This window comes from Vibrio sp. LaRot3 (assembly GCF_027587025.1).
Taxonomy (GTDB): Bacteria; Pseudomonadota; Gammaproteobacteria; order Enterobacterales; family Vibrionaceae; genus Vibrio.
In genome coordinates this window covers 921,155-978,825 of the sequence record NZ_JAPPTI010000001.1, presented here as the reverse complement: position 1 = coordinate 978,825, position 57,671 = coordinate 921,155, and the positions used below count along the sequence as shown (strand labels likewise).

Genomic DNA, 57,671 nt, shown 5'->3' with positions numbered 1-57,671 from the left:
GTTAAGGCAAACATCACAGCATATAATACGCTTCCCCCCGTCATCACCCATGCCCATCCTCCGTGCTGCCAGCAATAAATAAGGAAGAATCCACCAAGGCTACCCCCGATATAGTAATGAACTAAATACAATGCGGTCGCGGTGGCTTTGGCACGCTTGGCATGTTGGCTTACCCACGCATAAGCGAGCGTATGGGTAAAGAATGCGCCAAAGCTGATAAGTAATAGCCCCAAGATCATTACGCTCAGTTGATCGACATACGCAACAAGCATTCCTAATAAGCTGATCGCTGCCCCAATGATCATGCCATCGACTGGGTGTTTGTTTTGCTTCCATTGAGCTGTCAGTTTTGAACTGATCGTGCCACCCAAATAACAAAGGAAAATCATGGACGCGAGCCCTATAGGTAGGTTGTGAGGCTCTGACACAAGACGAAACGCCATAACAGAATAGAGATTGACGAACAGCGCAAAGTTGACCGCTCCGATTAACATCGCAATGCGAAGCACCGGATTGGTAAGGTGCGAAAGCAGCGCGCGATTGTGGTAGCGCATCATGCCACCCTGCGGCTTAAAGTGACGTTGGATAGGTAGGTAATACCAAACTAATGCACTGCCAAGTAATGTAATCATTGCCATCGTAACCACGGCGAGTTGCCAGCCAAGTGCATCAGTGAGTGTACCCCCTAAAATTCGCCCAGAAATTCCCCCCAATGAGTTAGCGGCTATGTATGTGCCGATGGCATGGGCAAACGCTTTCGCGGACAACTCTTCAACCATGTAGGCGACCGCAACAGAAGTAAATGCCGCCAATGCTATCCCCATCAGCGCCCGACAAACGACTAGAGCCAGTAGGCTCTCGGTGAGCAACATAGTAAGGCCGATCATGGGCATTGCCAGTAAACCCATCAACATTACTTTACGGCGGCCGATACGCTCAGAAGCCACCGCCCAAGGTACTAAGCAAACAGACAAGGCGAGAGTTGAAGCGGCAAAAATCCAGTTAACTTGGGTTTCGGACACTGAAAAGTATTGCGCCATATACGGCAGCATAGGTTGGAATAAATAGAGATTACAGAACACGATAAACGAGCCCAATGCGAGGCTAATCGTTACGCGTTTGTATTGAGTAGTGCCGAGTTCAATCATAGTCACACCTGTTCGTTGCTGTGATCAAAGTATCAGCGCCATCTGGATATATAAAATATATTAAACTTATCGTTACGATATATTAAGTATATAGAATGGAATCAAAACAATTACGCCACTTTGTTACTGTTGCCGAACAGGGTAATTTTACACACGCGGCTAAACGGCTACACATCGCGCAGCCAGCACTGAGTATCTCAATCAAAAAATTTGAGCAGCAATTAGGGGTGACTTTGCTGCGGCGTAACGACCGGAAAATTGAGCTGACAACAGAAGGTAAGTTGTTGTACGAACATGCCAAACGTGTTTTGCAGCAGCTTGACGACGCAGAACTGGCAATGAAAGAGCTAAAGGGATTAGAAAAGGGGGAGGTGCGATTAGGCACGCCAAGCATGATGGGCTCATATTTCTTCCCAGAAATACTGATGGCATTTAAAAGTAAGTACCCCAATTTAAAGCTCACGCTGGTTGATGCAGGGACTAGCTCGATTCGAAAAATGTTACTCGATGGCGAATTGGATATCGGTGTGATTCAAAGTGATGATGTGCCAGATGGTTTAGAAACAGGTCATATTTTACAGTCGGAGATGGTAGCGGTGGTTTCTCAAGATCATCCGCTGACCGAGTTATCGCACATTACTTTTGAAGAGTTCTTCAAACATGAGCTGGTGATGTTCAAAGATGGCTATTTTCACCGCGACTTTATTGAAAACGAAGCAAAACAGCATCAGCGAGAAATGAAATTCTCGTTTGAAACGAATCTGTTACCCATGATCCTGAAGATTGTTCGTAATGAGTATGCTATTACCGCTTTATTAGAGTTGGTGACGAAACACGAACAGGGTGTGGTGGGTATTCCCTTTGAACCACCGATTAAGCTCGATTTGGCGCTCGCATGGCGTAAAGATGGGTATCTTTCAATTGCGGACCGAGCATTTATTGAGTTTGTGCACCAAAATTCAGCGCAGTAATTTCGGCATAATTCACGAAGTAACAATCAAATTTGACCGCAAATTAACCGACTTAATAAATCTTGTGCTTGATCAAAGTTAAGTGGCGGAAATTTATAAATCATCAACTCAAGTAGAGTTAGTTGACGACTAACTCATTGAAATAGGGGACGAGTCGTACAACACAATAAGGATGTATGATGCAGCACTTTTACAATTATGACTTAACCGACGAAATAGGCGATCGCGAAGTTGTCGCGGTTATGTGCTCCGGTGGTTTTACATCGAGCATGATGGCTCAACGCATGCAAAAGCATGTTGAACAACTAGGCTTACCCATCTATGTCATGTATGCCTCGATTCAAGCGCTAGAAACCGAAGATTTCATGAGTAACTACGGGCGTAAAATTCGAGTCGTGTTTGTATCCCCTCAAGTACAACATTATTTTGAGTATGCCAAAAAGGCCGTGGCTGATTATGCTATGGAACTGATAAAAATCGAGTATAGAGACTTCGGCACCATGAACTATCAAAAACTGGTGGCGCAAGCCCAAGATGTGATGGAGTCTCAAACCGTAGCGTCTTGATTGTCCTTAAGTAATCGATGGAACCTAAATCGCTATGAGCCTTTGCTTATAGCGATTTTTTGCTATTGGGCGCAATAAATTTAGGTATTGCATTGCAAGAGTGGCGTTTCAAATTAGCCATCACCTGTCAACTGGTAGATATTAACTAGATGTCTGTCGCTAAAAGGCCACAGCCGTCTAGTGAGTTTCGGGCTTTAGGGATATTACTGAGTGGAACTCAATTTAATTAACTAAAGAGGAATTATCTATGAAAAGAGGCTTTGATTTAATCGGCGCACCATTTAATCAGCTGGGAATTTTTGCAACAGAGCAAAACACGGTTGATGGATTGCGACGATTAAACGAGACCTCTTGGATAGGCCTTTCAGACTGGCTTGAGGTGAGAACCACTCGATGGCAGGCAGATATCATCGATCGAGGTGATATTAATGCCAGTGAGCCCGTTAACGCCTTGATCGCTCGCCGAGATAAAGAGCAAGCGTTAGCTGAGTATTCATCGATGTTGCATGCCCAAGTATTGCAAAGTTATCAGGCTGGTCGCACTCCGGTAACGATTGGAGGCGACCACTCTATCGCGATAGGTACAGTGCAAGCGACACTGGACTACTTTCAACGCCAACAAGGTAAGCGTGTCGCCGTTATATGGGTTGATGCCCATGCCGATTGCAATGACAGCCTAGCAAGTAACTTGCATGGTAAACCACTTGCGCTACTAATGGATAAGTACCCGCATAATGGTTGGCAAGTGAAACCAGAATTGGTGCTAAATCCCACCGATGTGTATTACGTTGGTGTGCGAGATCTAATGCCAAACGAGCATGAGCTGATGACGAAACATCAAATGGTCAACTTCGATATGAATACCATTGAACGTATAGGTATCAACGGCGTTTTAGAGCAGTTAGTTTCCATTGTTGATGAGCGATATGACGCGGTTTATGTATCGTTTGATTATGATGCTCTAGATGGAACGCAGTTTAGAGCCTGCGGCACACCAAATGTTGGTGGTCTCTCTGCTCGTGAAGCGCTGCATTTAGTTCATGGCTTATCTCGTCATGAGAAATTCGTCGGGATCGATTTTGTCGAGTATCTGCCTGAGTTAGACAATGATGAAGTGAGCAAGGAGCTGATGATCAAGCTTATCGACGCAGTGTGGGGCTTCACCATGTAGTGAGTGATGCTTGGCATCTTTAACGCAATAGGGAGAGCTTGGCTCTCCCTATTTGATTAAAACTTCACCTTTAATGTAAATCTAACTGGAAGGCGAAATAGTTTGGTTAGCTATTGTACATCTTCTCAAAGTTACTCGCGTTCCAACCAATCATATAGCGGTCGCCAATCTTTAATATTGGCAGTGAGCGAGCACCAATAGCATCGAGCTCTTTTCGGCCGCGCTGCATTTTTGCATTGGTTAATCGGTATTTGTAGCCTTTTGAATCAAGGTAGCGCTGTGCGTCTTTACAGTGTGGGCATTTATCTTTTACGTACAGAACCAAACGTTTCATCGATATTTCTCTTACTGCGGCTGAATTGGGCGCAGAGTATATAACAAACCACTGATAATCCCTAGCTGATGATAGCTAATGAATACCGAGCGAAGATAAGGTAAACTTAGCGGCCTTTAAACACTTCCCATACGCTCGATAATGAACACATTGCTGCGCTACCTGCAAGGTTACCCCGACCATATTCTGACCCCTGTTGATCAAATGCTCCAAGCGGGCACTTTTTGCCGTTGGTTTGAGCGTCGTTATCCGCAGCAACATCCAATCCAAAGTGAAAAAGCGTTGTATGAATATACGATGGCGATTAAGAACCAGTATATGAAGAAGACCGCACCATTAAGTAAAGTGGTCTGGGATAGCAAAATACACCTCATCAACAACGCGCTTGGATTACACACCTATTCGAGCAAAGTGCATGGCAAGAAGATCAAATCGAAGAATGAGATTCGCATTGCTAGCATGTTTAAACAAGCGCCCGAACCTTTGTTGAGAATGCTGGTGGTACATGAACTGGCACACTTAAAAGAGAAAGAGCACAACAAGGCTTTTTATCAGCTTTGTCGTTATATGGAGCCTGATTATCATCAGTTAGAGCTTGATGCGCGACTATTTATGATTTACCGAGAAACAAAACAATAATTCACTTATGACTCAGTCAAAAAATAAGCCAAATCGAAATAAAACCAACCAAGCCAATAAAGCAAAGGCGACACCCACGACCATGGTGGTGAATAAAATCGCAGGTAAGGCGGGTTTACATAAGCGCAATTTGCACACGGGTCGTTATGACTTTGTTCGATTAGTGAAAGCGTTACCCGAGCTAAAATCACACCTTGTTAAAACGCCAAAAGGGGACAGTATTCGTTTCGACGATCCCATTGCGGTAAAACTGCTTAACAAGGCATTGCTTGCAGAGCACTATGGCGTTGAACAATGGGATATACCGCAAGGTTACCTTTGCCCCCCAATTCCTGGGCGAGCAGACTACATTCATCGCTTAGCTGAGATGCTGTACAAACAAGTATCTTCAGACACTAAGGTGAGAATGCTGGATGTCGGTGTTGGTGCCAACTGCATTTATCCGATTGTCGCCACAACACAATATGGATGGGAATGTGTTGGCAGTGATATTGACCAAGTTTCTGTGAACAGCTCAAACTTAATTGCGACTAATAACGCCGTGTTAAAAGGCGATATTGAGTGTCGCTTACAAAGTAATAGCCGTTACTTGTTCAAAGGGATTATTCAGCAAGGTGAACGTTACCATGTCACTACTTGTAATCCACCTTTCCATAAGTCTTTAGAGGAAGCAGAGCAGGGTTGCGTTAAGAAACAAGCGAATCTGCAGCGAAACAAAAAACAGCGTGGTTCTGGTCCATCACAATCATTGAACCAAAACATGAAGAGTAAAGGCGATAAGCCACTGCTTAATTTTGGTGGCCAAAAGGCTGAGTTGTGGTGTCCGGGAGGAGAGGCGGCGTTTGTGAAAAATATGGCTTTTGAAAGCCGCGACTTTGCTAAACAAGTATTATGGTTTAGTACGCTTATCTCGAAAAAAGAGAATGTTCGCTGGCTGCGTAAGAACTTAGAGAAAGCCGGTGCGAAAGAGGTCAACATTGTTGAGATGAGCCAAGGACAAAAAATCAGTCGGTTTGTTGCTTGGACATTCCATGATGAACAACAAAGGCTAGCTTGGTTAGCTTAACCCGAGAATCACAGTGAAAAGCGCGGAATTTCCGCGCTTTTTTACATTTTTGTTTACGAATGCAAAGAATGTAAATTCAATGCTAATGATAGTAATTATCACTTATATTACCGCGCAGAATTTGAAGGCAGATTAGTGGTTCTGCCTGCTCGTAAATTGGAGATAATTATGTTTACTAAGAGTCCGTTGGCGCTGGTAATTGGTGCGATCATCGCAACACCAGTAATGGCTGATAGCACAGCAACAGATGAACACATGGTCGTGGAAGGTCGCGAATACGGTTACAAAGCAGAGAGCAACTCAACTGCAATGCGTATGGAGGCGACTCAACTAGAAACTCCGGGACAAGTTGCTGTTATTGGTGAACAGTTAATTGACGAACAGCGTGCTAGCACTCTTGGTGAAGTCCTAAAGAACGATGCATCAATTACTGCAGGTTCTAAATCTACTAACCGCGAGCGTTTCAACCTACGTGGTTTCGAACTAGACAGCGGTTCAAGTTACCTACGTGACGGTGCTCAACACTGGTCTCATTACCGTCAACCAATTGAGCTACTAGAGCGTGTTGAAGTGCTAAAAGGTCCTGCTGGCCTTCTATACGGCGAGTCAACGCCGGGTGGCTTAGTTAACATGATTTCTAAGAAGCCAACTTACGAGACGCAAGTAAATGTTAGCCAAGATATCGGCTCTAACAACTACACGCGTACTATGGTTGATGTAAGTGGCGCGTTGAACGAAGACGAGTCACTGCGTGCTCGCGTTGTACTATCTCAAGAAGATCAAGATTCATGGCGTACGCGTTTTGATGGCACTGATGTTCAGACTGAACGTTTCGTAGGTGGTCTATTTGTTGATTACGATATCAATGAAGATGTCATGCTTTCTTTCCATTACGACCGTACTCAAGAGCAAGGTGATCTAGACAACGGTTCTAAGATTGATACCGCGACAGGTCAGGTGATTGATCCTTCAATCGTAAATGATCAGAAATTCGCGATGACAGACAATGACATTACTAACTACGGTGTTGCAGTTAGTGCATCACTGAACGACTCATGGTCTGTTAAATCGGGTATTAGCCGTCAGTTCTACGAACGTCAACGTACTGAATCAGATAACGTTCTTGATAAAGTTAAAGACAGCAATGGCGCAACGGTTGGCTATGGCTACCGCGCTTATGACCGTCACGATGAGTGGACATTCGACACTGCATATGTAGATTTCACAGGTGATTTCGATGCGCTAGGTGTTAACCACCGTCTTCTTGTTGGTGCAAATGGCCTACATTACGATTACAAGCAGTTGTTCTCTTCAACTTACGCATGTCAAAGTGCTAACCAAGGTGATGCACGTCCTGAATGTGACGGTGGTTTCTCTAAGCCAGATGGTCTGCATTACAGTAATGACGACTCTCTATCTCATTCTAAAGAAAAGCACTACGGTATCTATGTACAAGATCTCGTAACGTTTAACGACCAATGGCAAGCGTTAGCGGGTGTACGTTTTGCTTACGATAAAACGACGTCTAGCAAGAATGTAGAAGCAAGCTACAACAATGTACTGCCTAAGCTTGGTCTGATTTACTCTCCAGTAGAAAACGGTTCTATTTACCTGACTTACTCTGAGAGTTTCGAACCGGTTGCAGACATTAGCGATAGCAATGATGAAAACTTTGGCCAATCACAAGATCCTAAGAAAGGCACGTTATACGAGCTAGGTTCTAAATGGGAACTGTTTGATGACCGTTTGTTTGTGTCTGGCGCGCTATTCCATATCACTCAGTCAAACATGCAAATCACGGAAGACCTAGGTTCAAGCCAGACACGCACTACACAGGTGGGTGAGCAGGTTCACACTGGTGCAGAGCTTTCTGCAACGGGTTACGTGACAGAATCGTTCTCTGTAAGCGCATCAACAATGTTGCTAGATGCTGAGTTTAACAATGACCCAGAACTAGAAGGTAAAACACCAGCAGATGTTGCTGAGTTTACTGCAAGCATCTGGTCTACGTACTCATTTAACAATGGTACTGACGTAAACCTAGGTGTCTACCACGTGGGTGACCGTTGGGCTGAAGATTCAAACGAGTTCAAGAAAGATGCATACACTCGTGTTGACCTAGGTGTGTCGCATACACTGAAGTATGATGAGAACCTTGAGTTTATCGCACGCTTTAATGTAGAGAACTTATTTGATACCGACTACCTTGAAGGTGGCAGCACGAAAGGTGTAGTTGTTGGTGAAGGCCGTAACTACATGGCGACACTTCAAGTAAAATATTAAGATAAGTCGCAAAAATAAAAAGGGGGAAGGGAGACCTTCCCCCTTTACTCGTTGGCAAAACTTGCAAAAATCGCTACTATTACCAGCTTGTTGATAACGAGAATATTTATCAACTCGCTCTTTGGGAATTTTTTGAACCTCAATCTGGCCTAAATCAATTGTTTTTAGGCGAGGTTAGTTGATGTAATTGATTACGACTATGAACCTAATAAAATCCAGTTTAGCTCTAATTGTAGCGGCGGCGATTGCTCCGGTACACGCTTCAAGCTTAGACAATGCTCAAGCTATTCAAAGCAAGACCAACTCGGCGTCAGTGGCAAGTCAAAAGCGTATTGATAAAAGCGCTGACAACACTCTATCTTTAAGCGCAGAAATCGAACAACTTCAGGAAGAAGTGAAAAATCTTGAAGTTTACCAATCTCACCTTACGGCGCTTATAGAGAACCAACAGCAAGAAGTGTCGAGTATCGACGCTCAGATCAAAGATATTAAGTTAACGCGTCAAGGTGTTGTACCACTGATGTATCAGATGGTTGACGGGTTAAAGACCATCGTTGCCAACGACACGCCAATCAAAAAGCAGCAACGTGAAGAACGTATTGCGAAGTTAGAAAGCTTGATGACTCGTGCCGATGTGAGTGACGCTGAAAAGTACCGTCGAATTTTAGAGGCTTACCAGATTGAGCTCGACTACGGAACTAAGCTGGGCGTTTATCAAGGTCAAATTACTACAGATGGTGAAGCTCGAGAAGCTGATATTCTTCATCTTGGTCGCGTTGCATTGGTTGCGCGTAGCTTAAACGGCAACCACTACTGGGCTTGGCAACGTTCTACCAGCGACTGGCAGTCGGTTGACTCGTCGCAAAAATCTGAGCTTGATAAAGCTTACGCTATTGCGTCTAACCAAGTTGCACCAAGTCTCATTACTCTTCCTGTATCACTGATTAAAGCGGAGGCGAAATAATATGAAACTTAAATTGATCGCTTCGGCACTGATGATGGCTTCTGTTTCGTTCTCTAGCTTTGCAACGACTGAGTTGGTGAAGCAAGCCAAAGTAGAAAACAACCAACAAGCGCAACATAACCGAACTCGTGAAGCGGGTTTCAAAGCCACTGAACAAGAGCTTAAAACGCTGAAAGCTCAATTAGTCGCGAAACGTAATAAGCTTCAAGCGCAAAATGATGAGTTAGCCGCCAAGTTTAGTGAAAACGAAGATGTGCTTGCGCGCCTTGAAGAGCAGTTACGACTCGAAACGGGAAGTCTCGGTGAAGTATTTGGCGTGGTTCGTCAAAACGCGAAAGAGCTGCAAAGTGAACTGGGTCGCTCAGTAACAGGCGCCGATGCTCAATCATACAACCAACAAATTGATGATGTTATCGCTGCAACGACATTGCCTTCAATGCCGCAGTTAACTGCACTTTGGAAAGCGATGGATCAGCAGATCAAAGCAAGTGGCGAAATCGCGATAACGCCGGTGGCATACATTGACGGTGAAGGCAAAACACAGCAAGTTGAAGCTGCTCGTTTGGGTGCGCTTGGTTTAGTAGGTGAACAAGGCTACCTATCTTGGAATGGCGCACGCGGTGAAGCGAAATCATTCATTAAACTGCCAGAAAATGGTCCAACATTAGCGTCGGTCTCTGCGCTGGCGAATGGTGAGGTTGCAAATATTGTTCTTGACCCATCTCGCGGTGTAATGCTTGAACAGTTAGCTTTATCTCCAAGCTTCTCTGACCGTCTGCAAGCGGGCGGTGTGGTTGGTAAAATCATTCTAGGCCTGTTGGCAATTGGTGTGATTATTGCGTTAGTTCGTGGTGTAAGCCTATCTGTTGCTCGTCAGAAGATTCGTGCTCAGCTTAAAAATCCAACTGAGCCTGGCGACAACCCACTTGGTCGCGTTCTTGCTGTTTACGACAAAGAACAAAATCGTACCGTTGAAGCGCTTGAACTTCGCTTATTAGAAGCGGTAGTTGATGAGCAAACTAGCCTTGAGAAAGGTTTGTCTATGCTGAAACTACTCGCGGCTCTTGCGCCAATGCTTGGTCTTCTAGGTACGGTGACAGGTATGATTGAAACCTTCCAAGTGATTACTCAGTTCGGTAATGGCGACCCTAAAGTGATGGCGGGTGGTATTTCAATGGCGCTGGTGACCACGGTACTTGGTTTGATCGCAGCGATGCCTCTATTACTTGCACATAACATCCTAAGTTCTCAAGCGGAAGGTATTCGCAATATTCTTGAGAAACAAGGTATCGGTTTGGTCGCGGAGCAAGCAGAGAAAGCGACGCAACCTAAACAAAACGAGCCAGTGGAGAACGCTGCGTAATGGAAGCCCTTTTTTCAATCTCTTGGTTGCCTAGCGCATTGCAAACCAGTGATTGGCTTCTCTCGCTACAAAGTTTCATGGAGCAGGGAGGCCAAATACTTTGGTGGCTCGGTGCTGTGGTTTTGGTTTGTTGGTTATTGATTATTGAGCGCGTGCTGTTCTTAACCATTGAATATCCAAAGATGCGTTTGCAGTGGATTCAAAAATGGCATCAGCGCAAAGAGCAACATTCTTGGTATGCACTGTCAATCCGCGATGGTTGGATTGCCCAAGCGCATATGGCGCTGTATCAGAACTTAAACTTCATCAAAGTGTTGATTGCGATCTGTCCAATGCTTGGTCTGCTCGGCACTGTTACCGGTATGATCTCAGTGTTTGATGTTATGGCAAACCAAGGCAGTAGTAATCCAAAGCTAATGGCTTCAGGTATATCACTCGCAACTTTGCCGACCATGGCAGGGATGGTTGCCGCGCTGGCGGGAATGTTCGTTCATGCTCGTTTGGCTAAAGCGTGTCAAATCAGAGAAATTAAATTAGAGAAATCTTTAAGGAGTCAGCGATGAGACTCGGTAGACGCCAACATAATCAAGATGAGGCTCAAATCGACCTCACGTCGATGCTTGATATCGTATTTATCATGCTGATTTTCTTTATTGTGACCAGTTCATTTGTTAGAGAATCAGGGGTAGAGGTTAATCGCCCACAAGCTTCAAATGTCGTCAGCCAAAAAGATGCAGGCATTTTTGTTGCAGTAACGTCAGCCAACGACATATATATCGACAAACGTATTGTTGATGTAGAACGCGTTCAAGCGACACTGGAACATCTGTTGTTAGATAAGCCAGATGCTTCGTTGGTCATTCAAGCGGATGAGCACGCGTACAGTGGCACGGTTGTAAAAGTGATGGATGCCGCGAAAGGTGCGGGGGTTAAAAACATCGCGTTAGCAGCGGAGAAGCAGTAGTGAGAAGGTTACTAATCTCATTACCTATCGCAGCATCATTTGCTCTGATGCTATTCACCTTTATGGCGTGGATGGTCGATAACGGCCATCGACGTGCCCCAGAGCAGAGCGAATCGCTGAGTTTTAATATGGTGATGGTTGAAAATGAACAGGAAGTTCAGCGTAGGCAACGCACCGTACCTGAGCAGCCAAAAGCCCCAGAAGTGCCAGAGCAACAACCGGTTTCGCAAGCAAGAACTCAAGTAAGCCAAGTATCGCCAATGGCAATGCAGCCTACTTTAGGCCTGAATACCGCGATAGATGGTTTAGCGATCAGTGCTCCTACATTCGGTGATTTTGGTGTTAACCAACAAGCGATGCCTTTGTATCGTGTTGAGCCACGTTATCCTGCTAAAGCGCTTAAACGTGGTGCCGAAGGTTACGTGGTGTTGAAGTTCACGATTGACCCAACAGGCCGACCAACAGACATTGAAGTTCTTGATGCTAATCCTAAGCGTATGTTTGAAAAAGAAGCTATGCGTGCGTTAAGAAAGTGGAAATATCAGCCTAAAGTCGTTGATGGTAGTTCGCTTGCTCAAGTAGGACAAACCGTAAGATTGGAGTTTAAACTAGCAAAATGATCAGAAAAGCAATGATTGCTGGTATGATTTGGTTCGCGTCAGCGACAAGCTTTGCTAATGAGTTAAGCCAATATACCGCGATTCGAGTTCAAAAAGCGCATCAGTTAGCGCAGGATGAACAAGTCAAACAAGCGATTGCCAAGCTAAAAGAGATCGACACGACTCGAGAATACGATAAAGCCTTCGTGGCGCGTATGCTTGGCGTGTTTTATTGGCAAGATGGCAAAACCAAATCGGCGATTAAACAGCTTGAATACGCAGTAAATTCAAATCAGCTCAAAGACGAGCAAGCGTGGATTGCACAACGCATGTTGGCTGACTTGTTGGTGAATGACCAACAGTTCAAAAAAGCGTTGCCTCACTACTACAAGCTCGTTAAGAGTGTGCCCTCAGGGCAAAAGGGTGATGAGCTGTGGCTAAGGATTGCTCAATCCCATTACCAGATTGAACAGTTCAAGCAGGTGATACCGGCTGTTGATAAGTATCGCCGTTATCAACGTAAAGATGAACTTCAGCCACTATCGCTCAAACTAAGTGCGCAGCTTCAACTACAGCGTTGGAAAGGTGCGATTCCTACTTTAGAACGTTTGATTGCCCTACAACCTGACAAAGTGAACTGGTGGCGTCAGCTAGTGAGTTTGCAAATGCGTGTTGGGCAAAACAACGCGGCGCTTGATACGCTCGCATTAGCCAAGTTAAACGGCTTGCCTTTGAGCCAGCAAGACAGACGTTTATTAGCCCAATTGTATGCGCAACGTGGTATTCCAGAACGAGCAGCAAAAGAAGTAAGCCAGTTGGACGCTGCGAAAACGGATATTGACCTTATCGTTGCGCAAGCAACGTATTGGCAACAAGCTAGAGAGTGGGATAAGGCGATTGACCAATGGAAGTTGGCCGCACGTAAGCGTGCTAAATACCACTGGAACGTAGCTCAGCTATTGGTGCAAGAGGGTCATTATAAGTCGGCGCTGAGTGCTTTAAACAAAGTGCAGGGCAAGAAATCTCAAGTTGCATTGGCGAAAACGCGTGCTTACTACAAACTTAATCAGTTAGAGAAAGCCTTAATTGAAGCGAAAAAAGCAGAAGCGATAGCGCCTTCGAAACAGTCGAAAAGTTGGATTAAGTATTTAAGCCAGTTACGCAAAGCGAAAGCGACTCAAGCAAGTTAACCATGTGCTGATTAGCTCGAAAATGCAAAAGCCCGCTCAACGAGCGGGCTTTTTGTTACTTATGCTGAAAGGCTAAACATTATTTAGGGACTTGGCATATGTATTCTGCGCGCCAAAGCATCGCTTGGGCAGAGTTCATATTGTTGAGTAATTCTTTACCCGTCATTTGAGGATAGGCATGTTCGACTTTAAGCTCGTCACAATCGGTCGATTTTTGATAGGCGCGCACATGAGTAAACGTGCTGGAAAGGTTGTTCGACAGCATAGATTTAGAAAGGCAAATGCCAAAAATATCGCGTTTCATTGTCTGTCCCTCTGACAGTAGCAGCGTATTTTGTTTGATTATCGCTGAGCCAAATAAAAATTACATTGCTCAATAATTATACTGCCCAATTGCATGCTTATTGAGAAAATGCGCAAAAATAAGTGTGACTGAAATCTATATTTAACACGTAATTAAAGGCGTATAGATCAGCGACAGTAGAGCTCGCACGGAGTGTCACTGAAATTTTAATGATAATACCTCTTCAAAATGAACGGCCTAAATCCTAAACGTCACTGATAGATTTTCGAATATTGTGAAACCCTACATGTGTGTGGTGCTGCGCTAATTTCTTGAATCTTTAGTACAATCTTTAAAGCTGCGAGTGCCTATTGGTAAGATTTAGGTATAAAATAAGCCATAGAGCACCAGATATTTGGTGGAGTTTGATTGAATTTGGGAGTCAAAAGTAAGCAATGGAATATATTGCCATTATTGTTGTCGTTTTTGTGGCCTTCTATTTGTATGTCCAAAAAAAGTATCTCACTCAAGATGAGCTAAAAGACAGCGCCTACAAAAAGAAAGGCGCACTGCTAAATAGTAAAGAGTCAGCATTCTATAACGCATTGACGACTGCAGTAGGTGATCATGGTGTGGTGTTGTCAAAAGTGTCGATGGCAAAAGTATTAACCCCTCAAGCCACCGACAAAAAACGTTGGTTCATCGCTCATAACCGTATTGCTAAGAGTCATTTTGATTTTATTGTCTGTGATCCAAGAACATTAGACGTGCGCGTCGCGATTGAGCTCGACGATGGTGCTGCGCTGAACAAAGGCAAAATGGACAGGCAAAAGCTATTGCTTCATGTTTGTAAGTCTTCCGGTATTCCTTTAATTGGAGCAACGGTTAAGCATAGCTATCAAGTGGGTAAGCTGCGTCGATTGTTAGCCGCGCATATTGATTTGATTGAACCTGATAAAGAAGTGCGTTTTTGTAAACGCTGTGGCAGCCCGATGGTGGTAAAAACCGCTGCGCAAGGAGAGTTTAAAGGACGTCGATTCTTTACGTGTAGCCGCCAACCACAGTGTACTTACACAGAAAACTACAACGTCGTGTTTGAAGACTTCGACAGCTAAGATCTTTTTCTACACGTGGATGTATACCGATTCAAAATACCTAAGAGCTAGCGAGTTCTAGCTCTTGTTCACTGCCTATCATGACTTGGTTTCGGCCATTCTTCTTTGCTTTGTACAGCTCAATATCCGCCTTTCTCAATACTTACTCTAAATCGTTAAAATGATCGCACTGATAAACGCCAATGCTCGCTGTGAGTGAAATAGGGCAATCTTGTTGGTTGAATCGGTAATTCTCTATGGCTAATCGAATATGCTCAGCTTTAACCATCGCCTGCGCAATGTCTGCATTGTGTAGCGCGATACAGAACTCTTCGCCACCAATTCGATAAACCAAATGCTCGTCGCTGAATGCATCAATTAAAGCCGCTGTTTGGATCAGTACTTTATCGCCAACATCATGGCCATGCATGTCATTAACCTGTTTAAAGTAGTCGAGATCCAACACCAGTAAAGACATGGGCAGTTTTTTGCTTTCTTGACGATAGCGATGGAAGTTATGAGCTAATGCATGGCGATTATACACACCGGTCAGTGCATCTCGGGAGGCAAGTTGTCCTAGTGAGGTTTCAGAGGACTTGCGTTTCACTTCGAGTATATGAGCGGTAACCCAAATACAGATGTAACTCATGATGAAGTTGATCAGTAAATAAGCGTGAATTTCACCTTGATGTTGATACATCTTAAAAATGACACCGCCTGTCACCGCTGCGAAGCCAATCAGGCAAAGAATAAAGCTTTGGCGTTTCTCAACGAAAATGTAAAACATGATCGGGAAGATGCTCGCCCATAAATATAAGCCGTGATAAATGGTGTGTCTGAGTATTCCAAACAGCACCAGCATGACCATCGCGCCGGAATAAAGTAACGCCAAGTTGTTTGAGCAATCTTTGCGATAGGTTTGCGAGCTGACAAACAAAGAAAACAACGCAAAAGATGCGTTAGTCATTGCTGTGGGTAAGCAATCTGTAATGGTGTAATCGAGGTAGCTTGCGACGAAAAATGCGCAGGATAGCAGCAGGCTCAACCAAAATAAAACAGCTCGCCGAATATGGCGAGATGGATTAAATATGTCGAGCTCCATAATAAGCGTTCCTTGAGGCGCATATGCCTAAATTTGAATACCGCTAAATAGTATGCTTTTGGCGAGGGGAATCAATAGCAGATCTGAATTAAGATCACATATTTTCAACTTTAACCCGCTGAAATTCAGGCATTTTATGAAATGACTCGAAATTACAACCGGTTTAGTGAGAGTTAGGTACGATTGGGTCTAGTAATTCATAATTAATTGTTGTTAATCGAAACTCTATCAATAACGTGGAGTTAAGCCGTAATTTACGGTCAATGTCGGCTATTTATTCACCGATAACCACGTTTTTAATTTAGTAATTTTGCGTACGTCAAACATCATTAATCCATTACAGATGATCAGGCTTAATGATACGCCGATAGCGGCACCAATCTCATTGTAAAGTGGGATGAGGCTAAATAGCAGAATAAGGTTGACGGTGACCGCAATGGAGAGTGAACGCAATGTGCGGCTTTCGTTATTAGTCATGTTCAGCACTAATCCTACCGACCCCATCATCAAACTAATAAAATGACCAAAGCATAAGATGATTAACGCTGGATAAGCTGAAAGGTACTCGTCACCAAACAACAGAGAGATCAGTAATCCTCCCCCAAAGACTAAGACAAGAAGAATTGGTGTTGCCACTAAGACAGTCAGTCGAACAGCGCGGGTGAGCATAGCTTGCGTTTGCTCAATGTCGCCACTTTTGTATAAACGAGCGATATTGGGCATAAGCACCGGGCTGATTGAAGAGACGACGATACTAATTAACAGCACTGCTTGAGTTGCGACGCGGAAATAAGCCACAGATTCAAGATCGGATAACCATCCAAGTAACACGATCGCCAATTCAGAGTTGAGTGTGCTCACAAAAGTGATAATTGCAAACGGGAGTAGGGCTTTACTCCATTGCTTAGTTTTGAATTCAGCTTTGGCCGGTTGGCTGTTTTTCTTGATGACATAACGCACCAGCAAGAAGCTCAAAATACAGGTAAATAACAGTGCAACGACCGAAATTTCAATCAAGGTTTTTGAGGTGAGCGGCCTATCGGTGATGACAAAGAAAAGCAAAGTAGACAGGGTAATAATAGGCGCAAGTAACTTAGAGGGTATTTGTGCTAATACCGGTTTACGAAAGCCATTCAATACGGCATCTTGCTGGTAAGCGATGCCTCTAAGCGGGATCACCCATACTGCAATGAGCAACAACGCCGCCACATAGGGTTCAAAATAGCCAACGTAAGCGAGGCCAAGCATGATGAGTACAATAATGGAGGATACGAGGAAAACGAAACCTCGAGACCACAACAGAATTCCGTATAAAAGCGGCCATTTCTTTTCTAATTGAAAATTGGCGATCTCACGTACCATTAGTGCGGGCAAGCCCGCGATGACGGGAATACCTGCGATAGTGACAATTGAAAATATGTAGGTATAGATGCCGTATTGCTCTGCGCCAAGAAAACGCGCAAAGATAACGCCGGATACAACGGAAATGCCTTTACTTAAAAACTGTAGGCCAGCCGTTCCAAAGAACTGTTTTACAAACGAATTCATTACTCAATACCACTCACAATCAATGTCAGTCACTCTTCGAAGATGGCCTAACGAACAGGTAGTTTTTAATGCAGCTGTTAGATTAGTTAGGGAAGTGTTTTCAGTGTCATCTAGTTAACAGTGAGTACTACCCGTGTCACCCAAAAGAATGATAGTTCGGGTAATACTACACATTTATCTGTCTGATATTTGAGACAATTAATGAATGGCTCAGTTATACCAAGCTAAAGGGTATCAACTTTGATCATGGTGTCATTGGCGAAAGTGGTGGCAGCGAGTGCTTGCACTTCTGGCATCGGAACGGGTTTAGAGTACAAGTAGCCTTGAATTAAATCACAGCCTAAGTCTAGCAATACCTGCTGCTGCTGTTCACTTTCAACGCCTTCAGCGATAATTCCGATATCGTTTGAGCGAGCAATCGCGATAATGGTTTTAACGATATTGAGGTTACTGCGGCTGTTAAGCATGCGAATAATGAACGAGCGGTCAATCTTGATCTCACTGATTGGTAGCGCATTGAGATAGCTAAGCGACGAAAAACCAGTGCCGAAGTCATCTAATGAGATACCAAAGCCGAGATCTTGTAGGCGTTTCAAGGTTGGTTGAACAGCTTTTAGGTCTTCAATAAACACGTTTTCTGTTAGCTCTAAGATAATTAAGTTACTGTCGAGGTCGTAGCGTTTGGCCGAGTTAACAATCATGTCTATGAAACCTTTGTGCAGTAGCTGCTTAGGTGAAATATTGACCGAGACCGTGACCGGATCATTAAGGCTTTGATTGAGCTTTTTAGTATCACGACAGGCACGTTCAAAGACGAACTCGCCAAGTTGTAGAATGGAGTTGTTCTTTTCGGCGATATCAATGAACACCATCGGTGAGACGAAACCAAGCGTTGGGCTTACCCATCGGCATAGCGCCTCTACACCGACCATTTTGCTGGTATTGGCATTGATTTGCGGTTGGTAGTGTACGTCAAGTTCTCCGTTTGCTAGCGCCGACTTAAATTCATCTTCAAGTAAGAAGTTGTTTTCAATTTCGTCACTGATCTTCTTGTCGAAGAAAGTAATCTCACCTTTGCCATATTTTTTCGAGCGTGTCAGGACAATATCGGCTTTGGACATCAAGGTTCGTGGTTGATCACCATCAGTAGGGAATAATGAAATACCGATGGTGGCGTTAAGCTCTGTCGTAATACCATGAACAATGAACGGTTGTTTGAGGCAAGCTTGCACGCGCATTGCAATGGTATGCGCTTCGTTGTCACTGGCGATTTCTGGTATACAAAATACGAACTCGTCCCCACCAAATCGTGCGACGGTTCCTTTGCTTTCAGTGAGTCGGCTAAATCTCTGTGCCACTTCAACCAATAATTTGTCACCTACCTCATGACCGTATTTGTCATTGATACGTTTGAAGTTGTCTAAGTCAACGAACAAGATCGCGAGTTTTTTCTCTAATTCACGGCTACGAATGATGCCGTGCATGGCTTGTTTCTCAAGCAAGATTCGGTTTGGTAAATGGGTAAGTGCATCATGTTGTGCTTGGTGGCGGAGTTGCTCTTTCTTAACCTCCAATTGATTGAAGTCATTGGCGATACGATTTTGGAATTTTAAGAATCGGCGACCTAAGTAGTTGCTAAGTAACAACGATAGTAGGGTGAGGATTAAAGCCAAGGTCAAACATAACGCAATGACCTTAATCAGTTCCATTTGATGCTGTTCTTGTAACTGCTCAAGTTGCGTTTCAATTTCACCATGTACTTCCTCAATATAAACACCAGAGCCCAATAGCCAACCCCATTTTGAATCGAACTTCATGAAGCTGACTTTTTGTCCGCTTTGCAGCGAGTCAGGCTTATAGATTGAGTCATACTCCACATGGGAAGAGGTGGTGTTATTGATGGCAAAAGTTCCTAGGGTTTTTGTAACAAGGCCATCAATGCGCTCACCCAGTAATTCTGGTTCTTTATGAGCAAGTATGGTGCCGTCTTGGTCGAGAATGAAGATATAACCAGTATCTCCAAATCGGTAGTTTGATACCCAATTGAGAATGTTTTTCTTTATTTCGTTCTCAACTTCATACACATATTCTCCGGTGCCGATAAACCAATCGAAAGGTTCGAAATATTGGCCGTAGCCAATCTTTTCAAACTCACCGTCTTGCTGAGGTTTTTTAAACCACCAGCGGTAAAAAGCGGCGCTATTTTTGGAGTTAGCAATGGCATCGATGTGTTGTTTAAGGATAGGGACGCCGCGAGAGTCGGTACTTTCAATCATTTGCAGACCTTCACGCTCCGGTAGTAAAGCGTGCATGACACTGACGCCATCCATCTGATATATGAAGAAGTATCCGCGGCCATTATTAAAGCGAATGTCTCTTAGCGCATCGCTGATTAGTTTTTTAATCTCATGCTCGGGCTTATCAAGGTTCTCTTTGTATATCGCGGTCGCGATTTGATGGGCAGTTTCAACCTGTTGTTTGATCTCAGATTTTAGAATAGAGACCGTTTGCTCTCTTTGATAGTTAATTTGTTCCGCAGTGCTTTGCACTCGTTGAGCAATGATCTCTTTTTGTTTTGCTAAGTTGTTATCAATTAGGTTTTGCTCAAACTCGGTCGCACGCTGTTGGCTGCTATTAATGACAACCGTTAATAGCATGGCAATGAAAATTAGAATAAGGACAAAAGGAAGAGTTTTAACAATGTTAAGAAGCTTTTTATCCGTCAGTGCCGTCATTGAACTGTCCGCCCCTTGGAGCTGTTTTAATCACGTTGTAGGCTAGCGCGATTACATGCTTGATATTAATAATAAAATTTCACGTTAAGTGTGATGTTACTATATGAGTAACTCATTAATGTTAGGGTAATCACGTAATATGTCATTCGGTTTACTGTAAAGCTACATTTTGCGATCGTAGTCCGCTCAGCTTCACTTATTTTTCATCTACTTAGTCGGAATCTACTGTTACTCTAATATGCAACTAATTCTACATTTGTTGGTAGGTGAGAGTGTGATGCTTTTATTCACACTAATGATGCTTTAGCGAGGGATAGTCGAACAGCATGTATGTTATAGGCTTGGATTTTGGCGGTAGTGCAGTAAAAGGAGCGGTGATGAACACGCTCGGAGAGCGGCTAGAAAAGTTCTCACTGCCTAGCCGAGTAAACACGTTAGAACTATGGTTTGAATCGTTCGATGAATATGTTCAATCCTTTAGCCAGCGTTATGCCATTCAAGGTATTGCGATCAGCGCTTGCGGCGCGGTGGATGTTGAGCGTGGAATTGTCCATGGCGCGACGTTACTGCCTTATATTCATGGCGTCGAATTAAAGCAGGCGTTTGTCGACCGTTATGGATTATCCGTTGAAATTGAGAATGATGCATGTTGCGCAGCTCTGGCAGAGAGTGAATACGGAGACTTTGCTCATTCTGAACTGTTTTGTTTGGTGGTTATCGGCTCTGGTGTTGGCGGAGCGATAGTCAGCAAAGGAGAAATACAAAAGGGGCATCATCTGTACGGTGGAGAGTTCGGTTATTCGATTCTGCATTTTACTGAAGGCCAGCCTCAAGTGTTATCGGAACTAGGCTCGACCCGCGCTCTGGTAAATCAAACGGCGAAAGCGTTAGATATTGCCAAGTCAGAGCTCAATGGATTAAAGGTATTTCAAATGTATGATGAGCAACACCCAGTAGTTGTTCAAGTGGTTGAACAATGGGTAGAATACCTCGCTCAAGGCCTATTCAATGTTCAATACACGGTTGATCCTGAATACCTTATTCTTGGTGGAGCAATTAGCCAACGCGCTGATCTTATCACCATGTTAGAAGGTAAGTTTGCGCAGTTTTCTGAGAAGATGCCTTACTGTCATCTGTGGCCAAAAGTCGTTGCCAGCAAATTTGGTAACGATGCCAATCTTATTGGCGCAGTTGTGCATTTTAAGCGCCGTCAGTCTAGCTTTTCTTAGGAGTTGTTTTGCCAGAGCTCAAAACCGTCAGTTTGTTTTTTATTACCGCGATTGCTGAAATTGTTGGTTGCTATTTACCTTTCCTTTGGTTGAAAGAAGGTAAATCGATTCTATTACTCATCCCGGCAGCCGTTAGTCTCGCTTTGTTTGCATGGCTTTTGTCATTGCATCCAACCGCGGCTGGTCGCGTATACGCAGCTTATGGCGGCGTTTATATTTTTGTGGCGATTGGTTGGTTATGGGTAGTTGACGGCATTAAGCCGACGCTCTGGGATATTGTGGGTGTATGCGTGGCCATGGTTGGTATGGCTATCATAATGTTTGCGCCACGCGTGAATTAAATGGGGCTCACGCAGATAGAGATGAAAACGGCCTGAAGATTCAGGCCGTTTTTGTTTGTTAATTGCTCATTATTTAAAACAAACTTGCGCCCAACGAGCAAGGCCAGCGGTTACTGAGCCAAAGTAGTTACCCGCGACTAATGGCACGTTTGGCAATACAGATTGCACCGTAGCTCGTAATAAAGGAGAGCGCGCCGAGCCGCCAGTCATATAGATTACGTCCGGCTGAGTTTCACCAAGCTTTACGGCTTCTTCGACTAGAGCTTTAATCTTACTGGTTGGTGGCTCAATCGCATCGTCCATTTGTTGTCTCGAAACCGGCAATTGGATCACTTCTTTTGCAAGCTCTAACTGAGCGGTAAATTCCTCTTGTTCACCTAATGCAATCTTGGTGTTCTCCGCTTGTTTAATTAGCGCGTAGCCGAGGCTATCTTGTTGCATCTCAATTAAGCGTTTGATCAGTTCCGGCTGCTGCGATTCTTTCATCAGAAGATTCAATTCCTTCAAGTTCTCACGAGTGTAGAAAGCGCGCTGAGCTTGAACATCGTTAATCGCAATCGGGTTCCAAAACTGAGTAATGGGCGCGGGTAGGTCATTCATTTTACGCGAGTTTGAACCAAACTCTTGCATAAAGCATTTGAAGGCGGTGAAGATATCGAGATCGTTACCGCCAACCAATTGACCTGTGTGGCCTAATAAAGACTGTTCGCGTTGCTGCTTGCCAAACCATGATGGCCCCATGTGTAAGAAAGAGCAGTCGGTTGTACCACCACCAATATCAACCACCAGTACTTTTTTATCTTCGGTTAGGCTCGCCTCGTATTCTAGGCCGGCGGCAACAGGTTCAAATTGGAACTCAATTTCTTTGAATCCAGCTCGGGTCGCGGCGCGTCTTAAGATGCCTTCCGCCTGTTTGTTTGAGGCATCGCCGCCGCGACCTTGAAAGTTAACAGGGCGGCCAATCACGGTTTCAAGTATCTCTTGCTGCAAAGTCTGTTCGGCACTGCGCTTAATGTTGCTCATCATGGCGCACACGATATCTTCAAAAAACGACAGCTGTGCGTCTCTTAGCCCCATCGTACCCAAGAACGATTTAGGCGACTTGATGTAGTAAACGTGTTTAGGGTCATCTAAGTACTCATTCAGCGCTTGCTGACCAAACTTAATGTCTTGCGCATGTACGTCGAGATCTTCTTGCTGGTTAATGCGTAGTGCGCGTGACAAGACATTTCTTCCGATCTCATCAACGGGTTGGATGTTTAAGCAGCGAAACAAATACTCTGAGACACTTTCTGCTGAAGGCGCGCTTAATGTTGAGGATATATAAAACTCCTCGTTATTTAAGGCAATGGGCTCAACCTTTTGATTAACAATGTGCGCAACCGAACAGTTAGCCGTTCCGTAGTCAAATCCAATAGCCATTAAAAGACCTCATCTAATGATTTTATTGCCGTAGTCGGCGGGCGAAGGGCGTAATACTAAAGGTTATACCGGTAGTCGAGTCAAGCCATTTACCGGTAAATAAATTCAAGTGCTCAAAAGGGCTACAGAAGAAAAATGTGATCAAACTGGACTACAGAGCAATTTATAAAATCAATTAATGTAATTTAGTATCATCTATGTAACAAATGAGTGCTAAAACAGGATAAATCTAGTAACAGCAACTAAACTAATCCAGTAGCCTAGGTAGTTTTAAGGTTTGATTCTCTCCTAGCAGCTAAAGAAATTAATGCGTGTGGTCATGATTGAAAATATGACCATGCGCTCATCGTGTTTATTGGGTGGACTAAAAGGATCGGGGGTCGCCATGGGTTTCGGTACATTTATTGCCATGGGCAATGTGGCAAGTGGACAAATCATTGCAATCGATGCGGATGGGAATATTCGCATACTTCAGCAAGGAGACTCCCCAAGACCGGGTGAAGTGCTTATTGCACCTGATGGTTCAGAGCTTAACCCTAATGAAGTCGCTATACAGCTTGTTGGTGAGAACAATGAGACGTTAGATGTCACTCAAGAAGTAAGTGATATCATCGCTGAAGTTGAGCAAGCGTTAGCGGACGGTGAAGATATTACACCGGGAGAGGGTGAAGAAACCGCAGCAGGTGAAGATAGTGGGTCCAGTTTGACCGATTCGGGAACGGTCGTTCGTGATGCTGCAGAGTTAATTGCACAAACTAATTTTGATACCCAAGGGTTCGATGCCCCTCAAATATCACAAACCCAAAGCCTATCCTTGCTTGAGCAGTTCCGTTCTTTCCAACAAGATCCAATTTTCGTTGATTTCACCCTGACCCCAGAAGACGACAGCGTTAATGTGTTTACCGACGAAGACACACCACTTGATGGTCAGCTAGTCGCCACAGATGCTAACCCTAATGATGTTCTGACCTTTTCGAAACTTTCTGACCCAACCAACGGTGACGTAGTGGTGAATTCCGATGGTTCATGGACATACACACCAGATCTGAATTACAACGGCCCAGATTCTTTCAGCGTTACAGTTTCTGATGGTAACGGAGGTTTTGACAACCTCTTGATCAACATTGGCGTTAACCCAGTCAATGACGCACCCAATTTCGTAGATGGTGAAGAAATTCTACTTGGTGATATTAATGTCGTTACCAAAGAAGATGAGCCAATCGGTGGCACAGTTGATGCGACAGATGTGGATGGCGACGACCTAACTTACTCAATTGAAACTCAGCCAGCGAACGGCAGTGTCACTATCGACCAAGATGGTAATTGGGTGTTCACGCCTGATGAAGGGTTTAACAGTAATAGTGATGATATTTCACCAGATAACGCTGATGGTGTGGATGATTCTTTTGTCATTCAAGTGTCAGATGGTAACGGCGGTATCGACCTTGTTACGGTCAATGTCGAAGTCGAGGCCGTTGCTGAGCTATACGTTGAGTCTGGTGACCCTGTCACCGAAGAGGAAGGCGCATACTTATCGTTCACCGTCGGCATTGACGAGATTGTTAAACCAGACGTTGTGCTCGATTTAACCTTGGGTGGTGACTCTGACACCGCAACTAAAGGCGTCGATTATGAGGATGCACTGTATGTATCCGATGGTAACGGTGGCTTTAGACCTATTGAAGCGAGTGACCTATTACTTGAGTCAGGCGAGACGTCGATTGAAGTCTTCGTGAAGGTATTTGATGATCACCTGTTGGAGGGCTCTGAGTCTGTTACGTTAATTGCGGAGACCACCAACGATCATGTAGAAAATGACTCTGCCAATGATCAATCATCGATTGTCGATGAAGATGGTACCGACCCCGACAATCCAAAAGATGCAGTAACTGTTACCTTAACTGGCCCTGATTCGGTCATGGAAGGTGACCTTACTACGCCTTATACCATTATGTTGAGTGAATCAGCACCAGAAGGTAGCATCATCACTCTAAGCTACAGCTATACCAATGCAGATGGTAATGATATCACTGAAGTCAGTCAAGTGGTTGTAGGCCCGGGAGGTGTGATTCCCCCATTTAGCATTCAAACCACTCAAGATGAAGAGTATGAAGAGGGGCAAGGTTATACCGTATCGGTTGTGTCGGTCACTGACCCCGGAGGTACCGATCTATTCGAAACCTTGACGCTCACCGATGCGAACCAAACCACGTTAATCGATGACAGCAAAGATAACCCGCCAGAAGCGAAGGACTTCACGGTTGCCTTAGATTCTAATGGTGGTGCTGCTATCGTGTTTGATAGCGCCACACCGTCACAAGACCAAATTTCTGATGAAGAAGATGACGCCGCCGGTGATACAGTTCGAGTGGTCATTACCGATTTGCCAGACTCAGGCACATTGCTCTACAACGGTGTGCCGTTAACTGAAAGTGACCTAACTCAGTTTGATGCCAACGGAGACGTTGTTGGCCCCCTTAACACGTTCGATCCGAATGGCTTTACCTACCAAAATGACGATGAATCGACCGGTTTCTTCTTAGGTGTTGATGAAAGCCCAGATGGAATGACTGGCGATGAGAGCACAAGTAACTTTCTTAACTGGGGTGAACCAGTCGATGGCGATCCAACCAAACGTGAACTTCGCTTTGAAGACAGCGATGACGTTATCACGATCAGTGCCATTTCAAACAATGATAAACCGTTAACCCAATACTTTGGCGATAAAGGCCATGTGGGATACGGCTTAGGTGTTGGTGGCGGAAACGGTATCAACCAAGGTGAAATCATTCAAATTGATATGGCGGATAGACCGGCGGAATCAATCACGGTCGGCCTAGATGGCATGGGCGGCTGGTTCCAAGAAAATCACCCGTCACACCCAACCATGGTACAAATTACCGTTTACTTAGATGATGGCAGCACCATAGTAAAAGAAGTCACCAAGCCGCAAGGCGAATCAAGTCTCTTCCAAGAAGTCACTATTTTGGCTTCTGAATCGTCCGATGATGCGAAAATTACCAAAGTTGAATTTACCACTATTGGTGATGGTAACTGGGAGCTTAAGTCGTTTGAGGCGAACCCAAGTGATGACACCATTGATTACCGCGCCGTCGATACCGATGATAATGTCAGTGAAGAACGCACAGTAACCTTTGGTGAGGCCGATAACGCACCACCAGTCGCAACCGATGACCCAGTAGCTTTCTCAGTTGCTTTAGGGGAATACAACAGTAACTCTTGGCAAGATGATGGTGCTGGGATCAGTGCCAGTTACCAAGGGGAAGACCGAGCTATTAGCCAAAGCGGCGTAAAACGCGGTGTTGCAGGGGATGAAAATGGCGGCCCAGGCGCTCAAATACAGTTCAACCGAGCCGAAGGCGAGTCAGAACAATTTAAGATTGAATTGGATAAACCCGTCACCGAGTTTACCTTCTCAGCGTCCAATCTGTATCAGAACGAAGGGGGGCGAGGTAATCATGAGCAAGGTAAATGGGTGGCCTATTTAGGTGATAACCCAGTTGCTAGCGGCATGTTTGTCGCTAATGAAGGTCGCAGTAACGGTGAGTACACCTTCGACAGTGACGCACTTGGCGGTGTTGCGTTCGATAGCATCGTATTTGAAGCGGTCGATTTTGTTGATGAGCCAGCTCGTGGCAGTGACTCTTCAGATTACTTTTTGACAGGTTTCACTGCTTCTAGCAGTGGCGCTTATGCGGCGAACCAAGGAGAGGAGTTTTCGATTCCGATTACCGAATTACTAGGTAACGACGCCGATCCTGATGGCGACAATATCCGTTTTACCCATGTATCTGAGGTGAATAACGCTGATATTCGCATTGAAGATGGTATGGTTTACATCGACTTAGATGACGATTTTACCGGCCCAACTTCCTTTGATTATGTGATAACCGATGATAAAGGCGGCTTTAGTGAAGCGACGGTCTCAATCATTGTTAATCCATTGCCACAACCTGTCGCCGTCGATGGTGTTACACTACTTGACGATTCCGTGCAGGAAGGTGACAACCTAGTGTATCAAGTTGCCCTTAAGGATGGTCCGCTTGAAGAAGGTCGTTACGATGTCACCTTTGGTGACCCAAGTGACACCGCGACCGATAGTGATGTTGATTTGAGTCAAGCGCAGTTTACTCACGGCGTTACTTACGACCAAGGTACAGATCAACTCGTTGTGCCAATTGGCGTCAGTAATTTCTCGGTTATCATTCCAACCATCGTAGATGGAATTTATGAGCTGACAGAGGATTATACCTTAGCGCTTGGCTTGCCGGGCGATGCGCCAATTGAAGCTTCTGGTGCCATTGAAAACGTCGATATTCCGGAAGTACAAGTGTCTGACAACGTTCGTGTCAGTGAAGGCGATAGCGCAGTATTTACGGTTTCACTTACAACTGAAACTGAAGTTGCAACCACCGTTAATTTATCTCTCAACCATCTATCTACTGAGCCTGATGACGTCGGCAACATGGTCGTTGAGCACCAAACTCCATCAGGCTGGCAAACCTTAACCGTAGCGCCAAACGGCGATGTAGTACTGCCAGCGGGCGTAGATGAAGTTCGCGTTACGATTCCAACTACAGATGATAACGGTGCACCAATTTACGAAGGCGTAGAACGTATTGAGCTTCTCGCTGAGGGTGTTGACGGGGCGACGGGTAACGATTCAGGCCGAGTTTCTATATTCGACGATGGCAGTTACGGCCCGCAAGGACCAAATTCTGGTGATGATGATCGACCGGTTATTGACTCGATCAGCGCGCCAACCGTTGAAGAAGGTGGCATGGCTGAGTTTGATGTGACAATGTCGAACCCAAGCACAACGCCTACTAATATCGTCATGTCACTCAACGAGGGTAATGCGACGTCGCCTGAAGATTATGAAGGCGGTCAAGTTGTCGTAGAGTATGGCAATACCACACAAACCCTAGATATTGATAACAGTGGTCAGTTCCGTTTTTCACTCCCTGCAGGTGAAACAGACTTTACTGTTAAAGTGCAAACCAACAATGACAATGTGGCCGACGATGGCGAGCAATTCCTGCTTGATGCCCGAACTCAGTACCAGCAAGGCAGAGAAGAAGGTATTGCGACGATTGCTGATAACGAAGCTCCGAGTATTGACCTAGACGGTAGCCAATATCAGATCGAATTTGTAAGTGAAAATGCCGGCTATAAAAATGTCTTTGGTTACTACGTTTACGATGAAACCTCAGATACGCAGGAGCTTGTGATTCTACTGGATAACTCACATGACTCACGTGACAACGGTTTCGACCCAGTTCTTGGTCAATTAGACTCGTTAGACAACGTAGGCTACTTCTTAATACCAAATGGCGGCAACGCTATCGCAAACGCACCTGACAATGCGGTGTTTACGGTTAATGACGCTGGTGAACTGCTGATTGACGGTAATGTCGCTCCAAATCAAACCGTCTACTCAACGCATGGTGAAAACTCAACCTTGCGTGTATCAGAGGGTAACGACGGTGAAACGGTTCTGAGCTTTGATGACCAAATAGGTCATCCGAGAGATGATGACGACTACGACGATCTCGTCATTAAAGTCACTAAGCTTGATGACAATTTAGACTATCAAACCACCTTTACTGAAGGTGATGATCCGGTCTCTATTGCTGACATTGATGCGGACATCTTTGATGACAAAGACAGCATCAAATCAATGGAAGTAACGTTAACCAATAAGTTTGCTGATGACGCATTAGTGCTGCCTGCCAACACCACAGGCTTCACTATTACCCCAACAGTGACTAACGGCACGATTGTTCTGTCTATTGTGGCCGACGACCCGGATGGTTTATCAGCCGATGCCTTTGAAACGCTGTTGAAAGGTATTGGTTTTGAAAACAGCAGTGAAAACCCAGATGAGAGCGATCGCATCATTGAAGTTACAGTGACAGACAATGCGGGTAACGTGTCAAACACTGCAACCACTACGGTACAAGTTATTGAAGTGCCGGATCTAACCGTTAAAGAAGACGCAAGTGGCGATGAAGATAATGCAATCCCACTTACGATTACGTTACCGCAAGATAGCTCGGTAACGGAAATTCAAATCAAAGGTATACCGGATGGTTCGAGCCTTGAAAGCAATGGCAACCCGATTGCTATCTCAAATGGCACGGCATCGCTGACACCAGCTCAGCTTAATGCGCTCACTATTACGCCACCATTGCATAGTGATGAAGATTTCAGCTTGGATGTAGATGGCTTTACCGCAACTAACGAGCTGATCGAGCAACATCAAATTGATGTGGATGTCAGTGCGGTAACGGATGCTCCAACATTGGAAGTTGAAGGCGCAGACATTCTGTCGTTCCATAACTTCGACTCGATCGATTTAGGCGATAGATCATGGCGCGGTAATGTTGATTCTAATGAATTAACGGCGGCGGACACCGTGGAAGGTATCGCTGATGGAGCCGAAGGTACATGGGGCACAGAAAATGATCGTGGAGGCCGCGATTACACTGAGGTGGGGCAAGAAAATGTCTACCGTGGTCGAGCAGGAGATCCCGACAACAATGTATTCGAGTTAGAAGGCCGAAATGGCGATGACAACTTATTTACCGAGTTTACCGGTGAAGCGGGCCATTTCTACAATCTGTCGCTAGATGTCGCTGCCCGCCGAGTTGATGACTCGCCAATGACCATCTTCCTTGAAGACAGCCAAGGTAACCGAACGATCTTGTTTGAATTTGACGACAGTCAAAATCGAGATTGGAATGACGTGTCCGTGAATTTTGCAACACCAGCTGACGGTGATTACAAAATTGTGTTTGAGTCTGAAACTTCAGCCAACAGCTATGGTGCGCTGCTTGATAACATCAAACTCGAAACATTGGACAACGTTGGTTACGAAGACAGCTATATCCCACTGAGCGACATTAACGCGAATCTTGTGGATACGGACGGTTCAGAGCAACTTACGGTTGAACTTGACCTTTCCGAACTTCCAGCGGGTTCAAAAATCAAAGCGCCAGATGGCTCAGTGCATGACCCTGATGTCGATGGTTTAGTTGATGTGAGTGCATGGAGCAGTAATCTTGATGATCTGTTCGTCATGTCACCTGAACCGGGTACGTACCCGCTAGATGTGATTGTGACTTCTCAGGACAACGCTCCGGGAGTTGAAGAATCAGTTAATCAAATCATCAATGTCACTGTGTTGCCAGTGTTAGATGCACAAAGCAATGAGATTGAAATAGTGGAAGATGACGTCCACGTAATCACCCTTGCAGAGCTAGGAGTGACCGATACTGACGCCACCTTGTTTATTACAGAACTCTCAGAACACGGTACTTACGAACTGCAAACAGCACCGAATGTGTGGGAAACGGTACAAGAGCGCGATCGAATTGATGTAACGGATATCGACGCGGGTAATTTACGCTTCACGCCATCCGAAGATGAGACAGGGTATAACACATATCCTGATGCCGGTGAGGGTAACTTAAAACAAGACTACTCGAGCCTGACCTTTGTATTGGAAAAAGGCGATGCGCGCAGTGACGAAATGACGCTGACCATCGATGTCACTCCAGAGGCGGATATTCCAAACCTAACCATCACAACGCCAGATTTAGTGCTACCAGAGCAAAGCTTCACCATGCAGCGTTGGACGGGCGAAGTAATTGCACCAATTTATGGCCTCGGCAAAGGGGTGGACAGTACAACCCTCATTAATGAATTTGCTGACTTAAACTCAGCTGAAGCGTCAACATCAACCATAGATAATCTACAAGATACCGCCAAATATGCCACGGTTGCTAATACCGCAGTACTTGTGACGGGCTTAGTTTATCTAGAAGCGGGGCAATCATACGACTTTGTTGGCCGCGCCGATGACAGTATGGCAATCAAAGTGGGCGGTGAAGTGGTCGATGAAGCACGCTGGGGCGTTAATCGTGGCGAAATTCAAGGCGATGCTTTCGTACCATCAGTCAATGGTTACTACCCAATCGAGGTGTATCACCATAACCAAAGTGGGCCGGGTAACTTCAATATTGACGTGTCCATTAATGGTCAACCGCCAGTTGATCTCAGTAATAGCAATCTATCTGTTGTACCTGACGAAGCTGCGCTTGATGCCACTGATTTACGTACATCAGAGCTACAAATCGTCGATGGCAAGCACGTATATGAAGTGTATGGCTACAACGAAGGGGAACAAGATACTGAAATTCCATTGTCTGATATTGAAAGTTCGCTGAACGATCTCGATACCTCAGAAGAGCTGACGGTATTACTCAGCGGCCTGCCAAAAGATGCGGTAATTAGTGACGGAACGAATAGTGTGCCAGTGGGTGACAGTGGCGAAGTGGATGTGACCGATTGGAATCTTACCGAGCTGACAATACTGCCACCGGTTGGTTTCCATGGTGAGTTCACTATTGACATTACCGCTACAGCGGATGAAATCCATTCGTCCAGTGAAGCGGAAGCTTACGGTTCTATTGAAGTTGTGGTGCATGAGAATCAAGCCACGGTAACCACGTCGAATGTACACCTTGTTGATGAAGACAGCGGCGATGTCGCTGGTAATCTGCTTAACGATGATGTTGACCCAGATAACGTGCTTTATGTGGCGTCAGCAACTGTTGGCGGCGTCAGTTATAACCTTGGTGAGACCATTTCACTGCCTAATGGTGCGGGGTCTTTCACCCTGAGTGAAAATGGTGATTACCTATTTGAGCCGTCAGAGCACTGGTCTGGCGTATTGCCTGAAGTGGTTTACACCACCAATACAGGTGCGAGCGATACGTTGAACATCACCGTGACGCCTGTTGCAGAAGTACCAGATGTGTCGATAGTGTTTGGTGAAAGTGAGGTCAGCAATGGCAATGTTGATACACCAGTTACCATCACGGCAACAACAGCAGATACAGACGGTAGTGAGCAGATTCAATCTGTGATTATTGAGGGATTACCAGTTGGCGCTGTAGTGACTGATGGTCAAGGCGCGCCTGTTGGGCAAGCCGGTGCAGATGGTTGGGAGCTGCCGGTTTCCGGTATTGCTATGCAGCAATATGACTTGGTCATTACGCACCCTCAAGGTTCAGTGTTAGACATCGATGTGACAGCAACTTCAAATGAAATGGCGAACAATGATAGTGAAACCACGACTGAAAATGCTGCATCACTGCAAGATATCTACGCCGATCAAGGTGGTGAAACGCCACAAACCTTAATGAGCATAGTGCTCGACTCATCGGGCAGTATGGGTAGCAGACCATTTAGCTCGGACAATAACAATCCGGATCAAAACAAAACCCGCATGGAGCTGGTATTAGAAGCCAGTATCGCTCTGCTGGAAAGCGTTGAGGTACAAGAAGGCTCGGAAGATGTACTAGTCCAGTTGATCGACTTTGATGCAAAACATGGTCATCGTAATGGGTTGGATGCAACCGATGGTTCTGCTAACGACAACTATGACCAACAAGCATCGGCGTTGCCTTGGACAAATGTCACCGACGCAATTAGCACTCTGCAAGGCGCATTATCGGGAATCCAAGCAGGGGGCTATCGCGGTCCATTTGCAATCGGAGGTTTGACCGATTACGAAGAAGCGGTTCATGCGGTGATGAATGGTTACCAAGATGCGGCTGTATCAGGTTTAACTAACACTAATGACCAAATCTTCTTCCTTAGCGACGGGTTCATGAATCAGGGCTGGGATAGTGCGACAAACACTGCTTGGGACACCTTCATTGATGGCAAAGATGTTATGTCTGTCGGGGTTGGCCGACGAGGAAGCATATCAGATGATGATTTAAAAGAAGTCGCGGGTGCAGATGGAAAAATCCTCTTCATTCCTGACGCTCTAATTAAGTCTGAGCTGCCTAAACTTCGCCCAACCATCGGTCAAATGGGTGCGCTGCTTGCCATGATTACTGGCCTTGATGCAGTCGCAGTGGTGTTAGACCCTAGTAAGCTTGAAGTGCTACAAAAAGTAGATGCAGATGGCACGGTCACACGCCCTGCGATTGACGCATCGCTTGATAATGGTGAGTTGGTCATTGACACCGAACATGGTGATTTACGTATCCGTGAAGATGGTTCGTATTTCTTCCAACCAGATCCAAGCGCAGATCCAATAGCGGCTAATGAAGCCATCGGTTACGAAGTGCTTTACTCAGTCACCGATGCTATGGGTGAAGAGTCACAACATGTTGTTAGCCTTAGCGTCAGTGCTGATGGTAGTGTCAAAGCCGATTCGTACAACATGAACGGTTCGACGGGTGATGATCACATCGTAGGTACGGATAACGATGACATCCTAATGGGCCATCAAGGTGATGATATCTTAGATGGTGGTTTAGGCGATGACTTCCTATTCGGTGGTGCGGGTGACGATATCCTGATTGGTGGCCAAGGTAACGACATACTGTCGGGTGGTGAGGGCAGCGATACCTTTGTCTGGTTAGATGGCGATCTTGATGGTGGTTTAGATGTGATTACAGACTTCACTGTCAGCGAAGACAAGATTGATATCTCTGATCTATTACAACCAAATGAAACCATGGAGCAACTACTTGACGATATTTCTGCAACAATAGTGGATGACAATAACATTCAGCTCACGATTGACCGCGGCAACGGCCAAACACAATCAATTAAGATTGATGATTTGGTTGACCAAATTGATGGTATCGACGGCAGCGGTGGCCCATCAATCACCGGAAATGAGCTAACTTCTCTGCTTAATGAGATCATTAAACCGCAAGAAATGTAGCTTAAACATTCAACAAGTCTAATCCAAAGCCCGCTTAAGCGGGCTTTGTTTTTTTACGCACTCAAAATACATAACAATGTTTGTTTTGTGTCGTTGTTGTAACGGATTTATGTGAATACTCTTAGGATATTGTTTGCATAATAATGTGATCCAAGTAAATTTGTGCACCAGCTCTTGTAATTGTTACAAAATGCTACTTATTTGATTGTTAATAGTTCTTAATGCCTTGGTTGCAAGGTGTAATGAAGTTTTACACTAAGCTAGTTAGGGGTAGGGAGACATATATTTCACTTAGATAACTAGCGTTCAGATAATTGCCAAGGAAACGCCAACTCATCGCGCGCGGCACAGATAAAATCGCTTTATATTCGCAATTTACAATCAACCTCCGTCGTGCACTGACTGCTTTATCCTAACGTTTGTCGGACATTAGCTTTCGAAACTGAAGCAATCCCTACAGCATCCAAGTATTTCTGGATAATGTTATGGAAAAAACAATAAGAATCCCGTTTGTTGCGCGAATACTCATCCTTCGCCAATTTTTATGGGGCGCCGCGTTTTATGGTACTTACGTACTACTAACTAAATACTTTCTTCAAGAGCTAAACTACAGTGAAGCTGATACCATCATGATGCTGGGTGCATTTGGTGCGGTTGGTCCGGTGTTCTCGGCTGTTGGTGGTTGGGCGGCTGACCGTTACATCGGTTCATTTCGCGCAGTGTACATTGGCTACGCAATCTATACGTTAGGCTTTGGTCTTTTGGGAAGCGCAGCATCCACTTATAACGTCGGTATGAGTATATTCGCCATTGCCTTAATCGGTTATGCTCGTGGTTTGTCTTCAACTAGCCCAACGGTACTGTTGGGTAACTCATTTAAAAATGAAACTAATGAAGCTTTCCAACAAGGTTTAACGTTTAACTACTCAATTAACAACCTTGGCTCTTTCATTGCTAAGTACATCTTCCCATTCATCTTGGTGTACATTTCATACAACGGAAACTTCTTTATTTCGTGTATTTCTATCTCATTAACACTTGTCTTGTTCTTCTTGTTCCGCAAGCAGTTAGTTGAAGTGGGTAACGATATTGATAAACGACCTGTGCCAATGCAGCATTGGGCGATTTTTATCGTAGGATCTTTAGCGATGCTAGGCGTGGTTTACTTCATGTTCTCTAACTTGGATATGGGTAAAAACATTCTTTACGCACTGGGTGCAATGGCACTGATTTACTTTTGTTTTGAAATCAAAAAGGCTGCTCCATACTTCCGCTACAGAATGCTTGCCGTATTAGTGATGCTAGTCATCTTGATTTGTTACTACTTCTATTACGGTCAAATGCTGACTTCAATGAACATGTACGCGATCAACATGATGGATGACAATTTGTTTGGCATTATTCCAATCAAGCCTGAGTCTAATGCTGCGTTCAACCCATTGTGGGTGTTCTTACTTGGTGCGCCAACTATGATGATTTACGGTTGGTTGGATAAGAAAGGTATTGAGATCAGCATTCCTTCAAAATTCGCTGCGGCGTTTATTGCGAGTGCGATTGCGTTTGCGATTCTTGGTCTTTCTACTTCAAGCATTGATGAGAACGGTAAAGTTGCAGCAGATTGGATCTTCTGGACACACTTCTTCCAAGCAGCAGGTGAGTTAATCGTCGGCGCACTAGCGGTGGGCTTCATCTTCAAGATGGTACCAAAGTACCTGTCGGCGTTTGCCATTGGTTTACGTTCAATCACGCTGTCTTTAAGTGGTATCTTGGCAGCAGTGATTTCGACCAAAATTGCATTACCAAAAGATATTGAGCTTACAACTGAAGTGGTACAGAACGTTTATGGTAGCTACTTCTACAATTTGGCGATGATGGCTGTGGTAGCTGCGATCGTCACTTTGATGCTATCTAAAGTGATTTCGAACCTAATTGCCAAAGGTGACGAACACGCAGAAGATCAACAAGTGGAATACACTGATCAAAAAGCATAGTTACTAAATATAGAGTCACTACAAGAACAGTGATTCAATAAACTTTATACAGTGCTAATAAACAGCCCGATTGCATGCTATCAATCGGGCTGTTTTTATTATGAAAGTGCTTAGGCAAACAATTAAAGCGATTGTTCTACTTTTTGAGCCACATCGGTTGATATCCAACGCTTCCAAACATCAGGATAGGTTTCAAAAAAGTAGTACATGGCTTCTTCAGCATCAGCTTGGTTGTCTTCCATCCACGCCAATAGTTCACTCATTATTTGGTTGGTATACCCGCGCTGCTCAAAGTAGGCAAACGCAATAGGTTCAGCGACAGCAAACTCTTCGGTAGTCAGCGTATAAACTGGGGCAGAAGGGTACATGGTTACTTTAGGGCTAGGGCACTCCGGTTGAGTGGTACAGTTTCGAAATTCCTCGATATCCGTACCACTACCAAAATCCACTTTGACCATAGAATATTTGCCCAATACAGAGGTTGGTGACCAATAATAGCCAAACCATGCCTTCTTACGGTCGTATGCTTTAGCAATCGTTGCAGCTAAGGCCGCGCCAGAGCCAGGGTCGATCATCTCGAAGTTATGCTCTTTTAGGCCGAGAGCATCAAATAGATGACCAGAGGTTATTTGGCATGTCCAACCGGCGGGGCAGCTATAAAATGCGAACTTTTCATCGTCTTCTGGGTGTTCAAACACGCTGGCATGTTTAATGACGCCTTCGATGGTTGTCATTTCAGGGTATTGCTCAACCAAATAGTCTGGCACCCAAAAGCCTTCTTCTCCGCCATCTAAGAATGCCTTACCTGCTAGGCGCAAGCGTTTGTCAGCGATGCCTTTATCTAATGCGGCTTTAATGCCGTTGGTCCACATTTCTGGGGCGATGTCAGGCTCACCTTTTTCAATCATTGACGTACCTGTTGGCACCGTATCGCCTGGCAGCAGTTCAGCGCTGCAACCAAGCCCTTCGTTTAAAATAAATTGATCCACGTGGGCCATCAGGCTTGCAGTGTTCCAGTTCATATCAGCGATGGTGAACTCCCCACATTCTTCTGCGAGAGATGGAAATGAAAGGCTTGCGAGCAGAGCAGCTGAGAGCGTTGAAATGGGCATCCTCATCGGCTTGATTCCTTTTATTGTCAGTTACTTAAATAATAAAAGCAGAGAATGAGTGAAAGTAAATGTTCGCTTCGATGATTTTAATAAAAGCAGCCATTAAAGAATGAATTTGTGATGATGAATAAGCGAGATACTGAGTATCACAACGCGGTGACGAATGCTTATGAAGTAGTGAAAAATCAAGCATAACGACAAGAAGAGTTCGCTAACAAAAAGCATTAACAACAGCGAGCGAAAAGGAAAAGGTAGAACGAGTGGTAAGCCAGCTTAACAAAGGCGTCGTAAAGATAAAATTATGGCATTTTTAATGCAATGAATTAGTTAGCTAAGTAGCAAACTCCTTAACGCCTTTAGAGTCGTTTTCATTTTTAAGAAGATGTTTTGCTGGGTAGGGCAGGAGAATAGATACAAAAAAGCCCACTATTCCTAGTGGGCTTTTTCAAAATTTGGTGGGTCCGGGCGAACTCGAATCGCCGACCCCTACCATGTCAAGGTAGTACTCTAACCAACTGAGCTACGGACCCAAATTTTGTTCACTGCATTTCTAACTGAATAAAAACGCTTTTAGGAGTGGTGGGTCCGGGCGAACTCGAATCGCCGACCCCTACCATGTCAAGGTAGTACTCTAACCAACTGAGCTACGGACCCATTCCTAAGAACGAGATGGATATTACCCACAGAGGCCCAGTGGTGCAAGCGTAAATTCTCGTAATTTGAATCGTTTGGCGCACATATGTGCTGATTGTTGGTTTTTTATTCGAGATGATGATCAGAGTGTGCGTACGATCACGCACACATGACAATACCTTGAGTAGGGTTATTGCCCTCGGCCATTAAACATCACCACTAAAGTCATCACAATGATGCTCGCATCCATCATTAGCCAAGACTTAGTTGAGCGCAGGGCGAGTGCGTAGCTGTGGTCAAAGCCTACTTTTCTTCTTACATCATCAATGCAGGTATCGTAACCTTGCTTGACTTGCGCGAGGCCGGTGATTCCCGGCATCACGCCATAAGTACGATCCGCAAAATAGGGGATAGCTGTCTCAAGTTTGTTGTAAAAGCTTGGTCTCTCTGGGCGTGGACCAATTAATGACATTTCACCTTTGAGCACGTTAAGCAGTTGAGGTATCTCATCTAGACGGGTTTTTCTTAAAAATCGGCCGACAGGGGTAATTCTAGGGTCGTTGCTGGACGCCCAAACCGCGCCAGATCGTGCTTCCGCATCTTGATACATGGTGCGAAACTTAATGATATCGAAAAACTCCATTTTATCAGGCGTCGACTTACCAACTCGTTGCTGGCGATAAAACACAGGGCCTTTAGAGGTTGTTTTTATCGCGATGGCGATGAGGGGCATTATTGGTGCGAGCAAAACTAATGCTGCAACAGATCCCAAAAGATCAAACAGTCGTTTGGCCACCCATGTGGTAGGTGGCGCTGTGGTATGAATAGCGAAGGTTGAAAGCATAATCACGTCCTAATTGTTGTTAATTTTATTCCAATGGCCAGTTTCTAAACCGAAGAGATAGCGCAGGCCCCCGACCAGATTGACAAAATGGCCGACGACTAAATAGGTTAGAAGGCGGCAAAGCTTGTGTTTGAATATATTAGGTAAAAGGTGACCAATCAGCGCAATCAGGTAGAGCGTAATTTGTGCAATAAATGCCGCCAAGAACCACGGGTTACTGCTAAGCAACAGGCTACAAACTAGGCTAATGATCATAAGATAAGGGGTTGCTAGCCTTAACCCTTTTCCTGAGGCAAAAGCGAATGCGACGCCGCGATATTTGGGTAAAAACAAATCGGCTAAGTGAATAGCTTGCTGCATGTTGCCGGCTGAGATTCGTAACCGGCGTTGAATATCTTTGTGCAGTTGTGTGGGTTCTTGCTCAATTGCGACCATCATAGGTTCATAAACGGCAATATAGCCTTTACGAATGATCTGCATAGGCAGGACAAAATCGTCGTTAATGATGTCTTGCGGTAGGTTTTCAAAAAGATGAGTACGAAAAGCGAATAGAGCACCATGTGCGCCAATATTTGCACCAAGCTCAGACTCACCCAGTTGGTTTTTGGCTTGATAACGCCAGTATTTATCTTCCCCATCACTTCCGGCTGTCATTAAACAATATTGACTGTTTACTACACCTACTAGGTAGGTTTGAAAGTGTTTATCCGCAAGCACTAGAGCGTCGACCGCTACAAGAGAAGACACATCGCTAAACACCGTAATATCTGAGCTAATTGTAGGCATTAGATGGTTGATCAGAGCTACTTTGCCTCGGTTTTTCTCGTAGGCCAGAATTTCAAAATGGGTATCGCTACATATTGCTTCTTGAATCGTTTGTTGGGCGATGTCGACGGTATCATCAGTGCACCCATCACAAGCGATTATGACCTTATAATGGCTGCTAGGGTAATCAAGCGCCGCTAAGTTACGAATTTTATCGGCTATCCAGCGCTGCTCATTGTAGGCTGGCACGATGATCGTTACCGAACGACGTTGTCGATCGGTTTTATTGTTTTGATAGCCACGAACTTCAGAGTGGTGATGTTCTTTTCTCCTTGAAGCGAGCCAACGAAGTAAAAGCGGATAACCAAAATGGTGATAAATGATGAGCATCACCGATAGTCCAAACAAGGCTTGTAATACGATTTGATTCATTGCCTATGCCTCCATCTGAATCGATTGATAATCGGATATCATTTTGGTGATGTTGTTGTGCTCAAGTACAAAGGTTCGCGGCTGAACCACCGTGTTAGCGGAGAGTTGTTTTAAGATTGCAGCTGCCAAACGGATAGGGTTATCAGGTGCAAAGCTCATCCCGGTATGTGGGCAGAGAGTTTCGTTACTCGCACCTACATCTGAGGCCAGTGCTTTAATGTTACATGCCTGAGCTTCTAACGTGGCGAGTGGAAATCCTTCGCAGCGAGAAGGGAGGCAAAATAGGTCGAGAGATTGATAAAACCTTGGCATATTGTCCACTTGACCTAGCCAAATTATCCGCTCAGAAACGCCACATTGAGCTGCGAGATCTTTAAGGGTGTGTGCTTGGCTGCCAGAGCCTGCAATCGCAAGATGATAGTGTTTTGGCAACATCGTTAGCGCTTGTATAAGCACATCATGACCTTTGACATGCTCAAGCCGTCCGGCGCTGCCAATGATAACCGGCTCTAATGGTAGTCCAAGTTGTTGTCGCGCCAGTGATTGAGAAGCGGGCTTGAAACGATCACAATCGATGCCGTTTTTAATCACGCGGGTTTTAGGATAATCGAATCGCTCGTCGAGCTTCTGTTTTACTAGCTGAGCATCCGCGACCAAAAATGGCTTCGCCAGTTTAAGTGCTACGCGTTGAACGAAGGCACGTTTTGGCTGAGTGAGGTGCCATGCATCGTGTTCAGTGTGAATTCGGCACGCTACATGGGCGTTTTTGGCGGCAATTCCTGCATAAATTAGTGGGCCAATATGGTGTGTGTGCACGACATCAGGCTTAACAATTTCAAATAGTTTATTAAGCGTACGATAGCACTGGTAGCTGAGACCTTGCGGTTTATTGAGAAACAGCAATTGATGCTTGAACGGCTCTAATTTTGGCCAGTGGGCGATCGCTGAAAGTCTGTCTCCCTCAAGGCTGACAATTAATATTTGCTGGTTGTGTTTTTTGTGGTGGAGTATTTCCAATACTAAAGACTCTATGCCACCGGGCTTTAAGTGTTGCACAACATGGATGTGCAACGTGCGCTTGGAACTTAACGATGTATTTGAAGCAGCGTTTGCCAACCGTTTTAAGATATTATTTTTCGTCTTTATCATATTGCTCACCTAGAATTTAAATCGCAACCAGCATTGGGTTTGAACGTTAAAACATAGAGTTGCAGAACATGTGCCAAGAAAATTTATTTTTCATTTCAATTGCTTAACTCGGTGTTGCTCTGTTTTCTGAGTCATTTTTCATTTTGAGAAGCGAGTTGAGATTCGCGGAATAGATGTTATGACCGGAGCATTAAGAATCTCGACGATTTGCTCAGGTCGGCGAATACTGGTATCAAAAAGTTCAAGCAAGATGGCAACGCCAATACCTAAGGCAATACCAGCGACTAAGCCTGCTAAAACGTAAAGAATGGTCGGTAAATTGGCCGGCGCACCGGGCGTATAGGGAACGTCGATGATCTTGATTCGCTTGTTTTCTTCAAATTGCCCCAAAGAGCCGGTTAGCTGCGCCATTTCGTAACGCTCAATCAGTTGATCGTAGAGCTGACGTTTGATCTTCACTTCTCGCGCCAGTTGATGCATTTCTTTCGCGGTATCACCAAAGCGCTGCGCTTTTTGTTCTAACTCTTGAATCATGGAGCGCAAGCTTTTGGTCTCCTCAGTCAAAGATTCAAATCGTCCACGCACCAGTTGTAAACTGTGTAGCTGGGTCACTAACAATGGTTGAACTTCGTTGATGTTAGAAAGGGTGTTGCTACTGGCAATGTCCCACAATTGACCGCTTGAGATATTGGGTTGCTCGACTTCGAGCAGTCGGCTGCGTTCGTTCTCTAAACGGGTCAGTTCTCTTTGCTTGGCTTGAACCGCGCTATGGCTGTCGGTGTATTTGGCTTGTAGCAACGTGAGCGAACTACGAATATCGATGATTTGATCTTCAATTTTCCCGATTACCGGATTGGTTTTAGAAAGTTGCTGATCTAAAGAACCTAAGCTTTTCTCCACGCCGGCAAGCTCAGCTTCTTTCTCCGCTAAGCTTTGTTTTAAACTCGCAAGTTGTGTCAGGGCTTGGTTTTGCATCTCGGGGGTAACGGCGAGGTTACGGTTTCTGAAATTGGCCAGTTCGGCCTCGGCAATGTCGAGTTCTTCACGTCGCTTGTTGATATGTACGGTCAGGAACTCACTAGAGTCACGAATTGACGAGCGCTCTGGTGCGAGCAACTGTTCAATGAAATGATCACTGATAGAAGCAAGTAACGCTTTCATATTACTCGGGTCATCAGACGTAAGTTGTATCTTCAGAAAATCTTTGCCGGGTTGGGAAACCGACAAACTGGCTGAGAGCTGTGCGATAATGCGTTCAATGTCTTGTGGGGAGCTTTGTGGTGAAATTAAACCTTGCTCGGTGGCAACGGCACGCAAGATATGTCGGCTTTTGAGTAATGTGCTTAGAGCATTTAAGCGTTCTTTTAGCATGGTAGAGACCGCAAGATCTTCGAGAAAAGGATTCATTTTGGCGGTTTCTTGCACCAACATACTGGTGTGGGACACATAAGTTTTTGGCGACAGCTTTGCGAGAGTCAGCCCCACCAAAGGCAAAACCAAGATGGGGATGACGATAACATAACGCTGTCGCCACGCCGCGTTAAGCAGCGTGATGATTCTTAACGTTAGCCCATTCATAGTTGGTCCAACATACGTTTAACGAATTCACCGCGACACTGCCAACTGTCTTGAGTGACAATGTCACTTGGGAGTCGAGGCTCGTAGGTGGCGAGTTTCAGTGCGCCACTCATTTCGTGTGCAGTTTCAACGATATTAATGTACTTGCTGTAGGGTTGTAGCGCAGGGAACGGCGTTGAAATGACAGGTGCTCCCACCGCTAAGTACTCGAGCAATTTAAGGGGATTGCAGGCATTTATCTGATTGTTTGCTTTAAAAGGCAATAGGCTTGCTTGCCAGTGTTGGCTATAACTTGGCAATTGATGGTGCGGTTTAGGGCCAAGGTAATGTACGTTGTCTAAACGTGGCAATGGGTAATGATTTAGCTCATTAGGGCCAATAAAAACGAACTCCCAGTTCGGCAAGTTAATCGCGACGTAATGGATTAACTCGTAATCAATCCATGTTGATAGGCTGCCGTAAAAACCTGCAATGGGTTTACCTGACTTAGGTAAGTCGTTTGCAGGTTGGGTTGGAGTGGTGAATAGATCAACATCCACGCCGTGCGGTAGTAGTTGGGTTTTGCAATTGGGGAACTTAGCACATAGGTTTTCACTGGCGCCAAAGATGATATTGGCTTTTTTGACCAGCTCTTCCTCGTGTCTCGCCACCGTATTATGGTCTACACCGCTTAAGGCAGAGAAGTCATCGCCACAGTAGTAAACCACTGCGTGCTCATCCAAATGACCCACTAAATCCGCAGCGGTCGGAAGGGATGACCATAGAATCGGTTTGTGAATGTTGTGGTTTTTTAAAATCGGTTTTAGTTGGCTAAGCATCATTTGTTTGGCCATCTGTCTAGATAGGCCAGATTGCGGCGCAGGAATAGTGCGCAAATTCACCACAGAGATGTTAGTGGGGGTATCTTCAAAACGGTCAAACCCTTGCTTACCATGGCCTAGCAGTTTGCTTGCGGCTCGTTTGCAATCGTGTAAGTTGAATCGAGGTTGGCGCAGCCCGATAGAGTTCACCCATATTACTTGTCTGTCTTTCGCTAGGTATTTCACCAAGTGCTGAGTGCTTGATGGTAGACCACCAAAGTCTTCTCCAAAAACGACCATATCACGCATGAGTTTGCTCCTTTAGTTGGCGAACGACTTTAGCTGGGTTGCCTGCTGCAACCACGAAATCCGGTAAGTCACGGGTGACGACACTCCCCGCAGCAACGATAGTGCCTTGGCCGATGGTGACGTTAGGGCGAACGGTAACGTTGGTACCAAGCCAAGCGTCACGTTTAATGAGGATGTCACCGATGTTACTTTCTTCATCAGGCATGCCTTCTGCGCGTAGTTGCGCGTCTAGCGAATGACCTGAATAACCAAAAATAAAAGCGCCAGAGGCGATGCGAACATTGTCCTCAATGATGACCTGTGAGCCGACTGCAATGGTATTTTGCCAACCGATGTCGACGTTATTACCAATGATTAAGCGCGGTTGTTCGGTTTGTACTCGGCCGCTAAAGGTGGTTTGCCCAGAAACTCTGCAATGGTCGCCAAGTTTGATGCTAAGGGGCCCAGTGACCAATGGAATGCCGCCATATAGGTAGAGACCACTGCCGAACTGAGCGAGCCTGCCTTTGAACGTAGGGGTGAAAAACGCCACCCGTAGGAACGTCTGCCAGAACATGGACACGATTTGGTAGATCGAGTACATGAGTTTGTTGAGCCATTGAGGCGTGGGCAGCCCGGCGCTACGCACTCGTTTCAGTAGAGTAAATAGCGAGCGAAATCTTGGGTTAGGGTGGGTTTGAAGCCATATCTTAAATTGAGTTGCAGACATCATTGCCTCTTATCGTATTTAGCCAATCTAACCACTTTGTTTCATATTGCGTGCCATATTAATAAGTCAATGATTTCAGGTGCTTAACTGAGTGCTATTGAGCATGTTTAATTTGATTCTCATTTTGAGAATGGTTTTGAACAATGTGAGCGCTGGAGATGGCAAGCGCTGCAAGGATGTAAAGAGGCCAATTGAAGCCTTGGGTGAGGAAAGTGCCGGACACAATCACACCAATCAAGCCCGCATATACGGCATAGACATTGGCATGAAGGTAAGGAGAGTAGTTATTTGGATTGAGTGACAGTTGATAAATAGTGGCGCGGCTGGTGCGCAGTAACGAAATGATGAGGCCAATAAAGACCGTAAGGCCGAGAAAGCCTGTTTCTGCGAGTACGCCAAACCAAGTACTGTGAACCGCATGATTGAGCCCATCCCAGTGCGGAGAATAATAGAAATAATTAACGTAGAAGTTGTCCAATCCCACGCCGGTAAATGGGTTTTCGAGTGCCATTTTAAATGCCGCTTGCCAGGCATAGATCCGTCCCATCGCAGAGGCGTCTATTCCTTCTTCGGCGGCGCCGCCTGATTGTCTGTCAGAAATCCCCGCCATGGCAAAGAGAAGGCCAGCTGCGACAACGCCAAGCGTCACTAAGAGTACTTTTGATCGAATGTACTTAAGGCCAAACATACCAAATACTGCCAGAGAACCTAGCAAGCCGCCACGGCTTTGGGTGGCAATCACTGCTGCCATGGCTGCTATGGTACAAACCAATCCGATTATCCGAACAAAACCAATGTGTTTCGTCATAGTAAGGCTGATGGCAAAGGCGAGGGGGAACATCAATACTAACGCGAGGTCGTTGGGGTCACCGAGCATTGAACCAAGTTCACGGCCAATGGTAACGCGTGAACCTTCAACCAAGCCTATCCCGTTTACGGAATTAAATAGCGCAACGGATGAGATAAGGATGCCGGTCACAACAATCATCAGTGACATGCGCTTAACCATCATCTGGCTGTTAACAAGCCACGTAATGGCCAGAGTCATCACGATGATCTTCCAATAAATGCCTTTAAAACTGGCGATTGCCATGCCTCGATTGGAAGCAAAGAGAATCCCTACAATGACCAACAACCAAAACAACGCCATCCACGTTAGGCTCGCGTGCCAATACACTTTGAGCGAACGGCTAATCAAAATGTGCCACGATAGACCAGCAAGTGCGCCAAGTGAAAGTAACAGTGGAATCTTAAGCGAGTAAAGCTGGGCAAACGCCTCGTGAATGCGAAAGAAAGAGAACAAAACAAATAGCGACACAAACCAAAAGGTTTGATTGATGACAAACAAAGCTCCAATAGGCAGCAGGGCGAGAGCGACCACCACCACAGGGTTTGGAACGATGAACCACGCGCAAGAGATAAAGGCGCAAATCAGTAATATGAGAATCGCGTGTTTGTTCGCTTGTCGCGGAATGGGTGTGTGGGTTGAATCAACAGGCGAGATCATGGTCTTGTCCCTATGTTCTGCCTTACGTGTTTATCGCTGTTAAAAAGTTGATAGCGATAAGCGATAAACGCACTTGCCCCGAAGCAACTGGCGGTGACACTCATCATCCATAATGGTTGAACCATGTAGGCGTTCATCAGTAGCGCAAAGGTTGTTAGCACGACGATCATAGCCAATGGTGCGAATTGGTAAGGTAAATACGCATGGCGTTGGCTGCAAATGGTGATTACAGAGAATCGAGCGAACTGTGAACCGGCCAAGATCAACACCATGTACCAGATGGTATCAAGAGATAGGGCCCAAAACAGGGCAAAGGTAATTCCGGTAATGAGCAAATTAACCAACAATAAGGTGTGTGTTTGCTTCGACTTTAGAATGCCTATATTAGTGAGCTCGGTGAGTTCTTTGAATAGCATTGCGATAAGAGCAATAGCTGTGAGAGAGGCCGCCATCTTATAATCTTCCGGCAGTGCAAATAGAATAAAGAACTGGCTAAAGCCTGACACCAAAAGGCTGAGAGAGCAGGCAAGCAATATTCCCCACTGGGTTTTGGTTGTGGTGACACTGTCACCATTTGAGCGCCAAATTTCAAATCTTTTTGGCATCCACCACATATGAAAAGGTTGTAATGCAATGCCTAATGCAAGGGCAAACTTGGCGGCGATGGCGTAAACGCCAAGTGTCGCCAAATCAAATTGGGCGGCAAGAACCCAGCGTTCTCCACCGTTTAAACCAAAGGCAATCAGCGCAGAAACCATCAGTGGCGCACTGTATTTGAGCATACCGAGTAGTTGCTGAAAGTTTAGAAGCTGCAAATTAAAGCGGTTATGGCAATGTAACCAAACAAATTGGCAGGTGGAGCAAAACACGCCGATAGCAAAAATAGTCGTGACATTGGGTTGCAAATATAGGCTAGCGACCACCAGAGACACTTGAAGTAGCGTAGTGACAACGCTGACTTTAAAGAACAGCCATGCCTTATTATGTAACCGTAACCATGCAAAGCTGATAGCCAGTGCGCTTTCATACATGACGACCCAACCGAGTAAGGCTTGCTGAACGGGCGAGATGACCGAGCTCGTCCAAGATAGAGCGGCGTATGCCAACAGCCCAAACATGCAGCACAGGGAAAGAGAAAGCATTAATGTGCTGTAGTAAAGCTGACTGGCTAGCTGTTTTCGTGCTTTGTCTCGCTTTAGAGTTGCGATGAAACGATATAAATTTTCATGCATTGCTACGCCAATTAATAAGCTGAAAAATACCGTCATGGTCGCTAGCAATTCCAACTGCCCGATATCGGCAGGGCTTAAAAAATGGGTCATTAGCGGCAAGGTAATAAACGAAGCTCCCTTGACCATGATTAAGCTCAGCCCATACAAAGCCATTTGCTCAAACGGTTTTATCGCATCACGCTTATTGATAAGCCATGATGTACTTCGCTTAGTATTGAGCGCACCAATGAGCGTTTGGACATGGTGCGACACTTTTTCTCTGTTACCCACCGAAACACTCATTGTGAATCCTTTACGGTAGACACGGTAGGGAGCACAGCTTCCGAGCTAGGGTTCTCGAACCATGACGCTATAGTGCTATAAGTTGCTTCTGCTCTGTACTCTTTGGCAACCTCAAGCGCGTTTCTCCGCAAGGTTTTGAGTTTAATTGTGTCTTTGTAGATGGTCAGTATTGCGCGGCTAAGGGACTGAAAATCGCGAGGTTGGTATTTAACACAATTAACGCCATCGGTGAGCTTTCCATCCCAATAGCTGCCATCTTGAGGGATCACCACACACATACCTGCTGCAAGTGCTTCCAATATCGATAAGCCGAACGGTTCTTTATGACTGGTTGAGATAAAAATATTACATTGCGCGCGAATCTCATCGAGGTTAGGTGGGTCTTGATGCCATTTGGTGTGCTTAAGTACCACAGGCGCAGTAGATACATCGACCGCACTATTTTGTGGTTTGATAAAGCAAATATGGCTCGCGATTGGTTGAATTTGATGGCTATATCGTAACGCGTTTACTAGTAGATCTAAGCCTTTCCATTTGAGAAGTGACGCGGCCCAAAAACAAACCGGAAAATGGCTGTGGCTTTGACTAGGCCAGCGGTCAATGCTGATCCCATTAACGAATTGAATGAAGTTTCTATTGGTCAAAAAACTGTTTTCTATCGCCGTAACATCGCTCAAGCGCAGCGTTTTACCTAGGTAGGCTCGAAGTGCCAAGCGAATACTGTATTTAGTAGATGGTAAGTAGAACACCTTGTCAGCTTTGGTGAGACACCAACCGATAGAACGAGAAGGCGCAACATTACCGTGTATAAATTGGAAAACAGGAATGTTGGTCAACCACTTAACGAGATAGAGTGGCATGTCTATACCCGGGCCAGAGGCGCCAATAAACCCGTTTACCTTTGGTGAGCGAAGTATAGCAATCAACAGCATCACACAACATAAGGCTTGGTTTAACCAATAGCCTATGCCTTGATAGCGGCGATTTAACCAAGAGATAGAACTCAATTTGACGATGCTAACCTCATGCTGTGTCGCAAGACCAGATTGAGACCAGTAGCTAGGGTCAACGGTTAATACCGTAAAAGAGACCTTACCATTGCTGCATTGGCTTAAAGCATCACTGGTTGCGATTTTTGAGCCCCCTTTGAAAGGGATAGGATCGAAGATCAGATGATGTAGCTTAACCATGATGACCTCCAATGTTTCTCTGTATACGCTTCAGCGCTTTTGGAACAGGGCGAAACACGTGGCTCAACGCCGGTGGTTGACGCTGTTGAACCATAAGCTGCTGATAGACGCGCTCAATACCGCTGACGTAATGTTGTATCGATAGTTTATGCTCGATGTGGTTCTGGCCTTGACGCGCGATATGCTGGCAGTGGTCAGGATGAGTAATGACGGTCGCCATCATTTTCATCATATTCATGTAGCCATGATTGGAGTAAAGAAAACCAGTTTTTGCGTGAGTGATGAATTCAGGTACGCCACCGACAAAAGGCGCGATGATCGGAATACCAGCTAAACCAGCCTCGGCGATGGCTAGGCCAAACGCTTCTTCACGCGCACCGCTGACAAAGGCATCACAGCCTTTCAGCCAGCCGATGACATTGTTTTGCTCACCAACAAAATGAACATTATCCACTAGACCTAACTGAGTGACCTGTTGTTGCAGGTGCTGTTTCTCTTCGCCATCACCAATCACTACTAAATAGCAATTTGGATGTTCAAGACGCAAGTAACACAGGGCTTGGAAAATACGATCAATACCTTTGCGATAAATTAAAGAGCCCACGGTGACAAACAAAGTCGAATTATCGTCGAGCTTGAGTTGTTGCTTAACATCAATAGCTGGTGTGTCTTGTAGCTTTTGAATGTTGAGTCCGTTGTGCACAACACTTAATCGTTTTTCGTTGTAGCCTTCATCAATCAACTGCTCAGAAATAGCGCGGCTCGCAGTGATGACATGAGGAGATAAATGCAGAGCGTGAGTGACGCGGTCACGCGCAGGGTAATCACTATGCAGATGCGTTACCAAAGGGGTAGACGTTATTCTGGCTGCAAGGCTCATCCATTGATTTGGGGCGGCACTGTTAACGTGAATTAAGCCAATGTTATGTTTGCGAATAATCTTTCTCGCAGTGAACACCAAGCGAGCCCATGCTAAAACGTTATAACGTGGCTTGTTCCAGCCTAGCAGCAGAGGGAAGGTTTCAAGTAAACAAGCCACACCATGAAAGGTCAGTTCTTTATGTAATGATGGATTATTGGTCCAAACAATGGCGTGGTAGCGGTCAGTATCTAGGTGTTGTATTAAATCGAGTAAGCAGCGCTCGCTACCGCGAATCCAATCTTCACCATAATGGACAAACAAAATAGGGGTTGGGTTACTCATTATATCGTCTAGCCTTACTGTCGTTATCAATACCACCAATAACGCAAAGTAAATGCCAATCAATAAGGATTTGTAATTAGCTGATTTTTATGTATAAAAGTAGTTGACTATAAATGTGAGAGTGTTAGTTCTCAAATTGAGAATCAGATTGGGAGTCAGAAAAAGGGCTTATTGCATAAAGCGACAGCATGTTTGGTATTACATGAGCGCAGCTATAGTGCTTCGCGATGGTATTGGCAGCGTTGACGCGAAGAGCCATGATAGCGTCTGGCGAAAACGCGAGATATTCCTTTAACGCCTCTTTAAGCTGCAAGCCATCTTTGACCAACAAACCGTTAAATGGTGAATCAATCAGTGTGGGAATATCGCCTACCGCGGTTGAAATCACATTGATACCTCGAGCCATGGCTTCGATGGCGACTAAAGGTAAACCTTCAAAGTCAGAGCTAATGATCAAAACGTCGACATTGGCCCACACTTGGTTCATCTGCTGCTGATGACCGTGAAAGGTTAAGTTGTTCGGCACATTTTGTTTTAGTTCGTTCGATAAAGGGCCGTCACCATAAATGTGAAAACCCTGCTCAGGGAAATCTCGCGCAAGTTGAACAAAGTGATGGGGGGCCTTTTCTCTACTGAGCCTGCCAACAAACGCAATTTCACTGCCATGGTGAAAGGTTAGATCGTCCGTATCAATGAAGTTATTAAAATGCTGAGTTCTACACGGCAGCTTATTAGCAATGGCTTGGCTGACCACAATTGAGGCGCTTGAGAACCACGCGGTGTAGCGGTCAAGCCAATCATACAGCTTTACGCGCCCAGTTGGTGTTTCTCCTGCATGATAGGTGGATATTTGGCGTACTCCAGTTACTGAGCGAGTGAGTTTGCCAAGGATACTCGCTTTATAGCCATGGCAATGTATAACTTGGGGCTGATAGTGTTTAACCAATTTGATGAGCTGAAAGAGCGGTTGAACATGGTTGTCATCAAGATAACCGTAGTCGAGTTGATGATCCTTTAGCTTCGCGATAAGCGGGCTCTCGTTTGCATAGCGATGAGTCAGCCACACTCTGACTTGTTGTCTATGCTTAACCAAACCAATCGCTAACTGCAAAAGGTGGGTTTCGATGCCGCCAAATTGGCGGCTATCCATGACTAACCAAATCTCATTAAACGAAATTTTGCTCATCTTCTGCTTCCCATGCCTGTTTTTTACGATAAACAGTGGAAGGACTGAGCTCTAATAACACCGCTGCATTGAGCACATTACCATCGCAAAAATCGATGGCTTGTTGGATCGCTTCACGCTCAATTTGCCACATAGGGCGAATCTTATTACCGGAAGAAAGCACGTTAGGCGAGCTTTGAACGTTATTGATCTCCATTTCAGCTTGGCTGATTTGCGCTTCTGCATGTGGCTGAGGAGGCGTTGGTGCAGGGCGGGTGCGAGCTGATTTATTGTTAACGATTTCGATCGGCAGGTGCTGCGCACTGAGTTTTTTGTCGTCGTTCAGCACCACAATGTTTCTGATGACGTTTTGCAACTGGCGCACATTACCGGGCCAAGCGTAGCGTTTTAAGATGTTTTCTGCGTCTTTGTTGATTGCTTTGAAAGATTTGCCATCTTCCTTGGCGTAGAGACGCAAGAAGTGATTGGCTAAGGTGACGATATCGTTCGATCTATCGCGCAAAGGCGGCATATCGACAGGCACTACGTGAACGCGGTAATACAAATCTTCGCGGAAACGGCCTTCTTCCACTTCGGTTAAAGGATGACGGTTTGTTGCGCAGATTATTCTTACGTCAACCTTTTGTTCACGGTTCGCGCCTAAAGGGGTGAATGTGCCGGTTTGCAGAAAACGTAAAAGCTTTTTCTGCATTTCTAAATCCATTTCGCACAACTCATCGAGGAAAAGTGTCCCACCGTGGGCCATGGTCGCAGCACCTTTACGATCGGTTGTTGCACCAGTAAATGCGCCTTTTACGTGGCCAAAAATCTCACTCTCCATTAGATCTTTAGGAATCGCACCGCAGTTAATGGCAATAAATGGCTTATCGCGACGTTTACTCTCTTTATGAATCGCTTCAGCGCAAACTTCTTTACCTGTACCACTTTCACCAACAATAAACACACTGGCAGTCGTGGGGGCGACCGAGTCAATAATCTTATACACCGCTTGCATGCATAGGCTACTGCCAATAAAACCGTGTAACTGGTTTCGATCGAATCGAGTTTCGATGTCTTCGACTAGATTTTCCAGTTTAGAACGTTGCAGATGTAAAGCGATGGATGTGTTTAAACGGTTCGCTTTGATAGGCTTTTCTAAGAAATCTTTCGCGCCTTTTTGTAGCAAGTTCACTGCGACATCAACGGAACCGTGCGCCGTTGCGATAATCACCGAGGTAGGGATTTGATTGTCGATGATCCAATCGAGAATTTCTTCGCCTTCCATGTCTGGCAGTTTAAGATCAAGGATTACAAGTTGCGGTGTATTGCGCTCAATAAACGCAATCGCTTCGCGTCCTGTCTCTACATGGAACAGATCAAATGGCTGATCTTTTACATATTGTTGGTAAAGCACAGCCAGTGATGTGGAGTCTTCAATCAGCAATACTTTCGGTTTCATCGGCGACATCCTTATTTTTATCACAGTGCGTTAATCACTGCGCCTAATCGACAAATCCAAGTGATTTCCGTTGTTCAAGTGCAGCAAGAGAGCGATGGGCAACATCAAGGAGCTCTTGATGGTATTCTAACGCCTCATCTGCTTTTCCAGCGGCGCACAAGTGCTCTATTTTTCGAGCTAAGTTGGACAGCACGCGATTGCCCAGAGCAAGAGATGAGCTGCCTAAAGTATGACTTTCGAACTCAATAACGCTTGCATCTTTTCCTTGAAAGGCACCATCGAGTACTTTCAACCGTGCTTGTGATTCTTCAAGGTAATGATCAATCAACATTGGGATCACATCCGCGCTGGTGTCGGCAATCATTTGTTGAATGATTTCTTCGTCAACTAGCTCTATATCCACAAGCCTCTCCTTAGCGGTCTCTGCGTATGAACAAGCAATTAGATGTGCATTAAAGTCCATATCAATTGCTTGTTAGTTTAAGAATAGATGAAATTTTTCAAATGGTTGGGTAAAAAAGATTCAGTTATTGATTTCTCAATACATGTCGCAAATTTAATAAGGGTTTCTGTCGCTAAGCTCTTTGAAGGAGTAGCGGCATCTGATGCAGTTTATCTATCCATTTCTGTTTTATTCGATTAGGTACCAGTGGCAGTCGTTTAATTTGCCGACTTATCTCGCTGGCTAAAGTCGGTTGATGAACACTATTGAGCACACTGCCGATGAGGTGAGTTTGATGCGCTTCAAGTAATTGTTTGGCTTGTTCCAATTGATTGTGCGTTGTGTGAGTTGCCAAGACGACCAATAGAACGAATTGGCATGCTTGCGCCACCGCTTGAGCAGGAATATTACCTCGGTTTACTTTGAGTAATGGTGATGTATCTATGACGATTCGGTCGTAACTCTGTAACCAATCTTCAATGTATTTCGCTAAGCATTGTGGATCGCTGTATTGCACCAGTTCCGACGGCGTTGAGGGTGTAGCTATACCAGTAAAAACTTGTTTGCTTGATTGTTGTTCAAGCCACGTTACTTTTGCTGAAGGGTGACCAAAGGTGTGATTTTCAGAGTCTGATTCTAAGTCGATAGCAAGATCATTGAAGCCAGAGTTGAAAAGGTTTAAATCGACGAGCAGCACCGAACGCCCCGCCAATAAGTAGCGCTCGGTTAGGGCGGTAGCGACTGAGGTGACGCCGTCACCTGAGTCGCAAGCAGTGACGCATAAAGAGCGACATTGTTTGGCTTCCGCAGCCAGAAAAATCTGCTCAATTTCTGTATGAGTGGCAGGCATCATGGCTATAGTGCTCCAATCAATACGATGGTTGTGGTGAGGCGCAAAATGTCTTCTAAGCCAACACGTGCTTTCTCCATCAAACTATCGCGGCGGTCGGGTACATAAATGGTGTCGCCAGCTCGTAATACAGGTAGCTTATAGATATTCGCTGTTTTGCTAAAATCGATAAGGTCAAAAGTACGGGCTTGGCCTTGGCAGCATGACATATTCACGACCGAGATTTTCTCCAGATAAGCGTTGTCACTTGGGCCACCAGCTTCGGCGATAATATCGAGAATCGTCATGTTGTCATCAAACACATAGCGCCCCGGGTTGTTGACTGCGCCAAGCACTCTGACGGTTGATTCTTTCGAGCGATCTAACCAAATTTTGTCTTTCTCCGGGATGTAAATGGTGTCGCCCATGGTCACTTTTGGTAGCAATGACTCATCACCAGTTTCAAAGTAGAGCGATAGGTTGAGCTTGCTCACCTTAGAGTAAGTTTTATCGCGATGGGTAATGCGGATATTGTGGATATCGGCATCTTTGGTTGGGCCATCAGCCGCAGAGAGAATATCGAGAAAATGCATCTCTTTGGTAAAGCGATAGCGACCGGGTGCATTCACTTGACCAAACACATAGATAGAAGCATCTGAACTTTGACGAACCCACTGCGATTTATTATCAGAAGGATCTTGTGGTAGATCGTGAACTCGCACTATCGAGCCGGCAGCAATGAGAGGTAGCTCGTGGCTCGGTGCGCCTTTTAAGATGAAATCATCCAAGTTGAAGCTAATTAACTCGCCATTAGCATCGACCACTTCAATCTTGGTGGTATCGGCACGTAGTGTCGGGCCGCCTACGTGGGCTAATAAGTGCATTAAGTCCATTTCGTCAGACCATTCGATACGACCCGGATGAACCACCTCGCCAATCACATTCACTGCACGGTCAGGAGAGATTTTCAACCAAGATTTCTCATTCATATCGGTTTTTTCTGGGACAAATATCGCGTCACCTGGGCCAATGGCTGGTGGTCGTTGGCCAGTAAGGCCTTCTGTGTATGCCGTTAAGTCAAATTTGATCACGCGTCCACTGGCTTTGATCAATCGAATCTGACGTGATTCGGCGAAACGAGTTGGACCACCGGCATTGGCGAGAATATCCATAAAGGATGCGCCTTTTTTACCTTCATACGCGCCGGGGCTAGCCACTTCCCCCATGATGTAGACAACATTAGCCCCAGCACGTATTTCTTCTTCCTGCTTTGGTACAAAGATGGTGGTTCCTTTGCTCAATTTAGGTAGCAAGGTTTTGTCGCCACTGTCTAAATAGAGTTTTAGATTAAATAGTTGAGGTTGGTTATTACTGATCACACGGATTTGTTCAACGGTCGCGTAGCGTGTTACACCGCCAGCACGCATCAAAACGTCGACCAAGTCGGTGTTGGGTTTGTAAGTGAACGTGCCCGGTGCGTTTACTTCGCCAAACACCTTGATTGCGGTGCGGCTGTCAGCACTGTCGCCAGCGTTGGCTTGTTTGTTTGCATCGAACTGTTGCTCGATATTGCCCACTAATGGCGAGGCTGGGACAAATAGGCTATCGAGTGATTTTAAATCGGGCAGGAGACTATCATCGCCAGAATCTAAAAAGGCTTTGTAATTGAAAGGAAACTTGTCTTTACCGCGCTTAAGCAACATGTTGTCTAGTTGCGCACCAGAGCGAAGCCCGCCAGCGGCATGAATCGCAGTTTGCACGTCGGCATTTTTCGCTAGCGTATATTCGCCGGGGGACTTCACGTACCCCTGAACAGAAACGAGAATTTGCTGCTCTGCGATATACACACTCGCGGTAGACAGGTCACGGAATGCTTTGTTCAACGCATTAATCACCGCTTCAGAAAGCTGTGGCTCGGTATAGCCAGCTACATATAAGGTGCCAACTTCAGGCAAATCGATACGGCCACGTTTATCCACTTGAAAGCCACGATTTAGTGATGACTCGCCCGGAAGGTTAATTTGTATTAGGTCACCCACTTGTACACGTTCTGTTGCAAAAGAGAACACAGAGTAGCTGAGTGTAAGAACAAAGATGAGTAGGGTATTAGTCCACTTCATAATAACCTCCTTGCTGATTTTGATTCGCGAGTTCCTTGGTGGCGATAACTTCAATGCTCACGCGGCGGTTGGTTAATCGAACGCCGTCAGATTCACCTTCATAAAGAGGGAGAGTATCGCCAAGCGAATGGGCTTCGATGCGTGATGGCGCTAAACCGAAAATCACTAAGTAGCGTTTAACTTGTTTGGCGCGTCCCATTGCGAGCTCTTGGTTGTATTGCGTTTCGCCAGTAGCGTCAGCGTGACCAGTCACTGAAAGGTGGAGACTTGGGTTCTGTTTTAGAATGTTGGCTGCTTCAGCGAGATGACCCATGTATTTAGGGTTTACTTCGGTAGAGTCATAAGCAAATTGGTTATCGACATTGAGTAAATTGAACAGTTGATCAATCACGCTAAGCTGCATTTGAAATTCATGTTCATTAACCGGAGGCACGCAGTTCGCTTGAGACGTAACGTAATCCAATTGACGTTCTAGTTCGCCAAGACGTTTGCGTTGAATAACAATGTCGTTGGCAGCGTCTAACCATAAGCCGCCTTCAAGCTCGCGGGCAATGCGATTTTGCTTTTCTAGCGCTTGTACGACCGCAGCAGGGAAACACCATCGCGCGCCTTCGCGTATTAAAGAATCAAGATGGAGTTTGGTGAGTTGCCAATCAAACCTTAAACCATGCTCTGGCCCAAGTGGCTCATCGGGCATGACAGGTGAGAAACTGTTGTCGATATAATTTTCAGCGATACCGCCGCGCCCTTCATCTGGAAAACTGGTACAACCGATGGTCAGTAAACCAGATGCAACTAGGGCTATGTATGGTGCGAATTTAACCATGCCAACTTCCTCTTGTTGTTATTATTGTTTTAGTACTTGTGAGAGTTCACAGGGATAGCTTGGTTGATGCGAAGCAGGGTCATGATTTCCAATGGCTGACCTTTAACATTTTCGATGCGCATGTTGCGTTCGCGTTCAACTAAACGTTTATAAAGATAAACAATTGCTCCGACGCCTGATGAGTCCAAAAACGTCACCTTTTCAAAGTCAATTTCCACTTCTGAATGGCTTTGGTCAGCGATGATTTGGTCAATATGAGGTTGAGCACTGCGGCTGCCGTCTGCATCTAAGTTACCGTTTAATTCAAGTGTTAAAACAGTGTCGCTTGCTTCAATAGTACGTAGTTCCATGGTGTTACTCCTTTCGCGTTTGAGTTAGATAACGCACTAAACATGCCAAAATTAAATTTCTTAATAATCAATCGCTTGAGGTGTCTGTGATGTCTGTTTGTCAATTTGACAAAGCGGATTCTCAAATTGAGAATCAATATCTATTTTGTAAATTTATATGCAACGTGAATGTTTGCAGTTGATTTTGCGATCCGTTCTGAGAGTAATTCATACTTTCAGTTGAATAAGTGACTACGATTACGTGTAACAATGGGCATACGTCTGATGGAACAATAGATTAGGTTAATTCGAATGCATTTACGTCTTACGTTTTTAGCTAGTCAGGTATTATTGATACTTCAAGCCGGAGCAACCGAACCTGCTACTTTAGAGGGCTATTTACCCGTGATGCAGGCCCATCAATATCAAGATGGGTTGAACGTGCACGAATATTGGCAAAGTGAAAAACTCGATGGCATTCGCGCAGTATGGGATGGCACAAAGCTGTTTACTCGAAACGGCAGACAAATTCATGCGCCAGCGTGGTTTATTGAGCCGTTACCTGATTACCCGGTCGAAGGTGAGCTGTGGGCTGGTCGCGGTAACTTCCATTTAGTGCAGCAAACAGTGCTCGATCATAAGCCGATAGACCAGTCTTGGCAGCAAATTGATTTTATGTTGTTCGATATGCCACATGCCGCCGGCGACTACCAAAAACGTTACTACAACATTGTTCACTACGTTACTTCTGTTGATCACAGCCACATCAAATACATTGAGCACACACCTATCACCTCAGAGAAAGAGTTATTCCAGTATTTGGATAACGTCAACAATGACAAAGGTGAAGGGGTGATGCTGCGTAAAATAACCAGCCGCTATCAAGCCGGTCGTAGCTCAGATCTACTCAAGCTGAAAACACACCAAGACGACGAAGCTCAAGTGATTGGTTATAAGGTGGGGCGCGGCCAATATAAA

41 protein-coding genes, 2 tRNA genes and 2 pseudogenes (2 of these 45 running past the window's edge) are annotated in these 57,671 nt (G+C 45.2%); 18 read left to right on the top strand and 27 right to left on the bottom strand.

Annotation, left to right across the window (positions count from 1 at the left end; genetic code table 11):
* Positions 1-1,148: the 5' portion of an MFS transporter gene (locus OH461_RS04455; protein ID WP_270019408.1), read on the bottom strand. 88 nt of this gene lie to the left of the window's left edge; the window shows 1,148 of its 1,236 coding nt (coding positions 1-1,148); it begins with the start codon at positions 1,146-1,148; its stop codon lies off the left edge, out of view.
* 95 nt (positions 1,149-1,243) lie between these two features.
* Here OH461_RS04455 and OH461_RS04450 point away from each other — a divergent pair, with 95 nt between their 5' ends.
* The 3 genes from OH461_RS04450 (at position 1,244) to OH461_RS04440 (ending at position 3,856) form a co-directional block, all read left to right on the top strand.
* Positions 1,244-2,119 carry a LysR family transcriptional regulator gene (locus tag OH461_RS04450; protein ID WP_270019407.1) on the top strand — a complete coding sequence of 292 codons (876 nt, stop codon included), beginning with the start codon at positions 1,244-1,246 and terminating at the stop codon, positions 2,117-2,119.
* A 176-nt stretch (positions 2,120-2,295) separates the two neighbouring features.
* Positions 2,296-2,685, top strand: a complete 390-nt coding sequence (locus OH461_RS04445; RefSeq protein ID WP_270019406.1) for a PTS sugar transporter subunit IIB — start codon at positions 2,296-2,298, stop codon at positions 2,683-2,685.
* 247 nt (positions 2,686-2,932) lie between these two features.
* Complete coding sequence (locus OH461_RS04440) at positions 2,933-3,856, top strand: arginase family protein (RefSeq protein WP_270019405.1); 924 nt, start codon at positions 2,933-2,935, stop codon at positions 3,854-3,856.
* Positions 3,857-3,962: 106 nt separating this feature from the next.
* On the opposite strand, the gene OH461_RS04435 is transcribed toward OH461_RS04440, so the two are convergent.
* Positions 3,963-4,190: a glutaredoxin family protein gene (locus OH461_RS04435; protein WP_270019404.1), complete on the bottom strand. Its 228-nt coding sequence runs from the start codon at positions 4,188-4,190 to the stop codon at positions 3,963-3,965.
* A gap of 141 nt (positions 4,191-4,331) precedes the next feature.
* Between OH461_RS04435 and OH461_RS04430 the strand changes: the two genes are divergently transcribed.
* The 9 genes from OH461_RS04430 (at position 4,332) to OH461_RS04390 (ending at position 13,258) form a co-directional block, all read left to right on the top strand.
* The gene (locus OH461_RS04430; protein WP_270019403.1) at positions 4,332-4,829 is read left to right on the top strand and encodes a M48 metallopeptidase family protein; all 498 of its coding nucleotides are present in this window, start codon (positions 4,332-4,334) and stop codon (positions 4,827-4,829) included.
* Between the two features lie 7 nt (positions 4,830-4,836).
* Complete coding sequence (gene rlmF, locus OH461_RS04425) at positions 4,837-5,895, top strand: 23S rRNA (adenine(1618)-N(6))-methyltransferase RlmF (protein WP_443088435.1); 1,059 nt, start codon at positions 4,837-4,839, stop codon at positions 5,893-5,895.
* A 168-nt stretch (positions 5,896-6,063) separates the two neighbouring features.
* On the top strand, positions 6,064-8,178 hold the full coding sequence (locus OH461_RS04420; RefSeq protein WP_270019402.1) for a TonB-dependent siderophore receptor: 2,115 nt from the start codon (positions 6,064-6,066) through the stop codon (positions 8,176-8,178).
* A gap of 199 nt (positions 8,179-8,377) precedes the next feature.
* Entirely contained in the window at positions 8,378-9,142 is a 765-nt protein-coding gene (locus OH461_RS04415; protein WP_270019401.1) for a DUF3450 domain-containing protein, read from the top strand.
* A 1-nt stretch (position 9,143) separates the two neighbouring features.
* On the top strand, positions 9,144-10,505 hold the full coding sequence (locus tag OH461_RS04410) for a MotA/TolQ/ExbB proton channel family protein (RefSeq protein WP_270019400.1): 1,362 nt from the start codon (positions 9,144-9,146) through the stop codon (positions 10,503-10,505).
* The gene (locus OH461_RS04405; RefSeq protein WP_270019399.1) at positions 10,505-11,068 is read left to right on the top strand and encodes a MotA/TolQ/ExbB proton channel family protein; all 564 of its coding nucleotides are present in this window, start codon (positions 10,505-10,507) and stop codon (positions 11,066-11,068) included. The genes OH461_RS04410 and OH461_RS04405 overlap by 1 nt, the downstream gene beginning before the upstream one ends.
* Positions 11,065-11,469: an ExbD/TolR family protein gene (locus tag OH461_RS04400; protein ID WP_270019398.1), complete on the top strand. Its 405-nt coding sequence runs from the start codon at positions 11,065-11,067 to the stop codon at positions 11,467-11,469. The genes OH461_RS04405 and OH461_RS04400 overlap by 4 nt, the downstream gene beginning before the upstream one ends.
* A gap of 47 nt (positions 11,470-11,516) precedes the next feature.
* Positions 11,517-12,089, top strand: coding sequence for a TonB family protein (locus OH461_RS04395; protein WP_443088444.1), 573 nt, complete (start codon positions 11,517-11,519; stop codon positions 12,087-12,089).
* Positions 12,086-13,258, top strand: a complete 1,173-nt coding sequence (locus OH461_RS04390) for a tetratricopeptide repeat protein (RefSeq protein ID WP_270019396.1) — start codon at positions 12,086-12,088, stop codon at positions 13,256-13,258. Before OH461_RS04395 ends, OH461_RS04390 begins: the two co-directional genes overlap by 4 nt.
* Positions 13,259-13,337: 79 nt before the next feature.
* Here the strand turns inward: OH461_RS04390 and OH461_RS04385 are convergent, their stop codons facing one another.
* The gene (locus tag OH461_RS04385; protein WP_270019395.1) at positions 13,338-13,562 is read right to left on the bottom strand and encodes a hypothetical protein; all 225 of its coding nucleotides are present in this window, start codon (positions 13,560-13,562) and stop codon (positions 13,338-13,340) included.
* Between the two features lie 434 nt (positions 13,563-13,996).
* Here OH461_RS04385 and OH461_RS04380 point away from each other — a divergent pair, with 434 nt between their 5' ends.
* A complete protein-coding gene (locus OH461_RS04380; RefSeq protein ID WP_270019394.1) occupies positions 13,997-14,656 on the top strand; it encodes a DUF2726 domain-containing protein in 660 nt (219 codons plus the stop codon).
* Between the two features lie 40 nt (positions 14,657-14,696).
* On the opposite strand, the pseudogene OH461_RS04375 reads toward OH461_RS04380, so the two are convergent.
* The 3 genes and pseudogenes from OH461_RS04375 to OH461_RS04365 all read right to left on the bottom strand — a co-directional run bounded on the left by OH461_RS04375 (position 14,697) and on the right by OH461_RS04365 (position 20,020).
* Positions 14,697-15,737, bottom strand: a pseudogene (locus tag OH461_RS04375) (GGDEF domain-containing protein).
* A gap of 270 nt (positions 15,738-16,007) precedes the next feature.
* Positions 16,008-17,285, bottom strand: coding sequence for a flippase (locus OH461_RS04370; RefSeq protein ID WP_270019393.1), 1,278 nt, complete (start codon positions 17,283-17,285; stop codon positions 16,008-16,010).
* A gap of 224 nt (positions 17,286-17,509) precedes the next feature.
* Entirely contained in the window at positions 17,510-20,020 is a 2,511-nt protein-coding gene (locus OH461_RS04365; RefSeq protein ID WP_270019392.1) for a bifunctional diguanylate cyclase/phosphodiesterase, read from the bottom strand.
* Positions 20,021-20,346: 326 nt separating this feature from the next.
* Here OH461_RS04365 and OH461_RS04360 point away from each other — a divergent pair, with 326 nt between their 5' ends.
* Together OH461_RS04360 and OH461_RS04355 are read left to right on the top strand one after the other, a co-directional pair.
* On the top strand, positions 20,347-21,249 hold the full coding sequence (locus OH461_RS04360) for an ROK family protein (RefSeq protein ID WP_270019391.1): 903 nt from the start codon (positions 20,347-20,349) through the stop codon (positions 21,247-21,249).
* Between the two features lie 8 nt (positions 21,250-21,257).
* On the top strand, positions 21,258-21,590 hold the full coding sequence (locus tag OH461_RS04355) for a YnfA family protein (RefSeq protein WP_270019390.1): 333 nt from the start codon (positions 21,258-21,260) through the stop codon (positions 21,588-21,590).
* 69 nt (positions 21,591-21,659) lie between these two features.
* Here OH461_RS04355 and yegD read toward each other — a convergent pair whose 3' ends face one another.
* Positions 21,660-23,012 (bottom strand): molecular chaperone, encoded by a 1,353-nt coding sequence (gene yegD, locus OH461_RS04350; protein ID WP_270019389.1) that lies wholly within the window; start codon positions 23,010-23,012, stop codon positions 21,660-21,662.
* A 319-nt stretch (positions 23,013-23,331) separates the two neighbouring features.
* On the opposite strand from yegD, the gene OH461_RS04345 reads away from it, so the two are divergent.
* Both OH461_RS04345 and OH461_RS04340 read left to right on the top strand, forming a co-directional pair.
* Complete coding sequence (locus tag OH461_RS04345; RefSeq protein ID WP_270019388.1) at positions 23,332-33,786, top strand: Ig-like domain-containing protein; 10,455 nt, start codon at positions 23,332-23,334, stop codon at positions 33,784-33,786.
* Between the two features lie 485 nt (positions 33,787-34,271).
* The gene (locus OH461_RS04340; protein WP_270019387.1) at positions 34,272-35,777 is read left to right on the top strand and encodes a peptide MFS transporter; all 1,506 of its coding nucleotides are present in this window, start codon (positions 34,272-34,274) and stop codon (positions 35,775-35,777) included.
* A 122-nt stretch (positions 35,778-35,899) separates the two neighbouring features.
* Here the strand turns inward: OH461_RS04340 and OH461_RS04335 are convergent, their stop codons facing one another.
* From OH461_RS04335 to OH461_RS04240, 20 genes and pseudogenes are all read right to left on the bottom strand, one after another.
* Positions 35,900-36,889 (bottom strand): glycine betaine ABC transporter substrate-binding protein, encoded by a 990-nt coding sequence (locus OH461_RS04335; protein ID WP_443088443.1) that lies wholly within the window; start codon positions 36,887-36,889, stop codon positions 35,900-35,902.
* Between the two features lie 453 nt (positions 36,890-37,342).
* Positions 37,343-37,419, bottom strand: a tRNA-Val gene (locus OH461_RS04330).
* A gap of 47 nt (positions 37,420-37,466) precedes the next feature.
* A tRNA-Val gene (locus OH461_RS04325) sits at positions 37,467-37,543 on the bottom strand.
* 169 nt (positions 37,544-37,712) lie between these two features.
* Positions 37,713-38,366, bottom strand: a complete 654-nt coding sequence (locus OH461_RS04320; RefSeq protein ID WP_270019385.1) for a sugar transferase — start codon at positions 38,364-38,366, stop codon at positions 37,713-37,715.
* Between the two features lie 9 nt (positions 38,367-38,375).
* Complete coding sequence (locus OH461_RS04315; protein WP_270019384.1) at positions 38,376-39,563, bottom strand: glycosyltransferase family 2 protein; 1,188 nt, start codon at positions 39,561-39,563, stop codon at positions 38,376-38,378.
* 3 nt (positions 39,564-39,566) lie between these two features.
* A complete protein-coding gene (locus OH461_RS04310; RefSeq protein WP_270019383.1) occupies positions 39,567-40,712 on the bottom strand; it encodes a glycosyltransferase in 1,146 nt (381 codons plus the stop codon).
* A gap of 138 nt (positions 40,713-40,850) precedes the next feature.
* Positions 40,851-42,290: a GumC family protein gene (locus OH461_RS04305; RefSeq protein WP_270019382.1), complete on the bottom strand. Its 1,440-nt coding sequence runs from the start codon at positions 42,288-42,290 to the stop codon at positions 40,851-40,853.
* Positions 42,287-43,399: a glycosyltransferase family 1 protein gene (locus tag OH461_RS04300; RefSeq protein ID WP_270019381.1), complete on the bottom strand. Its 1,113-nt coding sequence runs from the start codon at positions 43,397-43,399 to the stop codon at positions 42,287-42,289. Before OH461_RS04300 ends, OH461_RS04305 begins: the two co-directional genes overlap by 4 nt.
* The gene (locus tag OH461_RS04295) at positions 43,392-44,108 is read right to left on the bottom strand and encodes a DapH/DapD/GlmU-related protein (RefSeq protein ID WP_270019859.1); all 717 of its coding nucleotides are present in this window, start codon (positions 44,106-44,108) and stop codon (positions 43,392-43,394) included. Before OH461_RS04295 ends, OH461_RS04300 begins: the two co-directional genes overlap by 8 nt.
* Positions 44,109-44,202: 94 nt before the next feature.
* Positions 44,203-45,615 carry an O-antigen ligase family protein gene (locus OH461_RS04290; RefSeq protein ID WP_270019380.1) on the bottom strand — a complete coding sequence of 471 codons (1,413 nt, stop codon included), beginning with the start codon at positions 45,613-45,615 and terminating at the stop codon, positions 44,203-44,205.
* Complete coding sequence (locus OH461_RS04285; RefSeq protein ID WP_270019379.1) at positions 45,612-47,129, bottom strand: lipopolysaccharide biosynthesis protein; 1,518 nt, start codon at positions 47,127-47,129, stop codon at positions 45,612-45,614. Before OH461_RS04285 ends, OH461_RS04290 begins: the two co-directional genes overlap by 4 nt.
* A complete protein-coding gene (locus OH461_RS04280) occupies positions 47,126-48,319 on the bottom strand; it encodes a glycosyltransferase family 4 protein (protein WP_270019378.1) in 1,194 nt (397 codons plus the stop codon). The genes OH461_RS04285 and OH461_RS04280 overlap by 4 nt, the downstream gene beginning before the upstream one ends.
* The gene (locus tag OH461_RS04275) at positions 48,312-49,523 is read right to left on the bottom strand and encodes a glycosyltransferase (RefSeq protein ID WP_270019377.1); all 1,212 of its coding nucleotides are present in this window, start codon (positions 49,521-49,523) and stop codon (positions 48,312-48,314) included. Before OH461_RS04275 ends, OH461_RS04280 begins: the two co-directional genes overlap by 8 nt.
* A gap of 124 nt (positions 49,524-49,647) precedes the next feature.
* Positions 49,648-50,709, bottom strand: a complete 1,062-nt coding sequence (locus OH461_RS04270) for a glycosyltransferase family 4 protein (RefSeq protein ID WP_270019376.1) — start codon at positions 50,707-50,709, stop codon at positions 49,648-49,650.
* Complete coding sequence (locus tag OH461_RS04265) at positions 50,690-52,147, bottom strand: sigma-54-dependent transcriptional regulator (protein WP_270019375.1); 1,458 nt, start codon at positions 52,145-52,147, stop codon at positions 50,690-50,692. The genes OH461_RS04270 and OH461_RS04265 overlap by 20 nt, the downstream gene beginning before the upstream one ends.
* A 43-nt stretch (positions 52,148-52,190) precedes the next feature.
* Positions 52,191-52,562 (bottom strand): annotated as a pseudogene (locus OH461_RS04260) (Hpt domain-containing protein); the annotation flags it as partial.
* Positions 52,563-52,722: 160 nt separating this feature from the next.
* Positions 52,723-53,442, bottom strand: a complete 720-nt coding sequence (locus OH461_RS04255; protein WP_270019373.1) for a chromosome partitioning protein ParA — start codon at positions 53,440-53,442, stop codon at positions 52,723-52,725.
* A gap of 2 nt (positions 53,443-53,444) precedes the next feature.
* Entirely contained in the window at positions 53,445-55,538 is a 2,094-nt protein-coding gene (locus OH461_RS04250; protein WP_270019372.1) for an SLBB domain-containing protein, read from the bottom strand.
* Positions 55,525-56,364 (bottom strand): OmpA family protein, encoded by an 840-nt coding sequence (locus tag OH461_RS04245; RefSeq protein WP_270019371.1) that lies wholly within the window; start codon positions 56,362-56,364, stop codon positions 55,525-55,527. Before OH461_RS04245 ends, OH461_RS04250 begins: the two co-directional genes overlap by 14 nt.
* A gap of 29 nt (positions 56,365-56,393) precedes the next feature.
* Positions 56,394-56,714 carry an STAS domain-containing protein gene (locus OH461_RS04240; RefSeq protein ID WP_270019370.1) on the bottom strand — a complete coding sequence of 107 codons (321 nt, stop codon included), beginning with the start codon at positions 56,712-56,714 and terminating at the stop codon, positions 56,394-56,396.
* A 291-nt stretch (positions 56,715-57,005) separates the two neighbouring features.
* Between OH461_RS04240 and OH461_RS04235 the strand changes: the two genes are divergently transcribed.
* Positions 57,006-57,671: the 5' portion of a DNA ligase gene (locus OH461_RS04235; protein WP_270019369.1), read on the top strand. The gene runs 186 nt beyond the window's last position; only the first 666 of its 852 coding nucleotides appear in the window; its start codon is at positions 57,006-57,008; its stop codon lies beyond the right edge, outside the window.

What these genes read in the sequence shown, in the direction of transcription:
- OH461_RS04360 (WP_270019391.1), top strand. Translation starts at nt 20,347, where the DNA reads ATGTATGTTATAGGCTTGGATTTTGGCGGTAGTGCAGTAAAAGGAGCG.
- OH461_RS04265 (WP_270019375.1), bottom strand. Translation starts at nt 52,147, where the DNA reads ATGAAACCGAAAGTATTGCTGATTGAAGACTCCACATCACTGGCTGTG.
- OH461_RS04245 (WP_270019371.1), bottom strand. Translation starts at nt 56,364, where the DNA reads ATGGTTAAATTCGCACCATACATAGCCCTAGTTGCATCTGGTTTACTG.
- OH461_RS04250 (WP_270019372.1), bottom strand. Translation starts at nt 55,538, where the DNA reads ATGAAGTGGACTAATACCCTACTCATCTTTGTTCTTACACTCAGCTAC.
- OH461_RS04435 (WP_270019404.1), bottom strand. Translation starts at nt 4,190, where the DNA reads ATGAAACGTTTGGTTCTGTACGTAAAAGATAAATGCCCACACTGTAAA.
- OH461_RS04305 (WP_270019382.1), bottom strand. Translation starts at nt 42,290, where the DNA reads ATGAATGGGCTAACGTTAAGAATCATCACGCTGCTTAACGCGGCGTGG.
- OH461_RS04450 (WP_270019407.1), top strand. Translation starts at nt 1,244, where the DNA reads ATGGAATCAAAACAATTACGCCACTTTGTTACTGTTGCCGAACAGGGT.
- OH461_RS04400 (WP_270019398.1), top strand. Translation starts at nt 11,065, where the DNA reads ATGAGACTCGGTAGACGCCAACATAATCAAGATGAGGCTCAAATCGAC.
- OH461_RS04275 (WP_270019377.1), bottom strand. Translation starts at nt 49,523, where the DNA reads ATGAGTAACCCAACCCCTATTTTGTTTGTCCATTATGGTGAAGATTGG.
- OH461_RS04320 (WP_270019385.1), bottom strand. Translation starts at nt 38,366, where the DNA reads ATGCTTTCAACCTTCGCTATTCATACCACAGCGCCACCTACCACATGG.
- OH461_RS04290 (WP_270019380.1), bottom strand. Translation starts at nt 45,615, where the DNA reads ATGATCTCGCCTGTTGATTCAACCCACACACCCATTCCGCGACAAGCG.
- OH461_RS04420 (WP_270019402.1), top strand. Translation starts at nt 6,064, where the DNA reads ATGTTTACTAAGAGTCCGTTGGCGCTGGTAATTGGTGCGATCATCGCA.
- OH461_RS04445 (WP_270019406.1), top strand. Translation starts at nt 2,296, where the DNA reads ATGATGCAGCACTTTTACAATTATGACTTAACCGACGAAATAGGCGAT.
- yegD (WP_270019389.1), bottom strand. Translation starts at nt 23,012, where the DNA reads ATGGCTATTGGATTTGACTACGGAACGGCTAACTGTTCGGTTGCGCAC.
- rlmF (WP_443088435.1), top strand. Translation starts at nt 4,837, where the DNA reads ATGACTCAGTCAAAAAATAAGCCAAATCGAAATAAAACCAACCAAGCC.
- OH461_RS04280 (WP_270019378.1), bottom strand. Translation starts at nt 48,319, where the DNA reads ATGGTTAAGCTACATCATCTGATCTTCGATCCTATCCCTTTCAAAGGG.
- OH461_RS04380 (WP_270019394.1), top strand. Translation starts at nt 13,997, where the DNA reads ATGGAATATATTGCCATTATTGTTGTCGTTTTTGTGGCCTTCTATTTG.
- OH461_RS04285 (WP_270019379.1), bottom strand. Translation starts at nt 47,129, where the DNA reads ATGAGTGTTTCGGTGGGTAACAGAGAAAAAGTGTCGCACCATGTCCAA.
- OH461_RS04365 (WP_270019392.1), bottom strand. Translation starts at nt 20,020, where the DNA reads ATGACGGCACTGACGGATAAAAAGCTTCTTAACATTGTTAAAACTCTT.
- OH461_RS04410 (WP_270019400.1), top strand. Translation starts at nt 9,144, where the DNA reads ATGAAACTTAAATTGATCGCTTCGGCACTGATGATGGCTTCTGTTTCG.
- OH461_RS04385 (WP_270019395.1), bottom strand. Translation starts at nt 13,562, where the DNA reads ATGAAACGCGATATTTTTGGCATTTGCCTTTCTAAATCTATGCTGTCG.
- OH461_RS04310 (WP_270019383.1), bottom strand. Translation starts at nt 40,712, where the DNA reads ATGATAAAGACGAAAAATAATATCTTAAAACGGTTGGCAAACGCTGCT.
- OH461_RS04395 (WP_443088444.1), top strand. Translation starts at nt 11,517, where the DNA reads ATGCTATTCACCTTTATGGCGTGGATGGTCGATAACGGCCATCGACGT.
- OH461_RS04405 (WP_270019399.1), top strand. Translation starts at nt 10,505, where the DNA reads ATGGAAGCCCTTTTTTCAATCTCTTGGTTGCCTAGCGCATTGCAAACC.
- OH461_RS04295 (WP_270019859.1), bottom strand. Translation starts at nt 44,108, where the DNA reads ATGTCTGCAACTCAATTTAAGATATGGCTTCAAACCCACCCTAACCCA.
- OH461_RS04335 (WP_443088443.1), bottom strand. Translation starts at nt 36,889, where the DNA reads ATGCCCATTTCAACGCTCTCAGCTGCTCTGCTCGCAAGCCTTTCATTT.
- OH461_RS04315 (WP_270019384.1), bottom strand. Translation starts at nt 39,563, where the DNA reads ATGAATCAAATCGTATTACAAGCCTTGTTTGGACTATCGGTGATGCTC.
- OH461_RS04390 (WP_270019396.1), top strand. Translation starts at nt 12,086, where the DNA reads ATGATCAGAAAAGCAATGATTGCTGGTATGATTTGGTTCGCGTCAGCG.
- OH461_RS04300 (WP_270019381.1), bottom strand. Translation starts at nt 43,399, where the DNA reads ATGCGTGATATGGTCGTTTTTGGAGAAGACTTTGGTGGTCTACCATCA.
- OH461_RS04340 (WP_270019387.1), top strand. Translation starts at nt 34,272, where the DNA reads ATGGAAAAAACAATAAGAATCCCGTTTGTTGCGCGAATACTCATCCTT.
- OH461_RS04345 (WP_270019388.1), top strand. Translation starts at nt 23,332, where the DNA reads ATGATTGAAAATATGACCATGCGCTCATCGTGTTTATTGGGTGGACTA.
- OH461_RS04440 (WP_270019405.1), top strand. Translation starts at nt 2,933, where the DNA reads ATGAAAAGAGGCTTTGATTTAATCGGCGCACCATTTAATCAGCTGGGA.
- OH461_RS04240 (WP_270019370.1), bottom strand. Translation starts at nt 56,714, where the DNA reads ATGGAACTACGTACTATTGAAGCAAGCGACACTGTTTTAACACTTGAA.
- OH461_RS04370 (WP_270019393.1), bottom strand. Translation starts at nt 17,285, where the DNA reads ATGAATTCGTTTGTAAAACAGTTCTTTGGAACGGCTGGCCTACAGTTT.
- OH461_RS04270 (WP_270019376.1), bottom strand. Translation starts at nt 50,709, where the DNA reads ATGAGCAAAATTTCGTTTAATGAGATTTGGTTAGTCATGGATAGCCGC.
- OH461_RS04415 (WP_270019401.1), top strand. Translation starts at nt 8,378, where the DNA reads ATGAACCTAATAAAATCCAGTTTAGCTCTAATTGTAGCGGCGGCGATT.
- OH461_RS04255 (WP_270019373.1), bottom strand. Translation starts at nt 53,442, where the DNA reads ATGATGCCTGCCACTCATACAGAAATTGAGCAGATTTTTCTGGCTGCG.
- OH461_RS04430 (WP_270019403.1), top strand. Translation starts at nt 4,332, where the DNA reads ATGAACACATTGCTGCGCTACCTGCAAGGTTACCCCGACCATATTCTG.